The organism is Deltaproteobacteria bacterium, assembly GCA_016210045.1.
Taxonomy (GTDB): domain Bacteria; phylum UBA10199; class UBA10199.
In genome coordinates this window covers 1-57,671 of the sequence record JACQUX010000017.1, presented here as the reverse complement: position 1 = coordinate 57,671, position 57,671 = coordinate 1, and the positions used below count along the sequence as shown (strand labels likewise).

The following is a 57,671-nucleotide window of genomic DNA, read 5'->3' as shown; positions in this document are numbered from 1 at the left end:
CGGTCTCGCTGGGATTGCAATACGGTGTCCCGTTGGAAGAATACGTCAATATGTTCACGTTCACCCGCTTCGACCCGGCCGGTCCCAGCGACCATCCGAATATCAAGTTCGCCACCTCGCCGATGGATTACCTGTTCCGCGTCTTGGCAATGGAATATTTGGGCCGCACCGACCTGGTGCAAGTCAAACCGGAGCTGATCACCAGCGCGATCGACCAGGCCCCAGTGGGAACCGCGTCCGAGTCGGCACCTGTTACCACGACTCCGCAAAGCACCGCGACAACCACGATCGATCCCGGCGTCACCCGCCAATTCGCCCAACAAGGCGGGCAGCTCGTCGCCAACAGCGCGAAGGAACGCAACGGTCACGGCAAAGCGCCCGTTGCACCGTTGGCTGCGAAACCAGACACCACGGATCTCCCCGCCGTCATCGTCGTCAAACGATCCGCATCCGTCGGGACCGGCGCCGAAGGTCTGCAAACCATCGCCGCAGGCGCGGTCGTCAGCGAACACCTCTCCACGATGATGGGCGACGCCCCGTTCTGTGACCAGTGCGGCCACGTCACGGTCCGCAACGGCAGCTGCTATCGTTGTCTGAATTGCGGCAACAGCATGGGGTGTTCATGATCTATCCGTTTGCCAGTAAGGCCCTCTTTTACATCGCCGGGGTGATTTGCTTCCTCTCGGTCATCCTCGCCCCGATCGGTTTTCTGTTCCTGTATATGGCGAACACCGCGCAGATCCGGATCGAACCCGACCGCTTCATCTATAAAATGCTCACCACGAAAGAGATCCCGTGGCAGAGCATCACGAAACTCCGGATTCTCCCGATCGTCCGCACCGGCTACCGCATCAACAGCGCGCCCACCACGATCGCCACCGTAATCCCGCTCGCGATCGACCACGACGGCCGCACCACCAAACTCTCGCTGAACCATTTTGTGAACCCCAACGAAATCCTCCAGACGTTGCAACAAAAGACCGGCTTGCGCGTAGAGAGCGGCGAACCGGAAGCTTCTTCGGTGATTTCCTGATCGGGTCAGGAGTGATCCGGCCATTTCCTGACCGACGGCGACTGAAAGCGGCGAAACTGTGCAAGTAATTCCTCGGCGGATTGTGCAACGCAGATCATTCGATGATGGGCCGGATGCAAGAATCCGGCGTCGACGGCGTGTTCGAGAAATGCGAACAGATGATCGTAATAGCCAGCGACATTGATAAAGCCGCACGGCTTGTCCTGATAGTGCAATTGGGTCAGCGTCAGCATTTCCGTGATCTCTTCGAGCGTCCCCATCCCCCCCGGGAGGGCGATAAACCCATCCGATAAGTCAGCCATCTGCTGTTTGCGTTCGGCCATCGTCGCGACGATATGCAATTGTGAAAGACCGGAATGCGCAACCTCCGCCTCGACCATTGACTGCGGGATCACGCCAATCACTCGCCCGCCCCGCGCCAACACCTCATCCGCGATCCGCCCCATCAGACCAACATGGGCACCGCCATACACGAGTTCCAAGTCGTGCGCGACCAATGCCACGGCCACTGCATCCGCCGCCGCACCAAAGTGGGCGCCATTCCCCATACTCGACCCACAAAAAACACCGATGCGCCGCATCCCCAACGGCGTAGCAAACGATCGAGTCGGGGGGCAAGCGGTTTCACCCGGTCATCGCTTGTACAGTCTCCACTTTTTATCTAGCCGTGGGGTGGGCGATTGTGGCATGCCCGCGGGCGATGCAACACGTCCATTTTATCGGAATTGCGGGCACCGGTATGGCCTCGTTGGCGGGGCTGTGTCGCGCGGCCGGCTATCAAGTGACCGGATCGGACCAACAGATCTATCCGCCGATGAGTACGATGTTGGCGGCGGAGGCCATTCCGGTGTTGGATGGATTCTCCGCCGACCACCTCACGCCACGCCCCGATCTGGTCGTGATCGGCAACGTCTGCACGAAAGAGAATACCGAGGCGCAAGCGGCCATGCAACGCGGCATCCCGTATCGCTCGATGCCGCAAACCATCGCCACGCTGCTCTGCCCCGATCGCTTCCCACTCGTGATCGCCGGCACGCACGGCAAGACCACGAGCACCAGTCTCGCCGCCTGGTTGTTGCACGCCGCCGGCCGCGACCCGAGTTTCCTGGTTGGCGGCATCCCGCGCAACTTCGGTGTCAGCTATCGATTGGGGGCCGGCCGCGAACTCGTCCTTGAGGGCGATGAATACGACTCCGCGTTTTTCGACAAGACGCCGAAAATTTGGCACTACCCGGCGCAAGCGGCCTTGCTTGGCCCGGTGGAATTCGACCACGCCGATATTTACGCCGACCTCGCCGCCGTGAAACACGCCTTCGCCGAATTCTTGCGCCGCCTCCCGGCCCATGCGGTGCTCGCCGCCTGTGCGGAGAGCGGCACGGTGCTGGAACTACTGCATCACGCCGCGTGCCGCGTCATCACGTACGCCGCGCGTCCCGGCACCACGGCCACAGTGCAAGCCACTGCGGTCACGATGGGCCCGGACGGCACGCATTTCACACTGCAAGACTCCGACGGCGCCGCGTTGCCGTTTCATTCGCCGCTCGTCGGCTGGCACAACTTGCAAAACACGGTCGGCGTGTTGGCAATGCTGCGTGCGATCGGCGTCTCCGCCACGGCGCTGCAACAGGGACTGCCGACGTTCCAAGGCGTGAAGCGGCGCCAGGAAGTGCTCGCCAAAGTCCACGGCGTCACGGTCATCGACGACTTCGCACATCATCCCACCGCGATTCGCGAAACGCTCGACGCATTGAAACAAAAATACCCCGGACGACGCTTAATCGTTGCGTTCGAGCCGCGCTCCAACACCAGCGGGCGGAAACTTTTTCACGACGCGTATCTCACCGCCTTCGCGCCGGCCACGCACGTGCTGTTGGCCTCCGTCCACAAACTGGACCGCATCCCAGAGGCCGAACGGCTCGACCCCGAGGCGTTGGCGCGGGATCTTTGCGCCCGCCACATCGAGGCGCATTATTTCGCCAAGACACCGTTCATCCTAGAGTACCTGATGCGCAGCATCGCACCGGGCGACGTCATCGTCACGATGTCGAACGGCAGCTTCGACAACCTCGGCCTACAATTGGTGGAAAAGATAACGCGGAAAAAGGTGACTGGTGACTAGTGGCTGGTGACTGGGGAACGGCCCGCACGGTGCGCGTTGTTACCAGTCACCAGCCACGAGCCACCAGTCACCTCCCTCAGCCACTAGTCACCGCTTTTCAGTAATTGCACCGCCCGTTGTTTCTGCGCTAAGTTCGCGCCGTGCATGCACGAACGACATCGCGGTTTCGGGCCGGTCTACGACGACGCCTCGTGGTCTGGTTGCTCCTCACCAGCGCCGTCGCCGCGCCGTGGATCGCCGTGGCGGCGTTGAACCATCCGGCCGCGCAGCGTCTGCTGTTGCGCGCCATCACGGCCTTTACCAAGTGGGAAATCCAATCCAATGGCTGGCATTGGGACTTGCGCCACTCGACCGTGACCATCGACCGTTTGCAACTCACGCACCATCCGAACGGACACCATTTTTCCACCGAACGCATCACGTTCGCGTATCGCCCCTGGAGCCTGCTGCGCGGCACGTTGCGGCTGACGGAACTCACCGTCAGTCAGCCGCGCCTCTTTCTGGAGCAAATGCCGCCCGCCACGACCGCACGGCGCCCGATCAAACTCCGCACGCTGCTGCTGCTCCGCAACGTGGAGATCACGCACGCGGCCATTCATGACCTGCTCCTCACACTCCCCCACGGCCGCAGTATCGGCGTCGCGCGCACCGAGTTCTCGTTCATCCCGCATCTGTTGCGCAAAGTGGCACTCACGGTGCAATTACAGCAAATCGACGTCAATCAACCGGACCGACCGCCGTTGCACGCCGATCAACTCACGCTGGATGGCGTTACCGATCCGAGCCATTGGTTCCGCGCCGCGCCGTACCTCAACGATCTGCACGGCGCATTGCACGTCACGCAATTCAGTTGGAAACATTTGGTCGTCGACTCATTCGCGGCCGATGCGACGCTCCGCAATACAAAAGTGCGTCTGAAATCCCTCCAAGCCACGATCGGCGGCCGCACGTTGCGCGGCGATGGGTCGATCACGCTGGCCACCAAGCGATCCCGCCTCACGCTGGAATGGCCGGAACCGATGCCGATCCCCGACTTGCTCCCCGCCACCTCGTTTCTCCAGACCGCAGGCACATTACAAGGCCGCATCCAGTGGAAGGGCAAATCGTTCGACCCGACCAATTTGCAAGGCGAGCTGAAGGTCGACGTAACCCACGTCCCGGCCACGATCACGGATCTCCCTGCGCATCTCACGGTCGATAGCGCATGGCACGACGGCACGATGCAAATCCGCGCCGGCCGGCTGCGCGTCGGCGACGGCGAAGCCTCGGTGAGCGGATCCGTCAGCGCGCGGAACCGACTCGTCGACATTGAATTTCACGGACGCGCGATCCCGCTGATCGGCGTCTTCGGCCGGTTCCGCAACATCGACTTCCATCCGGCCCGCGGGCTGGCGAATTGCGACGGCCGCTTCCGCGGTTGGGCGCGCGACTATTTGCTGACCCTCGACGCAGAAACCACCGGCGGCGGCAGCTATCAAGGAATCGAAATCGAAACCGCGCGGACCAAACTCCATTTGACGTATCCACGCCTCGAACTCACCGGCGAATTATTGCAACATGGCGCGCGCACCGGCACGTTGGCACTCGACATTCGTTACGGCAACCGCCTGCCATCCGGCTATCGCCAGGCCACGATGCGTCTCGATGCCGATATCCGGCAACATCATTTGGACCCGTCATTCCAACTGATTGCGTTGCGCGGCGTCGGCTCGGGACATCTGACGCTCGGCGGCGAAACATCGAATCCGCACGGCAACGGCACGTTCGAAATCACTGCAGGCGCATTGCAAATCGTCCCGTTGGACCGCGTCCACGCGAAATTCCGCTGGAACGGAAAGACGCTCACGTTTCAACCCACAACCGTCGAAGTCCCGACGCTTCCGACGTTCGACTTCCCGCAGCCGATGACTGTCACGCTCGGCCACGGCTTTCATCTGCGTGGACATCCGCGTGCCGACACGACGCTCGACCTCGAATATCAAAGTCCAACCGCGCACTGGATCGTCCATGAAATCCGCATCCACGGCGGACCGGCGCCGCATGACACCACCACAATCCGCGGCCACGGCCGCAGCGGCGCCTGGGATTTACGCGCCGTCGGCACCGCCAACGCCGCGTGGCTAACCTATCTCCCCGGCACCTTCCGCGAGGCCGAAGGGCCGCTGGATCTGAATCTCGGCATCCGCGGCGACCTAACCGATCCGTTGCTAAGCGGCACGATGGAATTACGGAGTAATCAAATGATCCTCCGCGCCGTGCAACAGGAATGGACGAAACTGCTCGGCACGCTCCACTTTAACGGGCGTCGCATTACGATCGACACCGTCAGCGGGTTGTTCGGCGACGGACCGTTCACGCTCGACGGCTGGTTGGAGCAACAACAATGGACCACGCGCCGCTTCGATCTCCACGTCGTCGGCCGCGGACTGGCCTACGCGGAGCCGGGCCGCGCCTGGCACGCAGAATTCGACACCGACATGGCGGTGCGTCGCGACAACGCCCACACCACACTCAGCGGCGATTTGAATATCGTCGATCTCCGTTACACGAAAGACTTCCGCCTCCTCGAGGAATTCGGACGCAGCGACGTGGTCGCGTCTCGCGAACGTCTCCGTCGCGAACACGCGGGATACGACCACGTCAAACTCGACTTGCGCGTGAATAGTCGCGGCGATCTCTTCATCCGCAACAACGCCGCCGACGTCACGCTGCGCGCCAATGTAGTCGTCCGCGGCACCCTCGCCAACCCACAAGTCCAAGGGAACATCGAGGCAACTGAAGGCCGCATCCACTATCTCGGACTCGAATTCACCGTCGTCAACGGCACCGTCGAATTCCACACCCCGTTCGCCGAACCGTTCGTAGAATTCCGCGGCGAAGAATCGATCGGGACACACTTAGTCCAAGTCACGCTGCGTGGCCCGATCAACAACCTCTATGTCGATCTCGCCGCCATCCCCGGCGAGGATCGGAAGAACGTCCTCTGTCTGATTGCCTACGGCACTACTTGCGACCAACTCCGCACCATCGCATTCGGCGCCAAAGTCGGTCCCACGATCTTTGCTGAACAACTCGGCAAAATATTGGCTCGTCCGCTGGCCCGCTATACGAAGCTCGACGTCGTCCGTCTCGAATCCGCCGTCGGCACCACGGATCTCACCCGACTCCACATCGGCAAACGGATCAGCGACCGACTCGAAGTCGGCTTCGTCACCAGCGTCGGGCAGACCGCCGCGGAGCAAAGCCTCGAGGCCTCGTACCAGATCACCGATTTTCTGTTGCTCAAAGGGACGCAATCCACCAAGGGCCATGTAGGCGGCAAATTGTCGTTTCGATTCCGGGAGCGGTAAATGCAACGTGTCTGGCTCTGCCTCGCCTTACTTTTGATCGCGTTGACCGGACATGCGGGACCGGCCGCAGATGCCCCTTCCATCCCCGCCTCCGCCGAAGGCGGACCCGCCTTCGGCGGGGGCGCGCTGATCGAAGAAATCGCGCTGAGCGGCACGTTTCCGTTTCTTGACCGCCAAATCCGCCGTCATATTGCGCTCCGCCCCGGCGATCCATTCGACCCAACCACGCTCGACGAACAAATCACACGGATCAAGGAATATTACGAACGCGAAGGCTATTTCGGTACCACCATCACTAGTAGCACCAAATGGCGTCCGTACACGCAAGGCGTCGTGGTGACGTTTACCATCGCCCGCGGCCACGGGCTGCGGTGGGGGAACATCCAACTCGACGGCAACACCTTGCTCCCCGCCGGGAGGATCCACAGCGTCTTTTCTGTTTGGGACTACTATTCTCCGCGCCGCATGAAAGAAGGCGTGCGTCGTCTCGCGCGGCTCTATCAGCGCCGCGGCTACCCAAAGGCGCGTGTGCGCGTCACGCAGCTCGCCCCCAACCAACAACAGCGCCGCATGGACGTCACGATGCGCGTAACCGAAGGCCCCCATCTCGCAGTCAATTTTGTCGGCAACGCGCATCTGCCCGATAGCATGCTCCGGAGCACCGTGACCTTCTTCACCGAAGGCCGTCTCGACCCGTTCGAAGTCGAACAGAGCGTGGCCGCGCTCACCCGCCGTTACGTCGAACGGGGATTCGCCGATGTCATGATCCGTGCGGAACGCGCTGCGATCGATCCCACCCACGAACGCGTCACGTTTCATATCGTCGAAGGTCCGCGCCGCACCATCTGGGGGATCGACTTCGCCGGCAACAACGCGCGCGGCAGCGGCACGTTGCGCGAACAAATGCTCAACCAGCCGCTCTCTATTTTCAGTCGTGGCGCCCTCAATCGCGAACTACTGCGGGAAGACCTCGCGGCGATTGAAGATTATTACCATCGAGAGGGATTTCTCGATACCACACTCGGCGAACCACAGATCCGGCTGCGCAACGCCGACCGTTCGTTTCATATCGACATCCCGGTCGCCGAAGGTCCGCGCTACACGATCGGCCGCGTGACGTTCACCGGAAATTTCCACGCGGCTCACGACGCGCTGTTGGAACGCTTGCAGCTGCGACCCACGCGTCCCGCCGATCGCAGCCGGCTCGCGGAAGACGCACAGTCCGTCGCACTTTTTTTTGACGACCACGGCTATCCGCACGCCCATGTCGAACAAGTCGTCACGCTCGACCGGAACACGGAACAACTTCATATTGACTATCACATCGACGAACGCATGCCCGTCCATATCGGCGCCATCACGATCAGCGGGGATTTCATCACCAGCCAACGCGCGATCCGACAAGCATTGACGATCAAAGAAGGCGACCTGTACAGCGACCGCAAGATTCTCGAGAGCCAATTGAACTTGCGCCGTCTCGGCGCGTTTCGCAACGTCGCGTTCGAACGCCACGGCTTGGAAGCACAACGCGATGCGGTCGATCTGCAAATCCGGATCGAAGAAGAAAAACCGTTCATGGTCGACGTCGATCTCGGCTACGCCACCGATACCGGCTTCTCCGGCGCCCTGCAATTCACCAACCTCAACTCGTTTGGTTGGGCAAAGCGCACCCAACTCTCGTTACTCGGCGGCAATCGCCGCGCCCGCGCCGAACTGGCGTGGATCGATCCGCGGCTGCTCGGCACGGATTTGTTGCTCACCACCAGCGCATGGATCGATCGGAATCAAGATATCGCGTTCGACGTCGTCCAAGCCGGCGGCGCTGTGGGCCTCTATCGTCAATACCACCGCACCGGATTCGTACTCCGCTACAAACTTGCCCGCAATCGCCTGTTAGGCGGCGATCCTACCCAAGCCGATCTGGAAGGTCGCCGCAACACGACGATCTCGCAACTCACCGCCGGCATGACATTCGACACCCGAGACAATTTCGCCAATCCGACGCGCGGTTTCTATTGTTACGGCGAGGCGGATTTGTACAACGAACTGCGCGGCTCACGCGCCGATTTCGTGCGGCTCCGCGGCGGATTGAATCACTATCTCAATCTGTGGCACGGGATCATGCTGAGTCAAAGCGGCCGCGTCGGCGGCATCCAACCGATCGGCCCGGCCAATATCCCGATCACCGAACGCCTGTTTCTCGGCGGCGACGACACCATCCGCGGATTCGCCGAAGATCGCGTCGGCCCGCTTAATGCCGCCGGCGATCCGCTCGGCGCCAACGTGCAATGGGTCTACAACGCAGAACTCTCCGTCCCGCTGTTCGACAATTTCCGCGCCGCCACGTTCTTCGATATCGGCAGCCTCACCAACACGTTCAGTGAAATCAACCGCACCACCGTTCGCAACGCCGTCGGCGTGGGCTTACGCTATGCGACCCCCGTCGGCCCACTTCGCGCGGAATACGCCGTCAAACTCGACCCGCAACCCGGCGAATCCAGCGGTCGCTTTCACTTTACCTTTGGACACTTGTTCTAGAACTAAGGTCGGCGCGCGGCAATCCACGCCGTCAGATATTCGCGAATTGTTGTCGTCATCTCGGCGAACGAATCGGCACAAAACAAGATCGGTTGATATTGCGTCACGTCGTAGGCCTGGCGACGGATCGCGTCCATATCAAGCGGCACAAGCAGCGCGCCGTGTCCTCGTTTGGCATTCACGCCACCGGTGCGATTGATCTGCTGCAGCTCGCCGAAGGACGACAACAAACCCGCGCCATACGCCTTCACGAGACCGTCTTCTCGCACCACACCGAACTCGATCGTAAACCAAAACATGCGTCCCAATTCCGTGATCTCCAGATCGTTGCGCGCTTGGCGAGCCGCTTGCCCGAATAACCGCGACAACTCCGCAATGTCCGGAATCCCTAACCCCACCGCATGCCCCGTGGCTTCATGATTCCAATCCGGTTCCGGCGTATACAGCGGCGTGGCGGGATGGCGGATATATTGCGTGCTCAAAAAAATGCCTTGCGCCATCGTCGCGAGGAAATCACGCGAGGTCACTAATCCATGCACCGGCTCCATCCGAAAACCGGTCAACGCGGTGAGCCGAGTCGTCACCTCCTGCATTTGTGGGATGCGGTCCAGCGTGAAACCCATCCGATCGAAGGCGTCGAGATATTGGCGGCACGCGAACTGCTGATGGGCCGGCCGCAGCTGCTGCCAAATCGCCTGCCACACCGCATGCTCGGCCTCCGTATACGCAACGACCGGAATCGGCGCCCCCGATCGATACTGCTGCGCCAACTGTGCCACTTCATCCCGCCGCGCTCGATACTGCGGATCGCGAAAGCCCGGATGATCTTGATCGAGCGTGACGGTGTGCCGTTCCGTTTCCATACCCTCTCCCGTTCGAACGTGCTACGCCACCGCCACACCGTCCAGCGGACTGGTCGGCTCAATCCCCACTTGTCGCAATAAGGTTGGCAACAGATCCACGGTCCGCATCGGTCCGGCGACCTCCATCGGAATGCTCATCGCGCACGGCACCAGCATATGGTTGCGATGCAACGAACCCCGCGTCGCGGCCGTCGGACCGACATCGGGGTCGAGGCCATACCCCGGCGTCGCGCTGATCACGAGATCCCCGGTCCGCGGCGCACGGAACAGCTGTAACGCCTGCACAATACCATCCGGATACGCGCTGTCGCTGGTCAACGTCAACGCCTCGCGCATCGAGAATCGAGACGGCAACGCGCCATAGCCGAACGGATCGCCGCTCGGCCCCACGACATAATTGACCTCTCCTTGCTCCCGCAATTCCGCGCGCCCGCGACGACTCACAACCGCCACACCGCCGTCCGCCACGCGACCCATTACGAGATCCACGGCGGGATCCTCGAACAACGCCGCCACTAAGCCATCCTGTTCGCATTCGTTCAGACTGCGCGGCGCACTCCACGCCCGATCCCGCCGCAAATAGAGATGCGCCATCGCATTCCCCGAATGCAGCTCCAACGCATCGGCCTCCAACCACTGCCGATAACTGCGCACCGTCGAAACCGTCCGCGCAAATCGCCGCGCCAACACCTTGCCGACTTCTCCCTCCGTATGCCGTGGCGCCAACGCATGGCCGCTGACCCACGCCAACACGGTATGATCCCACAGCCCGTGTGTCTTCAATAATTCCACCGCATCGCCGATCGTCTTATCGAACCGCTGATATGCCTTCCGCACCTCCGGATGATCGATTCCGTAAGCCTCCGCCAAGCGACTGATCGAGACAAAATGATAAAAAATCAGATCCGGCTGTCGCCGCAGACACGCGGCAAACCACGCGAAGACCGCGCGTTCGGTAGCCTCTAATTCCCCGACCTCGAACGGATGTTGTTCCAACTGCGCGCGCGTCATCGCACCATCGCTGCGGAAACCGGCCCCGCGATTGATGATCCCGAGCAAGCTCACGGCCTGCCGCGAGTATTCGAAGGCTGTTTGCACCTGTTTTGACAGGTCAAAATCGATCGCATATGCCCCTAACCGAGAGTAGTCCCGAAATCGCTTGAGCGTGAAGCGCCGTTCCGCCGGCACGGTCCGATCAAACCAGCGCGCCGCCGGAATATTGCACGTCCCGGGGAAACAGCCGGTCACTAACGGCACACTGGCCGGACCCGCGACCGACGGGAAGACCGCCGTCGCATCGGTCACGAAACCCGGTTCAATGATGTGCCGCTGAATATGCGGAAGATCGCCGCGCGCACACAGTTCCCGCACCACATCAACATGGGCCCCGTCGCTGACAAACGCCACCGTGCACAACGCGCGCGCCTGGCCGCGGTCGTAGCCATAACGCGCGCGTTGCAGCACTTGCTCCCAACCCCCGCGCGTCGTCAGTTTACTCAGTAACTGCGGAATCGTCGCTTCCCCGCCTCGCACCCGATCCGCCGAATCGAGCGCATTCATGATGAAGATGGTGCGATACAGCGCCGTGTAAACCGTCAAGACGGCAATCATCACGACGGCAATAATGACCAGAAACGGCGGCGGATTGGCAAACCACTGATGCAATTCAACGTCGAGCACGGGCTGCAGCACGGAAGTGAAACCAAGATAGGCAATCCGCTCCGGCCGCTGCATCGGACCCTTTTTGCAAACGATCCCGACGCCCTCCCCGCGTGCTCGCGTATAACTGACGAGCATGCCACCAACCAAACCGATGATCACCACCGACAAGACCCAGCTGGAGCGAAAATACAGGGCTAGCCCCAAGAACGCGATCCCCTCGCTGAAGCGATCAAGGACAGAATCGTAAAAGGCCCCCGCTCGGCTCGTCTGGCCCGTCAACCGCGCGACGCGTCCATCGAACATGTCAAATGTCGAACCGATAATCAGGATCCAGCCGGCATAACCAAAGGCCCCAATGGAATAGAGATACGCGGTAAACACGCTGAAACAAAAACCGATGAACGTAATGATATTCGGACTGAAACGCAGTTGCACCAGCAACCGCACGACCGGCTCCGTCAGCCAATACCAATATTCACGGAAGAATGGCCCCAGCAGCTTCGACCCATTGCGCCCGGCCAAGTCCGGCGGCACCGGCGTCTGCGCCCGCTTGCGCCGAAACACCAGACACGTCACGACGGTAAAGAGGTTGATAAACAGAATCGGCCCCAGCGAGATCCAAATGGAGGACATGCGTGCAGCGCCTACCATGGGAAGCGGCATAAAAGCAAACCCCCGGTTGGGAATCCCAACCGGGGGTTTTGCAGACTCAGATTCCGATCACACAACCTTAGAAGTTGTATGCGAAGTTCACCGCACCGCCGTAGACGTGGCCGTTGCCCGCCGCCGTGGCTGCGTTCTTCACGAGGTCATAACGCCCTTCCCACTGGATCTTGGCGTTGTCGTCGATGTGGTATTGCACACCGAACGTGGCTTCCATGCCAGTGACCTTGCCGGCACTCGCGCCATCCAACAAGCTGGCGGCTGCACCGGTCAGGGTATCGGCATCGGCCGCGCGGCTCTGGACATAGCCGAAACGGAGCGTGCCATCCCAGGTATCGGTGAAGGCATAGTGCAGGTTCAACTGACCGCCAAAATACCGCGCATCGGTCGCGCCGGTCGCGCCGTTATCGATACGGAAGATCCCTTCCCCACCGATCGCGAAGCTCTCGCCGATCCAGACATTCCAATCGAGGTCGGCCACATGCGACCAGTCACCCATCTTGCTGCCATCGGTCGCTTCCGGACCCGACGCCAAGCTCAACCCGATCGTGCTCTTCTTGCCTTCATCGCCCCACTTGAGACCAACTCGGGTCCCGAAGGAAGGCAACACGGAATCGCCGAACGCCACACCGGTCAAGGTGTCACGCAGGTTGTTGACGATATAGACATGCAAGTCGACCATATCGCTGAACGGATAATAGAACTTCATACCCGTGAAGCTGGTCGGGCGCAGATAGGTGAAGACCGCGCCGTGAGAGAAGAGGGTATTCTCACCCCGCTCCACCGACTCGAACCCGATTGGGGCATCGAACCGACCGAGCAAGAATTCCATCCCATTGCCGACCGGGATGTTGATCGTCGCATAGGCCTGCTCGAGGGCAAACGCAGCTGCAGAACCGGAGGCGACTCGACCGAATGCGAAATCCGCCCGTACTTTGATATTCTCGCCAAACGATTTCGTCGCATCCAATTCGGCTTCATCGACGAAGAAAATGAACTCGTTCTGTCCTGCCGCGCCACCGTTATTACCGGTCAAATCACCGATCGAACCACGTTGCACTGCACCACCGTTAAACGTATTCGCGCCAGCGGCACCGGCCACAGCGGCATCCGCGCTGCTGCTGAACTTCTGATACCCGACACCTGCGTTCACATGCCCACTCATTTCAAAATCGCCGTCGACGGCAAACGCACTGGCCGCCACGCCTACGACACCGGCCGCGATGGCCGTCAAAAATAACTTCTTCATAATCGCTTCTCCTTGTTCGAATTCCATAATCAATTGTGCATCACCGCTGCTACACATGAACTACAGTAACGCGTGGATTGGTCTCTTCGCAGTCACACCCCCTTCCCGGACCGGACTCCCACGACGTAATCCAAATGAATGTTGAGACAACTCCCCCTGCGACCGAATGCGGACGCGTAGGTATGCGCCCGCCTAAAAAATGTCAAGCCTCGAACTTTTCTGTACCGCAAACTCCCCCATCGAGTGATTGCTGAGGTCTCACAAAAATTCGCGGCGGAATATAAATGATTCTCCTCAGCAGCGCAAATGTAATTTTCCGCCGATTTTGATCTTGATTTCTGCGCTCAATTCATGGCGTCATCCGCTGTGCCCATGACATGGCAAATCCTCATCGTGGACGACGACCCGCAGTTGCACAAACTGCTCGGCAAGATGCTTCCGGAGCCACAATATCGCCTCGCCAGTGCGTTCAGTGCCGCCGAGGCCTACGACCAGATTGCGCGCGAACCGCCACACCTCGTCATTCTCGACATCATGATGCCGAAAGTTTCCGGCATTGAAGTTTGCAATTACATTAAAGGGAACCCAGCGCTCCAACAGATCCGGATTTTGATTTTGTCGGCGAAAGACACCCAGATGGATCGGATCGACGGCCTCACGCACGGCGCCGACGATTACGTCGCCAAGCCGTTCCACGTCCGCCATTTAGTGCGCAAGATCGAACATATGTTGCGGGGATAAGCGGATAGCAGGGCTATACGCGCACGAGCAATTCCAACATCACACACGCCTGATGCGGCAACGAACTCACGCCGATGGCTTCCCGCGCGTGGCGGCCGGCAACGCCGAACACGTCGAACAGCAACTGGCTGGTCGTTTCAAGCACTCGAGAATGGTCCTGAAAATCGGGACCGGCCGCAATAAACCCCGACAATTTGACGCACTGCTTGACACGCTTTAACTCACCAAGTGACTCCTTCAACAACGCGAACACTTGCAACAGCGCGGCCCGTGACGCGCGCTGACCGTTATCAATCGTCACTTCGAGACCAACACGACCGCGGAACATGATTTTGCCTTCATTCCACGGCAACGCGCCCGTGACCCAACACAAGTCGCCGACCTGACGCACGGCCTCCACCGGGCCGGTCGTTCGAGACGGTGTCGGCAGATCGATCAACAGCTCTTCCAAGCGTGCGTCGGGATTGCGTGTCGCGGCCCCCCTCATACCGCCACCTCCCCGCTTCCGCCCTTCTTCGCGACTAAACAGAGGACCAACGGCATATCGCGCAGCGCTCGATACGCTTGTTTTTCTTCCACGGTGACAAACGCGCTGCGCAGCCCTTCATCCAGAAAGGCCTCGCGGACATCCGTGACGCGCACACCGGCCAGCCGCGCCGCTTTGTAGTAATCCGCGACGCCGCGAAACGTCGATTCGCTCGGCCGCACCCGCGCCGCGCCACGCCGGGCAAAGGCCCCGAACGGGTGAAAATCGGCGAGCACCACCGTCCCACCGGCGGTGACCACCCGCCCGATCTCCTTCAACGCGCGCAGAAAATCCCCTTGATACGGGGTCAAGAGATTCGCGATCGCAAAATCGAAGGCCCCATCACGAAACGGCAAGCGGTGTACCCAGGCACGCACCAAATATTGGCGACTCACCGCATCGGTCGTGACGACCGAATTGGCTGCGCCGATTTCCGTCGCCACCACTAAGCGCGCCCCATGGTCACGCAACGTGCCGGCATGCTGGCCGACGCCGTCCGCCAACTCCAGCACTCGTCGTTCGCTCAAGGCCGGGATGATGGAATGCACAACACGCTCCGCCGCCAACCGCAGCACTTCGCGCACTTTCGGCACCGGCAGTTGGGATTCGATCGTCAACGGCATGCCGGCCCCAACGGTATTACTCACGACCGTCTGCTTAGCGGCCGCGGCCTTGCCGATCGCTTTTTCCACGACTTGCCCGACCGCTTGCATGCCACGGCGCAACAACTGTTCGATTTTTTTCTCTGTCACGGCGGCGAATGCTAGCGGAAGTCATTTGGAACAACAAGAGAGGAGTCGCGCCCCGCACGACAGCCGCCACTTGCATTCTCGCGCAGATCCCGCTAAGCACTCCGCCACTATGCAATGTCTCGTGCAATCCGGTTCGCTCCTTGCTTGCAACGTCGATCTCCTCGCCATTACCGTGCTGCAGCGCAAAGAGAACGGTGTCTCACGCGCACAATTACAACGCGGTGACGGCGGCGTGGAATTGGATCGCGCCCTCGGCGGAAAATTATCCGAAGTGATCACCCGCGAAGAATTGACCGGCGAACTCGGCACGGCCCGTCTGGTGGAAACCAACGGCCAATGCAAAGCGCGCCACGTCGTGTTGTTGGGTGGAGGCACGGTACAAAGTTGCACAACCAACACCTGGCGGCGACTCGGCGTCACGTTGGCACGCGTCGCGGAACAAGTGAAGGCGCGCAGTGCGGCCGGACTGATGCAAACAGAATCCGTGCAACGCTTGAAGCCGGCCGTACGCGCTCAAGCATTGATCGAAGGGCTGATGCTCGGACAGTATCGTTTCGACACCTTCAAACCGGAAGATGAACGCAAGCCGTTGCGTTTCACCTCCTTCATCGCCGTCAGTAAAGGGAACCGCAACGCACTCGAAGCCGCATTCACCCGCGGCGCGCTCGTCGCCGGCGCCATCTGCCAAGCCCGCGATTGGATCAACTTGCCCAGCAATGTCTGCACGCCGCAATATCTGGCCGAACAAGCGCAACTCGTCGCGAAGCGCGGCCATTTGAAATGTCAGATCCTCGACAGCGACCAAATCACCGCGGAACGCATGCACCTTTTGAAGGCCGTCAATCAAGGCTCCGCGCGACCGCCGATCTTTATCCATGTAAGCTACACCCCGAAAGGCAAAGCCAAACGGCGCGTGGCGCTGGTCGGCAAAGGGGTCACATTCGACACCGGGGGCTACGATCTCAAAACGTCGAAACATATGGGGGATATGAAAAACGATATGGGCGGCGCCGCGGTCGTCTTGGCCACGATGCAAGTCATGGCCGCGCTGCAGCCAGCGATTGCGATCGACGCCTATATCCCCAGCACGGAAAACATGGTCGACGCGCTCGGTTACAAATCGAGCGACATCCTCACGGCCCGATCCGGCAAGACCATCGAAATCGTCAACACCGACGCCGAAGGCCGGCTCGTGTTGGCGGACGCGATCGATTACGCCGTCGAGCGTGAACCGGAATTGTTGATCGACCTCGCCACGCTCACCGGCGGCGTCCAATACGCGTTAGGCGAAATTTACACCGCTGTGCTCGGCACCGCGCAATCGATGATCAACAAACTGCTGGCCGCCAGCACAGTGGCCGGCGAGGCTATGTGGCAGCTGCCGCTGGAAGAAGAATATCTGGCCGGCTTTAAAGGCGGACCGGCACAATTGCGCAATTGCGGCAAGAGCGGCGCAAGCACGATTACCGGCGCGCTGTTTTTGGGCCAGTTCGTGCGCGAGGTCCCATGGATCCACCTCGACATCGCCGAATCCGCCTGGAGCGATGAAGACCGACCGCTGACCTCGCGCGGTGGCACCGGCGCGCCATTGCGGACCTTGTGCGAATTCCTGTTAAGCCTGTGAGCGGACATTTCATTACCTTTGAAGGCATCGAGGGGAGCGGGAAATCGACCCAGCTCGCGATGGCCGCGCAGGCGCTGCGCGCACGGGGACGCGACGTCGTCACGACGCGGGAGCCAGGCGGCACTGCGCTGGGCGATGCCATCCGCACGCTGTTGCTCGACCCCACGCAGACCGCCATGCATCCGCTGACCGAGGCGTTGCTGTATGCCGCATCCCGCGCACAGCACGTCGCGGAGGTCATCGCCCCCGCATTGGCACGGGGAGTCGTGGTGTTGTGCGATCGCTACGCAGACGCCACGACGGCCTATCAAGGCGCTGCTCGCGGACTCTCCGACGCGTGCATTCAAACGCTGCACGGCATCGCGACGCAACAGACGTGGCCGCAACTCACGCTGCTCTTCGATCTCCCGGTCGCGGTCGGGCTGGCCCGCGCGCATGGTCGCGCCACGCCGCCGGACCGGATCGAACAAGAAACGCGCGATTTTCATGAACACGTCCGCGAGGCCTATCGCGCGCTGGCCGCACGGGAACCGACCCGCGTACAACTCATCGACAGCACACCATCGGCAAACAGCATTCACACGCTCGTCATGCAATGGATCGACCGTTATGTGGAGTGAGATCGTTGGGCATGAACAGCCGATTGCGCAGCTCCGCGCCGCACTTGCACACGACCAAGTCGCCGCTGCGTATCTCTTTGCCGGACCGATCGGAGTCGGCAAATGGCACGTGGCGCGCACCCTTGCCCAAGCGTTGTTGTGCGGGACCGGCCCCGAGCGACCGTGCGGAACGTGCTCGGCATGTCAACGCGTCCGCGCCGGAACTCACCCCGATCTCGTATCGGCCGCGCCGTTGCCGGACAAAGCGACGCACGAAATTCTCGTCGACCAAATTCGCCATATGAAAGCACGCTTGCAGTTGCATGCCCTCGAAGGGAATCGGAAAGTGGCGATCGTCGACGAGGCCGATTGCCTCAAGGACCAAGCCGCGAATGCCGCGTTGAAGCTGTTGGAAGAACCACCGGCCCGGACCCATCTCATCCTCATTGCCGCTCAGCCGGAACGGCTGTTGCCGACGATTCGTTCGCGCTGCCAAACAATTCGCTTTCTGCCGCTCCCGACGCGGCTGCTGACGCAATATCTGCGCAGCCAAGGCCTCGATGAGGCCGAAGCACGACAACGCGCGCTCTTTGCGGAAGGGAGTGTGGGACGCGCGTTACAATTCCCGACCGAAATTTTTGCGGAGACGTTGCAAGATTTACACACGGTGCTCACGGAAACCGCCACGGCGCGCTGGCTCGATGTCGCGGAACGGTGGTCCGCAGATCTCGACACGTTACTATGGCGACTGCAAGTCGCCGGCGTCGCCTGGCGCGACGCGTTGGCAACGCGGGTCAGCAGTGGCCGGGCGGAGATCCGGCTGCCGGCCACCGACTCATTACGGACGCTCCTCACCCAACGCACGGCCCGCAGACTCAGCCAAGAATTACAATTATTGTTTCTCACCACCACGACATGCACCCAAACCACCATCAACCGACAACTCTGTTGCGAGACCTTGTTCGCGCAACTCGCGGCCTAATCGAAAGGGAAACACGTTATGACCGAAGCCACACTACTCACACCAACCGCAACTTCCGCGGAACCGACAGCGCCCAGTGCACCAGCGCTGATGGACATTACCGAGTTTGGTAAAGTGGAGCTCAGAATTGCGACCATCACGGCCGCGGAACGTGTGGAAAATGCCGATCGACTCCTGAAACTCCAGATCGACCTCGGCACGGAACAACGCCAGCTGGTCGCGGGCATTGCCCAGCATTACACACCGGAGGAGTTAATCGGCAAACAGATCTGCGTCGTCGCCAATCTCAAGCCGGCCAAACTGCGCGGGGTCGAATCGCAAGGCATGCTGTTGGCCGCGAGCGACACCGCGACAGTCAGCATCCTGACCCCGCTCCGGCCGGTTGCGGCCGGGAGCAAGGTCAAATAATGCGGATTACCAGCCGGCCAAATCGAAGACATTGACATCGCGCGCAACAACGAACAAGCGACGCGCGCCTTCGTTCATCTGCAGACAGATCGTTTCCGGCTTCCCGTCGAGATTTTCGTCGCGGATCGACACCATCATCGCCATGCCTTTGAATTGCACCGGAAGATCGACCTTGGCCACTGGGGCGCTATTGGCCACGCGCAGGCCTTTCGCCACTTCCGCCATGGCTTCGAACGCCAACACGAGACTCTGCTGCTCCCAGGCTTGCTGCGCTTCGGTTCCCTCGGGTGCCGTCCCGCTCACCTTCACACCGGATTGGGTCCACGCCACTAACGTGTAGGGACCGGGCAACACTGCGTCAGTCGCCGGCACGGGCTGTGGCACTTCGTACGCGTCGCCTTTGCCACCGATGACGGGGCCGGCAGCGACCGGCTTCGGGGCACCCGCCACGTCCGGATCGGCGGCCAGGATTGGATCGATCACCGGCCCGGCGCGACGGCCGGCGAGAATTTTCTGCAGCCGCGCCAGCAGCGCATCGGTATTGGCCGGTAAGATGTGCGTGAGGTCCGGTTTGCCCTTGCCACCTGCGACCGCATGGTCATCGCGGGGACCGCGGGTCGTGACGGCTGAGGCGACGGAAACAAGTAGACTCGTTGGGAATGACATAGTCATTCGCTCCTTTCGTAACACGGGGTTGTTTTGTCTGTCCGTACGGTGCCAGCGACGATCGCAAACGTCAGGCTTTCCGGAAACGGCTACACTTTACTCTATAACAGCGCCACTCAACTCAAGCGGGGCGCGCGTTTCCCACACGCACCAATATTCGTCAAGCACAATTCGTCATTTCATTCGGCTTGCGCCAACGCAATGCAACATGCAGCGTCGCGTCATCCTCTTCGACGATGCGTACGTCGAATCCGGCGAAGTGATACAACACGCGCCAAAACGGATGACGCCGAGGAACCGGCGGCGACGGCAACAACAATTCGTCTTTATAACCGAACGGACGCGGCTCGGCGCCGGCATCGATGGCGAAGCACAACTCCGTGCCACCCGGCACCCAGCTGATCGATTGGGCACGGGTCGTGAGATCGTCGAGTAACGCACGCGCCAATTCACGACGCGCCCGCGGCACTAAGGCCACCAGATCGGCACTTCCTTGCACTTGAATCAGTGGAGAGCGTAACAACGCGACCAACCTGGTTTCTTGTTCCGGATGTTCCGACTCCGCCAACACGTGATAGAGCCGCGCCGTAGATTGAATCTGTGCCCACGAGGTGTACAACAGATGGAACAAGGCGGTTTCTGCCGGATCGAATCCAGTCTGCGACAACCACCAACTCCATTGCGCCCGCAATTGACTGCACTGCTCGATGGCAGACTCCGCCGCTGCGGTAAATTCACTCGACATCTGCCATTCATTACGAGCGACCATGCCCGCAAGTCGATCCAGCACGGCTTCCATGGACCGATAGGCCTTATCGGCAAAAATGAGCGCCGGCCGCATGAGCGGCGTCAGCTGACTCATCAGGCCTGAGCGTTGTACGCCACTGGCAAAACGTCTCGCCGCTGCCGCCAACGCCCGCCCTCGGGCGATCCCCTGCCGCCGCACCGCCAAATCCAACCCATCTTGGTCCGCCAAAGACCGCCCATGCGGCTGACGCTCGAACCCAGACACCCGTGCGGCACGGTCGGACCACCCCACAGAGCCGGTTGGGCGTGGGGTTACAAGAGAACGGTCGACCCGCAGCAATGTTGCCAGGGCACGTGACGGAGGAACACTATGAGGACCGAAAGTTCGCATAAGGGTGGCGCTCCTATGCGACACACAACAACTCGGCAAGGGGAAAAAATTTTCTTTGTGCTTGCATTGCAGCGCCCCTACCCCACTCCCCCAACTTTTCGACTGATGACCTACATTTTACTAAATGATTCTAAATATCTACCACCATGTCATTCAACATCCGCTCGAAACAGGACCCACCGCACCCTCCGCGCCCTTTCGCTAACATCTTAGCAACTCAACGGGTTTTTACGTCCGATAACACAATTGGAGGGATGTCATGTGGTCATCCATGCCCCTTTTCAAACAACATTAATATATGGGCGGAGGGCCGAGAAAATTGGGAGGAGGGGGGGGCAAGGCACGGTCTCAATTGGGGGCGCGGCCGGGGCAACCTAGTGGCCGACTGCCCAGACCAGTAGTAAACACAAAACTTTCAACACCGACCGCGGCGAAACTACGCCTCCCGTTGGCACCGCCCCGACTCGGCCTGGATGACCCAATCGTCGGTCCCGCGCTGGTCTTCGAGCCCGAAACCGGCCTATACCGCGATGCCCTGACCGACTGCTATTTAACCGTCGGGCAACTCGATATCGCCGGCCAACTGTTGAGCGAAGCAGCACGGCTCGGCAATCCCAACGTAACGCGTTTTCAAGCGGAGGTACGCCGCAGCCGCTTGGCACAGCCCGGCCACGAGGCCGCATTGTTGGCCCCGGTGACCGGCGGGGCTCGCCGGGTCACACGTGACACGGTCCCTATCGAACGCGACGTGGCGGGGCTCTTACTCACGACGTCCGAACATACGCCACACCCCGCCACCGTCGAGGCGACTACATTAGCGGCACGCGTCCAGCAACTCGACCGACATCTGGACACGATGGAAGCGCGCATCACAACGCGCGGGACGAAACGACCCGACGCGGCACTCACCGCAACGGAACAACGCGCTATCGCCCAACTTCGCTCCAGGCATACGGTCTGGCGGGAACGATTAGCGGACTTGGCCGACGCCGAACAGCCGTCCGACGCCGAAGTGGCAGGGCTGCGGCTCCAAGTCGAGCAAGCCGCCGACGACCTCGCGACGTTGGAACAGATCCTAACGCTACCGCTCCCGCCGCCACACGACAAGGGCCCACAGGTCCGCGCCGCAAGCGTCCGAGTCCGCGAGGAATGGCTGCGCGCCGTCGCAGCAGATAACGACCAAGAACGCGACACCGTGCGTCGCCATATCGCGACCGTGGAGACCTGGAGCAAACACGTAGCTGCGGTGACTGCGTATCGCGCTCGCCTGCAGGCCCACGTCGCGCCGTTGGTGGGCGTCACGATCGGGTGGGCCGATCAAACTAGCACCGGAAACTTGGGACTGTGCGACTATGGCCTACCCGAAGAGGTCGGTATGAGTCCGTGCACGGGACGACTCATCCAGGAAGAAGACTGGCGACACGCCGACACCCTGCATCCGGTCGAGTTCTTGCGCTCATTCCCACTGATGCGTGCATATATCGATCTCGATCCAACCGCCCAAGTCGCGTGGGACCATGCCTTCACGGAACTCGACCTGGTAACGACCGTGAACCCCGACAGCGGCCCCAGCGATGCCCCACTCGAACTGTATGGGAGCTACGACTTCCTGACATATCAGACCCGGAGGCGTGCAGCCGCGATACCGACCCTCCAGGCGATGACCCGCGCCGCCGAGGCCAAGGCAACGCCCTCCGCCCCCGACGCCGACCCGACGGCCCTCAGCATGCCAACCGCCGCGCTCCACGACATGCAGGAACTCCGGGCCCTCCGTTCCGGCGCCGCCGCGTTGGCCGCTCGTATTCCACCCCCGACGGCCGTGGAAGTACAGGCCTATCTGGCCGTCACGCGCGAACATGCCACACGCTTGGCGACCGAACTCGACACGTTGCGTGCCCGCGTACTATCGGCACCCACGTCAGAAAATTTGCTGACGATTGCACTGCTCGCAAACCCGGACGCCGTCAAGACCCCGGCCGCCCGCGACGCCTATCTCAAAACATTGGCCGAAGCATGGCCCCAAGAACCGACCCGCTTGCTGCACACCTGGCTCGATCCGTGGATCCGCCCCCGGCGCACCATCGAATCGGTGGAACATAGCGCATTTCGCAGTGATGAAGGCCGCTTCGAGACCGTCGACTCATCGAACGAAGAGGCCTATCGGGCGGCACAATCCAACGAGGCCTTCATCGACGCCTCCGATCCTGGTGGCCTACTGGTGGCCGTGCAACACGACTTGAAGCTTGCCGCCGGACACCTCAGTGACACCACAGCAACTGCGACACTCGCAACACTCGCCGACCATCTCAACTGCCTCGAATCAGCGCTCCCGGCCGCGGCCCGCGCCCACGTGATGAACGGGCAACACGACACCATCGAGACACTGGCAGCGTCGGGCCCGATGGGGTGGGCCGTGACTTGGACCGCCGCCCAGGAGACGCTCGCCGACTCCGCACTCTCGGCCGAATCCCGCGCTGCCCGCTACACCAAGGCCGCTGCTACCGCACAGCGAGACACACTCCGTGCTGACATTGGCACGATGGATCAAGCGATCGCGGACCTCGATCAAATGTACACCGGTGTCGGCTTGTATCTGCGCAATGATGGGGCCGAAGGCTACGTCCGCAGCTTGGCATTGCTGCAGCAATATGTCGGCGCTGCGCGCACTGCTAGCCATCAGGCCAGCGCAGCGATGGCGCATGGCGACTTTACAGCTGCGACTGAACACCTCCGCCGGGCCAATGCCTTCGTGTTGCAGGCCAGTCAGTCGCCCCGCCATCAAACGATCTTTCGCGAATATCAAGACCGCCTCGATCGCGATTTAATTGCCCGCCTCCTCCTCGGTCCGCTCATTATCATCGGCAGTTGTGGCCTCGCATCACTCGCCGCCGCCAGTGTGGAAGGAACCACGCTCGCCCTCGGACTCGCCGAGGCGGCTCCGGTCCTGGCCAGCGCTACCGAAATCGTCAGCGCGACGGCGTTAATCCAACTCGGCAACCATGCCGCATTTGGCGACGCGTTGCCCGATGGTCTCAGTGGTTGGGCACTCGAAGTCGGCAGTTTCTGGGGGATGTCGCGCTTTATTCGCCTCGTCGGCCAAGGCGTGCAGTCCGTGCGGATGGCACGACTGTATCAACAGGCCGTGACCGGTTTGGTCAATGAAGGGCAGCTGGCCATGAGGGCCGGACAACTCGTGCTGAATCAGGTGGCGAAGGCCCGCATCGTGGAACGGATGACCCAATTGGGGAAACAGTTTGGAAACCGCGTGGCGTGGGGCGCGGCCGATTATGCCGCCGAACTGGCGGCAATGCTCTTCATCTGGACACCGATTGATCACACTGCCCGCACATTAGCCGATGGGCACCCTGTCGATTTGGGACATGTTCTGGATGAAACAACCACTTCAATACCATACCAGACGCAACTCCTGACATGTCTCAAGATCGGCAACGCGATGGCCCGCCCCTGGCTGGCCCACGCGCGCGACGGCGTCTTGAAACTCACACTCGGCACTGATTTGGCCGGCCGCTTGACTCAACTGGAACAGCGAACCACCGCGGCGATGAGGTCCTTGACGGAACTAGTGCAACGCGATCCGGATGGAACGCGGCCGGAGAGCTTGCGCCAAGTCACACAGACCCATCGTGAACTGATGCGACTGATGCGCGAGCGGCAGGCCTTACTGCGCCACTATCCGCAATTAGCCGGTTCGCCGGCTGGGGTCACCAACTTCAATCAGGACGTAGCCGCAATCGAGGCCACCGAGGCAACGCTCGAGCATGCGAACGTCTGGTGGAGCGCGCTCCGCGACGGCCGCATCGTCAAACGGGATGGGGAATACGAATATGATCCGGAACTCAGGGCGGCTCTGGCCGGTGAACTGACCCGGCTCGGGGCCGAAGATTTAGGCCACGGCGTCTATCGCGTCCCCCGGCGCGGCGGGAGCGGTGACCACACGGACGACATCCTGCTCCGCCCCGCCCCGCGCCGTACAACACCGACCGACGAACCGGCGGCCACTTCATACAGCGGACTGCTGGGAGATTTGCTCCACCGAGCCCGCTCGGCCATCGTTGACTTGGCCCCGTGGCTCAGCCACCTCGAACCGTACCTCCCGGCCGTGGCCGCGGTGATCGGCGGAATTGGCGCACTGAGCGGCGCGGCCCACGCGATCGGCGGCGGGAATGTCCTCGCGGCCGGGCCGCTGGTCTTCGGCACCATCGGCCGCGGGCGCTCCCGCGTCGATGCCTTCCTCGAAGCGCATCCGGAGCTTGCGCCCGCCGATGCATTAAGCCAATTGCGCAGCACCCTTTGGCACGCCACAGGAGAGGAGCAAGACCACTACCAGTTTACCAACCGGCAAGTCGATACCATGATTCGGCAGGGCCAACTCGAGGCCGCTAAAGTACGCCTCAACGAATGGGCGGAGGCCCTCGACTGGGAACTGTCATCCGCCACAGTCCCCGCGCCCATTGCCACCGCACCGCCGCCCAATGCGCCACCCGCGCCGGCAGCGCTGACACCAGTCGACCGTTTCGTCGCGACCAATCTCGGGATCGAACCAGGACGGGCGCTGGCCAAGATGCGGCAAACCCTGTGGGATCAGAGTCGGGCGCAAGGATGCGGAGACGACCATGTCGATGCGAATAACGATATCATTGCAGCCATTCGACGTGGCGACTTGGACACCGCGACGACCGAATTGAATCGATGGGCGCACGACCTCGCTCCGGAGGCAAATGCACCCCCGGCGGTTGCAGCCGCGCCTAAACCCGTTGCACCGCCCCCGGCCCCGCCATCCCCTGCTCCCGTTGCCCAGCCCGCAGGCATAACGGGGCGCCCGACGCCGCCACTCGCCCAGCACGCGGCGCCCACACCACCGCCCAGCGTCCCACGCGCTACGGACACGCCGACCGCTCATCCCGAACCAACACGCCGTGTCGAATCGACGCCCCCGCCTGCTGCACCCCGTACCGCGCCCGTTGCTGCGCCGAAGCCCGCGGCGCCAACCACTGCTACGCTCCTGCTTGCTCACTTGGAGGGGCGACTGGAAGCGCTCGAAACCGCGGGCCTGGAAAATTTTTCACAGGACGGCAACACCCTCACCCTCGATTTTGGAGCCGGTGCGGATCTCGACAAGGCAGTGGCAACACTCGCACCACGAACCTTCCCTGCCGACGGACGCGTGATATTACGCATGCGCAATGGCAGCAATACTGTGGACCCAGCCAAGACCGTCGTGCTCACGAAAGGACGGACCGCAGTCAATGGGTTTGGTAACGGGGAGGCTCGTGGTATCGTAGCGGCAACGGCTGGAGAATTACTCGTCGACTTACCGGGTGGAGGACGCATCCAAGTCACAGGCGCCGGCACCGGTCGGCGCGTCGTCATCACGAATAAGACCAACGGCAAAGCCACAAAAGATCCCTCCGCGCCCCTTCGTACTGCTGTCGAAGTCGCGGCGGCCCTCCCGCCGGAACAGTTGCGCGGCGCCGTGGTCGAGATTGAAACACCGCCACTCACGCCAGAGTTAGCCAATGCCCTCGGAGGCTTGACACGACAGGCGTTGTGGGCCGGCGCGGAGCGCATCGTCGTCACTACTCCGTCTGGCAAGATCATGCTCAATCGAGAGAAAGGGTACACCCCACATTATGAGAGGCCCAAGCTCCCGCCGCTCCCCCGCAATGTCTTAGAGCCGATCGTAATCGAATATCTGACCTTCGAAGCAAGTCAGGCCATCGGCATTACCGGTCCAACCGACCCACAAGTCAGAAGCATCGGCCGCTTATGGAGAACGGCGATGCGACACGCCGAGGCTTATGAACGCACATTCGCCGAAAAAGAGGCCAAAGCAGCCGCGCAACTCGCAAAGACATTAGATGTCGACGAGCGGGCAGCGGCGGAAGCAACACGTGCCCGATACGCGGCACAACGGGCGGCGCTCGATCCCTATCTTGGAGCAGAGTGGCATCAACAATGGATCGGGACTGTGGAACGTCTGCGAGACTATGTTGACCAGTTTCCGGACGGGCCGAGCATTGCCACGCAGGCCTTATCCAACATGGGGAATTTTTCGGAGAGCCCCGGCGGCAACGGCCCCCTCGGCGTAAAGAACTGGCATAATCGTTCCACTGGGGACAATGCCTTTGAGTGGGTCCGGCTGATAAACGAGTTCCATGCTGACAAAATTCATGACGCACTGCAAAACATCAACAGCCTCCTCGGCAAACAGCCGACGCCCACCGGCTCCGGGGTTGTGACTGTGCACGGGGCCCCGGTCGGGATCATCTACAAGGCCATCAGTGGGGATCGTGCGGCGCAGGCCGAATACAAGCACTTACTGAACACCATCAAGGAATGTGCGGCAACGCCAGGGACGTATCGGATCACCATCCCCCCTGAGGATCGCGATGGGCGTAACCTCGTCCCGGAGTGGGTGGTACAAGCGATCGGGGCCGACGGCCAAGTGACCGGGCAGTTGACCGTGGAGACCAAGAACCTCGATGCGACACGACCGTTCAATAAAGAACTGGCGAGGGCCTTTCGACAAGTCACACAGCACGATTTTATGGAGGGACGCGGGGCCGACGGAGATGGTCTGGTCATTCTCACGTTCCGGGATGGTAGTGGGAATCGCCCCCTCTCGACTGCTCGGCACCGTGATCAGCTGATTCAACAGGTCATCACAGAGCTCGGCGCACTCACCGATACCTCGTCATCCCCGGAAGAGGCCACACGTTGGACCCGGACCAGGCATGTGAAGGTCGTGGTTCAACTCCCCAACGGCGACTACGAAAACACGATCCTGATAAAACGGCAGGGACACTGGTATGCGACGCGTGATGGGTCCGAACATGTAGTGTTCGATAGCGGACTCAGTTGGCGCGAGTCGACAACGGCATTGTTGGGTTGGAACTCAGTCCGCCCCGGGATAACTGCGAGTGGTCACACCCAAGCGGTGCAATAAAAAGAGCGTTACGTCGCCCAGCCCTTTGGCTCGGAGATTTTCTACTACCAGAACTGGCAGCGACTTGATGCGTTCCCGGATAGTCGGCCACTCCGTAGCAAAGCTCGTGCGGGGATCAGGAAATTGCTCCCACGCCGTCGCAATCGTGCTCCGAAGTGTCGGCAACATGCTGCGGAACTTCTCGGCTGTAAGGCATTGCTGCATCAAACGCTCCATTTCCGGATCGTTCCGCAACGGAGAGTCCTGGGCGATCAGATTGCAAGTCACACCCACCAATCTGGCCAACGGAATGTTCAACACGCATTCGTGATAGAACCATTCGTGAAAATATTGCGGGGTCGCAACAAGGGAGTCGTGTATCGCAGCAACTTCTCGATCGGGGTGCAAAACGCTCAGTTCCTGACACCAGGTCCGGATAAATCTTTCGATCCGTGACTGTCGCTGCGCCGGGTCACTCGCCCCCAGGACGATCCCGACTAGATCCGACGGCCCCTCGCCTCCTCCTTTCGGTCCCATAGGTCCCCGCGCCCCCCGACCGCTCTGGTACGAGCCGAACTTTACAACAGCACCAAAGGATTGTCCTGGGGTTTTTTGCCAAACACGTCGGGGGCCCGCTACAATCCCAGTGTCACGCGCAAAGCGAAGCAGATCAGGCGGTCTGGGGGGCGAGATAACCGCAACGCTCCGCCCCTGACGCGACGACCCGCTCCCCGCAACCAGCCGCTTCAACCCTCCACCACAACGTACCCGCATGCACTCTCTCCTGGTAGAATGGTTATCGAAGTTTCCACCGAATAAGTTGCGTATTTTTTTTAAATCATCAACAGCATGAACACATGCACCCACGGCCCCAGGCCCGCATCCTCATGGTCGGCGAGCAGCCGCGCCACTACCTGCTCCATACCCCAACGGCCCTGCACGGCACAGCCGGCCCACGACCGCTGCTCATCATGCTCCACGGCGCCGGGGGAACGGCGCGGTATGCGATGCAGGAGACCGGTTGGGCCGCGACCGCCGAAAAATATGGATTTTATCTCGCATTTCCCGAGGCTTCTCGCCCCGATCCGACGCGCCCGCCACAGTTCTTGAAAAATCCACAGACCTGGAATGACGGCACCGGCCGATTCCATTCCGGGAAACGGCAGATCGACGACGTTGGCTTCCTGGATGCAGTGATCGACGACGTCGTCCGCCAGCATCCAATTGATCCGCAGCGCATTTATCTGGTTGGGATCTCGAACGGCTGTTCGATGACGCTCCGGTTTGGCGTAGAACGTGGGGCACGGATCGCTGCGATCGCCGGCGTGGCGGGATACCTCTCCGTCCCGGCGAACTGCCTGCCACGCCCCATCCCGCTCCTTTATCTGATCGGCAGCGCCGACCCGGTCACGCCGCTCGCCGGTGGCGACCTCGTTCTGCCGTGGGGTGCGATGGGTCCGCGACCGCCAGTTACCGATTCGGTGGCGCAGTGGGCCGCTTTGTTGGGGTGCCCACCAACACCGACGCCATACAGCACCAATATCGACGGCGTCTCCGCATTCCGCTTCGGTCCGGGCCGAGGACAGAGCGAGGTGCTGTTTTATACGATTGCCGGAATGGGACACGTCTGGCCCGGCGGCCGACCCATTCTTCCTGAACGTCTGATCGGCACTGCGGCTCCGCTGATCCCGGCGAATGAAATGATCTGGACGTTTTTCTCCCGGCATCATGAAGCAGCGTCACCCTCTGCATGATTATTTTCTTATGATTTCAGTATTTTTGATTCTTGCTGCGCCGTGTTACACTGAATCCGATGGCGAAGCAGGAATTGACCTTTGGCATTGTGCTCTCCGGCGGTGGCGCACGTGGCGCCTACGAGGCCGGCGTCGTCCACTACCTCCGCACCGCGTTGCCGGCATCGGTCCGCAATCGCGCGTTTCAACTCTATTGCGGGTCCTCCGTGGGAGGACTCAATAGTTGCTTCCTCGCCAGTCACGCCGAAAATCCACAGGCCCAAGGCACCCTGATTCGCAAGGCCTGGGAAAATGTCCGTCAAGAAAACATCTATCGCCGCGACTTGGCCGCCATTGCGCGTCTGCTGACCCGCTCCGTCACCGGGATGACCGTCAATTTACTGCGCCGCACCCCGGGCGAAGGAGAAACGAGCGGCGGGATCCATTTTCAGGGATTAGTCGACACCTCCCCATTTCCGAAGTTCCTGCAACGCATGGTCGCGTGGCGCAAAATGCACGAAAACATCGAACGGAAAATCGTCCATGGCGTGAGCCTGACACTCACCAATATGCACTCCAGTCGGCTGGAGTTCTTTATCCATAAACACGAGAGCGTTCCGTACAACGGCGATTACGTCGTCCGCTTTGGTCCAGTGGATTGGCGACACGTGATGGCCGGCGCCGCGATCCCGATCCTCTTTCCGCCGGTGGAGATCGGCGGGATCCATTACGCCGACGGCGGACTCCGCTTGAACACCCCGATGTCTCCGGCGATCCATATGGGCGCGGATCGCGTGCTGGTTGTCGGGATGCACGATCCGCATATGGGGATGACGAACGGACAGACCAGCCAACCGAATGCACCGACCACGCCACCGACGCTGGGCGAAATCTTCGGCACCATCCTCAGTTCGATCTTCCTCGATCGCCTCGAATACGACATCAAACAAATGACCCGCATTAATCGCGTGATCGAATGGGCAGAAGCGGTCTACGGAAAGGATTTTCTCACTCGAATCAACACGTGGCTGCGCAAGGAAGGAATCGAAGGCGATGTCGCGAGTCGTGGCTTGAAACGGCTGAAGGTCTTCGCGATCTCGCCAAGTCGCGACGTGCGCCAAATCTTCGGTGAAGTGTTATCGAGTCCCAGCGGACTGCGCGGTTTTTCCGCGTTTGAAAAAATGTTACTGAAACTCCTCGATGTCGATATGCATCGCGGTCAGGAGTTCCTCAGTTACTTTCTTTTTCTTCCCGATTATCTCAAGACCCTCTGCCAACTCGGCTACGACGACGCGAAGGCCCGACACGACGAACTGGCGGACTTCTTAGCGGAAGCGTAATTACACCTCGAGCATCGTGACCGAAACCCCTGCAGCGCGCAACAACGACAACGCCACCTGTTCCAGCGGATACGCGGTTTGGTAAACGACTTCAGTGATCCCCGCGTTGATGATCATTTTGGTGCAGAGCAGGCACGGAGAAAACGTGGAATAGAGCGTGGCCCCTTTAATACTCATGCCGTGATACGCGGCTTGAACGATCGCGTTTTCTTCCGCATGCGAACAGAGACACGCCTCCAAGTCTTTGCCGGATTGACCGAAGTGGTTGCAGCGGGGACATCCGCCTTCATTGCAGTTCGTGATGCCACGCGGCGTCCCGTTGTAGCCGGTGCTCACGATCCGCCGATCACGCACGATCACGGCGGCCACTTTGCGCTTCACGCAGTTACTGCGCAGCGCCGTCACTTTAGCGATCTCCATAAAATACGTATGCCAATCGGGACGCGCGTGATTACTGGCCACGACCCGCACCCACTCGCGCAGCCGCTCTTGGAATTGTTCCCGACTCCCATTGTTTTCAATGGCGTGATCGGCCATCGCCATCACGCTGTCGAGTTGTTGCGATGCCGGAGCGCCGCCGTCACTCTCGGCCTGTTCACAGCGCGTGAAGTCTTCAAACGTAGCCGGATCGTTTTCCCGCCCGCGCGCCTTAATACGCGTGAAGCGCAATTGCGGAGCGGCGGTCACACAGAGCAGGACGAAATCGGCCCGTCGCCGGAGCGCCGCGACTTCATGCGGATGACGGATCGAATCGACGATATAGTTTTTTTCCGGATCGAGCTGTTGCAACACTCGCTCCGCCAACGCCCCTTGCCCATGCTGCGTGCGAAACTCCGTGCCGAAACGGATCAGCGCTTCGCGCGTAATCGGGATATTCGCCGCCCGCATTGCCTCGCGCAACGCATCCGACAGGGAATAATACTGATACCCGATCGATTGGAGATACACGGCGGCTTCTCCCTTGCCTGCGCAATTCTTGCCGGTCAGTCCGATAATCATAGAATCCGCGGATAGCACTGCCCCCACGCCGACTCAATCCAAATTCGCACCAGCTCCCCATTTTGCATTTTGCCCTTTGCATTTTGCCCTTTGCATTTTATCGCGCCGCTATGTCCACACAACCGACAAAGACGCTCGAGACCTTTCCCAACCCGCGCCCCGGACGGGCGTATGTGATCACGTGTGAATGCGCCGAATTCACCTGCCTTTGTCCGAAGACCGGGCAACCCGACTTCGCCACGGTGACGGTGCAGTACACGCCGGCGGAGCGCTGTTTCGAATTGAAATCGTTCAAACTCTATCTCTGGTCATACCGCAACGCAGGGGCCTTCCACGAGGCCGTCACAAACCAAATCTTAGACGATCTCGTCCACGCAATCGCCCCGCAGTGGCTAGAAGTGACGTTGGCATTCACCGTGCGCGGCGGGATCACGACCACGGTCACCGCCACGCACGGTGCTCCGCCGGACGTGGATTAAGCCACTCGTGCGACCGGGGTCGTTTTCGCTCGCCGCCGCTCGATCCAGGCCTGCACCACACCATTCAACTGATCGTCGATGTGATACGCGAACGCGATATTTTCCACGCCTGGCCGATTGATCTTGAAGCTGTTGGTGCCGATCACGCGCCCTTCGCGATCGAGCAAGATCATTGGACCGCCGCTATTGCCGGGATTGACCGGCGCGTCGGTTTGAATCACCCGCACCGGGATGCCGGGGAATTCGCGCTCCGGATCGCTGATGATCCCCTGCGTCACCGACCAATTGAGACCGAGCGGATGCCCGAGGATCAGGACCGGATCTCCACGCTCCAGCGCGCTGCGATCACCGACCGGGATCGGTGCAAACGATCCGACACGATCGATCATCACCAGCGCCGCGTCGACCGAATCGACAACGGCCAGCACTTCCCCTTTCACCGTTCGCTTATCGAAGAGATCCACATCGACTTGGTCTTTTCCCGGTCCACCGGCTCCTTCGACCACATGTTTGTTCGTCAAGATCAACATTTTCCCCGCTGGAACTTGGAAATCGGCGCCCAACGATTGGAGATACGACGTCGCGTCGATGAAATACCCGCTCCCGAGCCCCTTTTCGGTGCGGACGACGACGACGGACGGCAAGCGTTTGCGCAATACCTCCCGAACGGTTGCGGGATCGACCATCGGCGTGGCAGCGCCCGTGCGACGGGCACGCACGGTCACGTCGGCCTGCGCGCCTCCCGGAAGCGGCACGCGCAATGCGCTGGTCACGACCGATGCGGGCGCACGCGTGGCCCATCGTTGCGCGCTCCGCCGCAGTGCCGCGCGCGGTGACGTGGCGAGCAGCCGTGCCGCCTGTGGAGCGGCGGCGTTGCGTGCAATCGTTTCTCGCGTCACACTGCTGCGAGATGCCTCGGGCCGCAGGCCCGTCTCCCCAACGCTTGCGACCGTATTCTTGTCTGTGGCTGCGGTAATGCGCATCGCTTCCCCCTTTGGTTGAACAACTGCGTGCACTGGAATGGGGGAAGGAAATGCCAGAAGTTAACGCACTGCACAACGCAAAAATTACGCACCGCGCTATCCCATTGGAACCCGTGCATTTATTTTCCTCCTGCGAGGCCCACCCCAATTTGCGTTCGGCAACATCCTCGCTAATCGTTATTTAATCATTATTTGCTGTCAGATAAAGCCCTTCACCTCTCGCCGAGTTGCAATGCGGAACAGAGAAAATTGTTGAGAGGTTCACCCACGACGAGGCAACATTTTTGACACGAAGCGTCACGATGTGCTATGAAGCCGAGCGCTCGCGCTTTTCATGCAGTGGTACCGCCCCGGGGGAGGACGCATGTCATCATTTGCCGTCGTTCGTGCCGTGCCGCAGACCAGATCCGATCAACGCGAAACAGAACGGAGCCCACGCCGCAAACCACAGCGTCCGTCGGCCGCCGCAGCGCCGGTCACCCCATGGCCCCGCTGGTTACACACGTCGCCGCGCGCTTGGGCGGCGCTGTGGCGGCCGACGCGGGCTGCGATCGACACTGCGACCGTCGCTACCGATGCTTCCGCTCCCGCACCGGCCTGTGACATGGATGGCGATTTATTGATCGAATCCCCGGCGGAGGATCGGATTGCCGATGTCCCGTTGCTCCAAATGACCGATCAACAACTGACCGTCGGATTGACGCCTGAACTGTCGGCATCGACGATCCGTCGGAGCGCAACGGAACTAACCGCCACGCTCCATTTGCAAGAGAGCTTCCACGTTCGGATGAGCGGACTGCTGTCGATCGAAGGCGGCTTAAACCTGAACAGTGCCTTTAAATCCGCCACCCCCGCGCCCGCAGGCGGCGGGACCAGTCCGCAAACGGAACGCCGTCAGGAACGGAGCGATGTCTTGGGACTCAATGCCAAACACGCACTGGAATACGATCTGAAGAGCCAAGCGGAAATGGACCGCGTGGCGAAACGCGTGCGGCAGCTAGAAACGACGGAAGAGGCCCGATTGGGCGTAAGGTCGGGATTCATTTCGATCCAATTCAAGATCCAGAACACCGGCCGACAGGCGGTGGAATTGAGTGGGGCCTCGTTTGCCGTGGCCTCCCGTTTTGCCAATGCGGACGGCACGGAGCGTGTGGTCACGATCGTTCCTGAACAGGCCGTGCCGGCCACGCAACCGAGCCTCCCACCCAATCTCCCGACCCCGTTCACGGTGACTTTGGCCCCCGGGGAGACGCGCACGATCTCGCTGCGACTGGAAGGACAAGACACGAGTACGATCCTGGAACTCTTGGGGCAAAGTCGTGCCACGTGGGCGACGCTCCACTTCGGTAAACAAGTGGCCATTACCGACCCGCGCGTATTGCCGGATGGCACTGTGGTGCGAGGGGAGGCACGAGATGTCTCGCGCGACTTGGTCAGCAGTCTGCGCAAACACACGATCCCTTTCCTCTTCGAACCACCGCCGTTGCATGGTGAACTGGGCGCGGCACGCACCAGCCTGCTCGCTGCGGCACCGGCCCCGTCGGCCGATCATGCGGATCGCTGCGCGCCGTCCGATCACGCCGTCGCGGGCGCCACACTCCCGGAATTGTTCCAATACCACGACAACCTCACGACCGATTGGGGCAATGCCTTCCGCTTGGACGACGCGGCGGGTCCCCGCTGGATCCTCAATCAAGTCGGCCCCGTGGCCTCAACCCTCGGTGCGGACGTCGATATGCAATGGCTCTCCACATTGCCCACCGCCGAACGGCAACGACATGGACGCTGGGAGTTGACCGTGTTGCACCGCGATTACGGCCCCACCGACGTGCCGACGCTCAGGACCACGCGATTGAACACGGAGCACTTGGTGGCGCTCCGTTGGGTGAATGGCCAGGCCTTGCTGGAACGCGCTGCGGGAACACCGGTCCACGAAAGCGCGCTGACATTGAACGGGACGGCGATCACGCCGATCGGCGTGCAGCCCGGCGGAACCGCGACGCTGCGTTTCCAGTCGGTGGAATTCAAACGGCCGTTGTTGGAGGAACAATGGATCGACTTCACCAGCCGCAACGGCGACACGGTGCGGCACTTTAGTAAAGTGGAGCGCGGGACGCAGTTCGCGCTGGATCGGCTCCGTCCCGAGCCCCGCCAACAACTCCGGATCCGTTATGCGATCGTGAGTCGCGCGGCGTGGGAGCGCGGGATGGCGCGGACCGCGCCACAACTGATTCCGTGGCACGATCTCCCAGTGCCACCAAACGGCGTGCTGCATTTGCCGATTCCTGACAATGACCGCGTCCCGGAGGATGCAGTGGTCATTGCCCAACCCTATCCCGTGGAGATGCAGCGACGCGAAGGACAATTTATCGTGCGCAGCGATGGCTCGCTCACGCCGCGCATCCTCTCCCAATTTCCATTCGGCTGGACCGTCCGCGATCATCTCCCGGTCATCCTCCACGGGACGGTCGAAGTCCTGCCGGCGCGTGTGCACTCCCCAACCCCACCAAGGAGCGTTTCATGACTCAAGCAACAGGTCCGATCTTTCCGCTGCAATCGATCCGTACCGCGGATTTGGCCCGCGCATTGGCGGAGCGGAGCGGTGTCTCGGAAGACGTCGCCGCCGGATTTTTATGGACCAACTTGCGCAACGGCGGCGTCACGATCGAGGGCGATGCGGATCGCGCCACATTTACGGCGATTGAGGCCTACCGATTCCTGACCTTCGTTCTGAGCGGCAGCCGGTTCGATCCGAATCAATCCCCATCGGCCACGGCGTTGGCCCGCTACCAACGGCTGGCCGCGCCCACGGCGCAATTATTTCGTGAACGGTTTTTCGGCAACGCCGACTTACGCTTCGGCAATGCGCGCCAATTGGAAACAGCCGCACCGTTTCCGATCACGTTCGTCGAGAATATTCACGACGGCGATACCTGGCGCCTTCACGTGCAGTTCCCGCATACCACGCAACCGTTCACGACCTCGGTGCGATTTCCGGCCTTCGACGCCCCGGAAGTCAGTGGACAAAAGCTGGATCGCCAGCTCCAAGGACTGTCGAGTCGCTACGCCGGTTCAGGCGGCGCGGTGCGCGGCGGAACCGAGCGCTCGCAATGGGAAAAGGCGCTACGACTAGGCATGCAATACCAAGGTGAGCTCGCAGGTTTGGTGTGGCGCGATGCGGCCCAGTGGATGCAAGCGCGGGGCGGCCGATTCGAACTCGCGGCCGGCTACGTCTACAACCAGGGAAGCGGCGAGGCGTGCACGATGTACAACATGGTCGACAATTACGGCCGCTGGATCGGGACGCCACAAGTCACCGACGCGCGGCTGCTGTCGCAATATATGCGGGAGCGACTGCCGCAATTAATGGCAACCGACGGAGCCGCGTTACGCGCGCGCTTTGCGCAACAAGTGGCGCAAGACACGAAACTGGCGACTGCACTGCAAATGTGGCGCACGCGCGGGCCCCAAGGCGTCGCGGCAGCGGCGTTGGTCGATCCCGCGTTATGGTCCGAACCGCGGCGCCTGTTTTCCCCGGAGCGGATGGCAGAGCGCGCCGCCAGTTGGGAGCAACAACTGCGCACCACAACCGCCGATCCCGAACAAGCGCACTACGGCCGCGACTTGGTCGCGATGGCGATTCATTTAGGTATCGGATACCACTACGTGAAATACCGTTCGCAGCGCTCTCCATTTTATGAACGCCTCGAAAAGGGGGCCAAAGCGGCACAAATCGGTCTCTGGAACACCCCGCTGTTCACGCAACTCGAGTACACCCAAGACCCGGGTGCCTGTATTCCATAGAATACCCGAAGAATACCCGATTCGTACGTCGGAGAATTTTTTACTTTACAGGACCGGGGCCGGCCTACTAGGCGTCATTCCACGGGGGAAGAAGGGATGATGCGGTATGGCGTTTACATGCCGGAATGTTGGACGCAGAGGGGCGTCGCCGTGGGCAGCCGCTCGCTCGGCGCCGTCCCGCACCACAGGCCGCGCCGGTCCACGCGCGGTTGATACTGCGCAGCGCGTCAGTCGAATTTTCAATCCATCAACACGTTTTACTGAACCGCACGCCGGCGTAGCTCCTTGGCAGGCAGCGTGGCTGCGCTTTGGCAATGGCGGCCCCGACGGATCTGGCGATAACGGCCGCCATGACGGCGATGACTCGCACAGCCCTCTGGATTCCGGAGGCCATGGCGGCAGCGGCGGTATCGGCACACGATTCGCGGGACAGTCATGGAAGACCGCGCTACTCTGCCTCTCGACCTTGTTGCTCTTGATCAGTTGCGGCGACGATGACGAAGCCCCCGGCCCGAGCGTCAAGGTCCACCCATCGGATAGCCAGCCGGACGGATTTTCCTTTGAAGACACCGCGGGCGTGGACGCAACGGACGCATCGGAGGATGATGCGCCGACGGCCGATGATGCAACGATCGACACGGCACCGGACGCCGGGGAGACGAATCCCGATATCAGCCCCGAGACGACAGACAGCGGACCGGAAAGCGATGCGCCGCGCGCCCAAGAGACAACCGACGTGGACGACACCGCGGACACGCCAGACACGATCGGCCCGCCGGTGGTCCCGAATGGAATTCCGTTCGGCACGCCGGTCGATAACCCGATCTTTGCGGAAGCGACCGACGCCAATCTCGCAGGGTGCCTGTACATCGATTCAGCCATAATCTCGCCACTCGGATTGCCGTTACTCTTCCAACCGGCACTATTTGATGCGCCGGGCATCACGCCAATGGCCTTCCAATTCGCGGCATATCCGGTGACCAATTCGGCCCAACCGGTCGCACCATGGTTTGCAGGCCCCGTGCTCGTCTTCCAGTACGAACCGGGGACCAAGGAAGACTTCGACGAAGCGACGTGGCATGCGAACGTCAATGGGCAGGCCTTAGTCGCCATCGCCCATCATGATTGGCCATTGGGCAGCAGCTCGGATCAACCGGGAACGACCTATCCCCTCGTCATAGAAATCGCCGACCCACTGGCCGGCGTTGCGTATTATTGGCCCGCCGACTTTCCGACGGCCATCATGGAATGCCCGGAGGTACCCTTATGAAGAAATCGATCTTTACGTGGTGCGGCCTTGTGGCCGTCGGTCTGACGATCTCACCTGCGGTTCAGGCCGCCCCGGCGGCTTGCGCCGAATCGGTTTCGAGCGCGGCGAAGTTGGTCGAATTGGTCAACAGCGGATGCTCGCCGGTCACGTTCGCCGATAGCGTCTCGGGACAAACGCTCACGCTAAACAGTGAACTCAAACCGAAAACGGATGTCGTCATCGACGGCGGGGCCCAAGACGTGACCATTCAAGGCACCACGGCCGTGCTGTTTCGGATCAGCAATTCGAACGTGCAGTTGAAAAACTTCTCGATCGCCGGGACGCCGAATACTTGTGTTTTTGTCAGCGGCGGATCCGTGAAGAATACGCAAGTCTCCCACGTCAATTTTGACGGTTGCAAGAACGCGGTGTACCTCTCGTTGAGCACCCAAAATCTGATCTCGGAAAATGCGTTTTCCAACAACACGAAGGCCATCGTGTTGGCCAACAACGCCAACAGCGGCCTCGCGGCCCCGATCGTGACCGGCGCACACTTGTTGATCGATGAACAGACGTGGCAACTGAGCGGCACGGGGCCGGTGGCTGGACGCGTGGAAGTGTATCGTGCCGATCAAGACGGCGCCGTCGCTCAAGGCGAACAATTCCTCGGCACTGCCACAACGGATGACACCGGCGCGTTCACGCTCGACCTTCCGCTCGCCACGAATGACCCGAAGTTGCTGTACACCCTGCTGGCGATCGACGTGAATAATAACACTTCGGCGTTCGCCGCGACGTTCATCCCGGAACAACAAGACGGATTCTATGCCGTCGTCGATCCGGACAGCGATGCCATTCAAAATAGCGCCGACAACTGCCCGAGTGTGACCAATCCGGACCAGGGCGACGGCGATGATGACACGGTCGGCGACGTTTGCGACAACTGCATCAACGTCGCGTTTGCCGATCAAGTCGACACCGACGCGGACAACAAAGGCGACGTCTGCGATGCCGATGCGGACGGCGACACAGTTTATAACATCGCGGATAATTGCGTGCTGGCCGCCAATGCGGATCAAGCCAACCTCGACGGCGACGGACTCGGCGACGTCTGCGATCCGCTGGACAACACGCCCACACCACCGGTCGTGCTGCCACCGGTCGTGACCGATCACGACGGCGACACCGTTGAAGACACCAACGACAATTGCGACTTCATTCCGAACGCGGCGCAGGAAGATGGCGATCAAGACGCGATCGGCGACGCCTGCGACGAAGACATCGACAACGACGGCGTGTTGAACGCGAAAGACAATTGTCCGAACGCGCAGAATGCCGATCAAGTCGATGCCGATAAAGACAATGCCGGCGACGCCTGCGATTCGGAAGAAGGCCTGGATCGCGACGCCGACGGACTCCCCGACACAAACGACAACTGTCCGACGGTCTACAACGCCGACCAAGTCGATAACGATCAAGACACCCGCGGGGATCCGTGCGATGAAGACGACGACGGCGATAGCGTCGGCGACAGCGTCGAAGGAGAAGGCGACCTCGACTTCGACGGCGTGTCGAATCGGCTCGACATCGACAGCGACGGCGACGGAACACTCGATCTCGAAGAGGCCACCACGGACAGCAACAGCGACGGGATTCCTGATTTCCTCCAGCCCGGGATTGTTGCGGCGCCAGTGCAATCCAGCGGCGGCTGTTCGTTGATTCTATAAGTGCGAGACAGCACCAAGCCACGCGACGGCATCGATTTCGACACGGACGTCGCGCGGCAAGCGGGCGACTTCTACACAGGCCCGCGCCGGGCGATGGTCGCCGAACGCTGCGGCATAGGCCGTGTTCATGGCCGAGAATTCATTCAAGTCCCGGAGGAAGACCGTCGTTTTCACGACGGAATGGAGCGAGCCACTGGCCGCATGCAACACGGCCGATAAATTCCGCAGCACCAGTGTCGTTTGCGCCCCGACATCGGCCTCCGCCTGCAGCGCCCCCGTCGCGGGATCGATCGCGATCTGTCCGGAACAATAGAGCCACTCGCCGACCCGCACCGCTTGGGCATACGGCCCGATTGCAGTCGGGGCATCCGTTGTCGTAATGGTCTGCAACATGATCACTCCCCTCCTATCGCCCGCACTGGCAGATCCGCCCATTTTGCACTTTGCACTTTGCATTTTGATTTTTGCATTTCCCCTCCCCGTCCCCGCTGGGTCAGCGCGACACTGGAAAAGATCAATGCCGCCCCCGCCAGCACCGACCAGTGGGGAAATTGCCGCAACACCCACGCATCGAGCAGGACCGAGACGAGCGGGACACAATAGACCGACGTGCTCGCTGCCACGCTCCCTTTGACGCGGATCAGATAGAACCATCCTTGAAAGGCCAACACGGTGGAGCAAATGGCGAGATAGAGCAACGCCCAGATCCCGCGCTCCATACCGACGAACGCCTCCCACGACGGCCACGCTTCAGTCCACCAAGAGACGGGAACTAAACAGGCCAGCGCGCCCCAACACTGCCACAACAAGGCCCGCGGGGCGGAGACGCGGCGACTGAGCGGTTGTTGCATCGCGGTGGCGATCCCATAACAAACGGCCGCGCACACCACGGCGACCAGTCCCCAGAAGGTCCCGCGCTCTCCCGCCACAACATGCGGGATGAACACCAACGCCACACCGATAAATCCGATCGGCACGCCATACCACTGCCACCGACTGATCGGCCGCCGGCGATCGATCAACGGAAGGAACAGTGTCGTGAAGATCGACGTGGTCGCAATCAGGATCGCCGTCACCGCCGGCGCGACGTGCCGCTCTCCCCAAAACAGCAGGCCCCACGAGACGCCCATCGAGAAGATGCCGGTCACTATACAATAGCGCCGCGCTCGCCCATGCGTCGGCTGGCGTCGCTCCTGCAACCGGAGCCAAACGATCATACAGACCAGCGTGATCGCCACGCGCAACACCGCGCCAAACAGCGGCGGCATCGCCTCCACGACGTAACGAATCGCCAAATACGAACCACCCCAAGACAACGTTACGAGCGCAAAAACAATGGCGTACATGCAAGTCTCATGGTTGACATCGGCGAGGCTTTTGGCAGAAGTGCATTGCAAATGCAACTCGGCATCGACCAGTTAACGGATGGCTTGGCACACTACGCGGCGGAAACGCGCGTCGGCGTGGTGTGCCATGCCGCCAGTGTCGACAGCCGCGGGCGACACATCACGACATATTTCACCGATCGGCAGCCCGGCCAATTAGCCGCGTTGTTCGGCCCGGAACATGGGATCACGACGACGGCACAGGACATGGAACACGTCAGCACGCACGCAGACCAGACGACCGGCGTGCCGATCTACAGTTTGTATGGGGACTCTCCAGCGTCGCTGCGCCCGACTGCCGCGATGCTGCACGGGCTCGACCTCCTCGTCATCGACCTCCAAGATATCGGCACTCGATATTACACATATATTTACACGATGGCGTTTTGCCTGGAGGCCTGCGCCGCCGCGCAGATTCCGGTCGTCGTCTGCGATCGCCCCAACCCGATCAACGGCGTCTCGGTCGAAGGCCCGCTGGTACAACCGGGATTCGACTCGTTCGTCGGCCACTATCCGCTCCCGGTGCGCCACGGGATGACGATCGGCGAATTGGCGATGCACTTCAATAAAGCGTACCATCTGGGCGCTGCCGTGACGATCCTTCCGCTGCGCGACTGGGACCGCGCGTCGTATTGGGAGAGCACCGGCCTGTCGTGGCGACATCCGTCGCCGAATATGCGCTCCGTCGCCGCCGCGCTCCTCTATCCCGGCATGTGCCTATTGGAGGGGACCAATATTTCTGAGGGGCGCGGCACCGAAACACCGTTTGAACTCTGCGGCGCCCCGTGGATCGACGGGGAAATTCTGGCCAACAAGTTGCGGCACCTCCGCCTGGCAGGCATTGACTACACGCCAGTCCAATTTACGCCGACGAGTCGCAAATTCGCCGGCCAGCAGTGTGGCGGCGTGCGACTCCACGTGACCGATCGTGACGCATTCCGCGCGTACGAATTCGGACTCGCATTGCTCTGGACGCTCTCCACGTTGCATGTCGCCACGGAGAACCCGCGAGAATTCGGTTGGCGCACGCCGCACGGCAATCCGCCGCATACCGGCCTCGACGCCGGACCGTATGAGTTCGTCATCGATCGCCCGGCGATAGACCTATTGACCGGTCATGACACCGTGCGCCAAGGGATCAACCGCGAAACCCCATGGTTGCTGTTAAAGCGCGCCGCCGGCCCAACACCGCCCGCGTTCCTGGATGTCCGCCGCGCCGCATTGCTGTATTCGTAAGAACACGCTGCCTTCGCCCACCCCCGCATTCCCCCGCATTCCCCGTTGACAGCGACTCCCCGACGAAAGTAGGGCTACCGTACTGAGCATCGCCGTATGGACACCAAAATCACCACTGCCCCACCCGTCAATACGTACGTTCGTGCGACCCCCACGGATGGATACGTCTGCCAACGCGCCGATCAGAAGCGGCGCTATCCGAACCGCGACCTTGCCGTGTTGGCCGATCAGGCCATTTTAGAGGCGTGGAATGGACTGAAAGCGGGTCTGGTTGCGGTGCGGGGACGGCGCTTTCACGCAGAGACACACGACCTCACCGGCGACTGTCGCGTCTATTCGGGCGACGTGCTCGCACACGGCCGATCGGTGCACGTCGCAATCTTCCGCCGCGTCCACGACGGGGCCGAAGGGGAAACGATAGCCGTGCAGATAACCGTGAATGCGGATGACGCAGCGGCACAAGGATTAATCGACTTCTGGAGCGCGCATCCGCGCGAGACACATTTAGTGGACCAAGCCATCGCCGCGGCGGATGTGTTTCGTCAGACCACGGCCGAGGGATAATCGCCAAAGCAGGTGCCGACGCCGCGCGCCGCCTGGATCTCCTGACAATCCAACGGCACTTGTCGCTCTTGGTCGGCGACATCTTCGATCGCGACATCGGTAATTTTGCCTTGTTGCACCGCCACCATCCGATCCCAACGCGCGGCCGCAATCAACTGCGTCGCCGCATGGCCGAGCTTCGTCGCCAATACGCGGTCGAACGCGCACGGCGTCCCGCCACGCTGCACATGGCCCAATATCGTGTCGCGCACTTCGATTCCGGTGGCATGGCCGATTTGTCGCGCCAACATGCGACTGACACCGCCTAAACGGATTTGCTCGAAACTATCCGAGACGATTTGGTCGACGGTTTGCGATCCGCCCGCGGGCCGTGCGCCTTCCGAGACGACGATAATGGTCGACGATTTCCCCTGCGCCACGCGCTGCTGACAAAACGCCGCGATCACATCGAGGCGATATGGAATTTCTGGGATCAGGATCACGTCCGCGCCGCCCGCGATCCCGGCGTTTAACGCCAGCCAGCCGGCGTTGCGACCCATCGTTTCCACTAGCATCACACGATGGTGACTCGCGGCCGTGGTGTGTAAACGATCGATCGCCTCGGTGGCCGTTTCCACCGCCGTTTGGAAACCGAATGTGATTTCAGTGTGCATTAAGTCGTTGTCGATCGTCTTCGGGACGCCGATCAAATGCACGCCGTGCCGAATCAAATGGACGGCGCTCGACATGGTGCCGTCACCACCGACGATCACCAACACCTCGATCCGATGCTCCGCGATATGTTGCAGCACGCGATCCGTGACGTCTTGAAAAATGGTATTGCCCGCATCGTCTTTCCCGGCCGGGTAATGGCGTGGCGTGGCCTTATTGCTCGTCCCGAGCACCGTCCCGCCGCGCGTCAAAATGTTGCTCACCGCATCCGGTGTGAGTAAACGAATCCGATTTTCAATTAATCCGACGAATCCATCGGCGATCCCCATCACCTCCAGGCCTTGTTCGAAAATCAGCGTCTTGGTCACAGCCCGAATTACGGCATTCAGTCCCGGACAATCGCCGCCTCCGGTCAGGATGCCGGCACGTCGCACAGTCGTCATAGTCAATCCCCCTTCGAATCGTCCTTATAGTGAACGACGTGATTGCACAACTGCTTGTATGATCAACCGCGCCAACGCGGCCTTTGTACACGGACCAACGCGTTGTTCCCGTCCGTCCCGCCACAACAACCACGCCTGTTGTTGCGCCGCGCCGATCGCCGCCACCGTATTCGCAACCAGCAGATCGCATCCCTTGGCCTGCAGCTTCCGCCGCGCCTGCGCAAGGAGCCGCGTCGATTCCAGCGCGAATCCGACAATCCATTGCCCCGGCCGACGACGACGACACAGTTCCGCCAAGATATCGGGATTCGCGACGCAGTCCACGGTGAGCCGCGCCGTCCGCCGTTTCAATTTCTGCCGCGCCATGCGCACCGGTCGATAATCGGCGACGGCCGCGGCCATGATGATCAGATCCGCCGTGCGTACATAATGGCGACACGCGGCGCGCATCGCCAACGCCGATTCGACCGCGACGACGGCCACGCCGCGCGGCGCCGCCAACGCGGTCGGTCCGCTGATCAGCGTCACAACGGCACCGCAGGAGCGCGCGGCGCGTGCGCACGCATAACCGAGAGCCCCCGACGAACGATTCGAGAGGAACCGGACCGGATCCAGCCGTTCCACCGTCGGGCCCGCCGTCACTACGCAACGCATGCCGTGCAAGGATTTATGCATGATGAGTGGGCACCGACAAATACGGTTCGAGTAACTGGAGCCACTGCTGCGCCACTACCGGCCACAGATACCGCGCTGCTGCAAAGGTCGCCGCGCGCTCGCTCCGCAGCCGCCAGGCATGCTCGTCGGAAAGCAACTGCCACGCGGCGGCCTCCAACTGTGCAGACAATTCCGCTTCGTCACTCGTATAGGGCACGACAACTCCGCCGGCGTCGCCGCCCAATGTTTCCGGGATCGCTCCGCGATCGCTCGTGACCACGGGACATCCGCAGGCCATCGCTTCCATGACGGCAATGCACGAAGTCTCCCACGGCGACGTATTCGGGTACAACATCAGCTGCGATTGTTGCAACTCCGCCGCGAAGGCCGCCTTGGTCAATCCCCCGGCCACCCGCACTCCAGGCATCTCCAGCAGCGGGGCGAAACTCGCACATTCCGGATCGGCGCGCAGATCCGTGGTCTCCGCGCGCGGCACATAGCCGCACACCACGAGCTCGAGCGACGGATCGCGCCGCCGCAACGCCGCGAAGCTCCGCAGACAGACCGCCAATCCACGGGACGGACGGCTGGCATATATCAGCTGTCGCCGTCGCGGCCCTGACCATGGAACGAAATGCGCTGGATCGATCCCATTCGGAATTAATACGACCCGATCCGCAAACCGGCTCACGCGCGCGCGCCATGCCGTCGCGTGATATTCACTTAAACAGACGATGTAATCGCAGGCGCTGCGTGCAGGATCGAAGCGTCCATAGAATGGCACCTCCGCGACATCGTGCACCCAAAGAATTTTTCGACACGCGGTCAGCGGCGGATCGAGATAGGCGTCGTAGCGCGAAGCAATCACGACTGACGGCGTCGCCACGCACATGCAGGCGGCAAAGTCGTGATTCGAACGGTATTGCACGCCATCATAAATCCCCGGCCGCGCGCACGGGCAATAAACTGTCACCCGTAAGCCAGCCCGCGCCATCGCGCGCGCCGCGCCAACCAACACGGACTCGCTCCCGCCGAGCGCGCGTATTTGCGGCGTCTCGCTGTCAAACGGAGGATCTCCAAACAACGGCCCAGTGACAAATGCCACATCTGCCGGTTGCCGATAGTGCGCCAGCTGTCCGGCCGCCGTCGCCACACGCATGAAAGCGGTCCCCGGCATCGACTCTTGCGAGCGAATCGCCATCGCCAGCGCAAAGCCTCGCGTCGCGGCGTCCAGATCGCCTTGTTGTTCGGCGATGCGCCCGCGCAGACACGCCGCCAGATACACGGCCCGCCCTGCCGCTTCATCGTTTGGATGTTGCACCACCGCCGCCACGGCACAGGTGTCAAGCCGCGTCACGGTTGCGGCGGCCTCATCCAAACGCTGCGTATCGAAATAGACCGCAGTCAACAATGTGAGCGCCTCCAAGTCAGCGGGCTGTTGAGCGAGTTGTAGTGCGAGTGTCGCGACGGCCTGCCCATACCGACGACCCGCCAATTGCACGCGGGCCTCATCCAGAAGGGATCCCATGCCGCGCGTGTAACACGCGATCTCCGCGCTGTCATCGGGGTTTTTGGACGCTTGCCAGCCGTCGCCGATTCCGCTAGGCGGAGCGGTCATATGACCACACCAACGACCGACCAACTCCGACAGATGGCGAACAAACTCCGCGCGCATGTCCTGCGCATGACCACAACGGCCGGCTCGGGACACCCGACCACGTGCCTCTCGGCGGCGGAAATTATGTCGATCCTCTTCTTCCAACATCTGCGCTTCGATCCGGCACGTCCGGAGGCGAACGATGTCGATCATTTCATCCTCTCGAAAGGGCACGCCGCGCCGATCCTCTGGGCAGCACTGTTCGAGGCCGGCGCGTTGTCGGACGATTTGCTCACCCTACGAAAATTAACCAGCCGCTTGGAAGGACACCCAACGCCAAATCATCCGTGGGTGCGCATCGCCACCGGATCGCTCGGCCAAGGCCTCTCCGCCGGCTGCGGCATGGCGATCGGCAAACAACGCGCCGATGAACCGGGCGAGGTCTTCGTGTTATTGGGCGATGGAGAATGCGCGGAAGGTGCGGTCTGGGAGGCCGCGCAATTCGCCGGGCATTATCGATTGGCCAATTTGTGCGCCATTGTCGACTTGAATCGGCTGGCGCAAAGCGGGCCCAGTTATTTCGGTCACGATGCAGAGGGCCTGGCGCGCCGCTTTGCAGCCTTCGGTTGGCACACTATCACCGTAGACGGACACGACATCACGGCGCTGCAACACGCATTGGCCGAAGCCCGTACGCGGGGCGACGTCCCGACGGCCATCATCGCACGGACATTCAAGGGACAAGGCCTGGCCGGCATTGCGGATCAAGACAACTGGCACGGCAAACCGCTCCCTGTCGACCGACTCGAGGCTGCCATCCAAGCACTCGGCCCGATCGACGGCCGCCTCATCGTCGCGCCGCAACGCCTCGGCGGACCGGCCACTCCAGCGCGCTGCATCGGCACGCTCGACACGCCGCGCTACGAACGCGGCCAACTGGTCGCCACGCGCGAGGCCTACGGTACCGCATTAGCAAAATTGGCGCAGGCCTATCCTCGACTCATCGCGCTCGACGCCGACACCAAAAATTCGACCTTTGCGGAAAAAATGCTGCAAACGGATGCGCGCCGCTTCGTGGAATGTTTCATCGCGGAACAAAACATGGTGGGCGCCGCGCTGGGACTCGCCGCCACCGGCTGGACCCCGTGCGTCTCTACGTTCGCGTGTTTTCTCAGTCGCGCCTACGACTTCCTGCGCATGGCCGTGATCAGCCGACCGGCCCATTTGATCCTCTGCGGCAGTCATGCCGGGGTCTCGATCGGTGAAGACGGACCGTCGCAAATGGCGATCGAAGATATCGCAATGATGCGCGCGCTCGTCGCCAGCACCGTGGTCTGTCCAGCCGACGCCGTCGCGACAGAACACTTGCTGGCCGGCTTGTTGGAACGACCGGGCGTCTGTTATCTGCGCACCGCGCGTCCGAAGACCCCGGTCCTGTATGCCCCGGACGAGGCCTTCCCGATCGGCGGGGCAAAGATATTGCGCCAAACCCCGAAAGATCGGTGCACGATCGTTGCCGTGGGTGTCACGGTCCACGAGGCGTTGAAAGCGGCCGACCAACTCGGCGCCGCAGGCATCGCGGTCCGCGTCATCGACGCCTATTCGATCAAACCGATCGACGCGCTCACGTTGCGCGCTGCGGCCGTGGCCACCGGCCGCGTCCTCTCAGTCGAAGACCACACCATTTGGGGAGGTTTGGGCGATGCCGTGGCCGAGGCCCTCTCGGATGGCGATCACGCCGGCTTGGTTCGTCTCAAGCGGCTGGGCGTCCACGCCATCCCACGATCCGGCACGCCGGCGGAACTAATGGCCGCCCACGGCATCGACGCCAATGCCATTGTCCAAGCGGTCCGCACGCTGATCGCGTAATTACACGCTCAAGCTGCCAGTAGCGTATCTACTCCTCGCCACCAGGCACGGCTGTTCGCGACGGGCACATCCGCCGCCACTTTCGGTTCTTCCGGTAGCGGCACGGCTTGCGGGAACAGCACGAGCTGCTTTTTCTCCCATCTGGTTTTTCCGCCGTCGACCGTCGGACGATACACCGTCGCGAAGACCGGCAACCACGGCGGCTGCGCCTGCACCCACGCGTCGATCTCCGCGCCGTCATAGCGCCCATTCATCCGGACGGAAAACCGTTCGCCGCCCATCGTGGTCAAATCGGTCACGACATCGCCCACTTTAAAGAGGTCCGCGCCGAGCACTTTGGCATCCACGCTTGTCACTTCCGCGCCATGATCTGCCGGAAATCCGCGCGACTCGCGGGCGTAGAGCGGAAACGGCGCCAATTCGACGCCGATCCGACTCCGCGTATACGCTCCGGTTTGGTAGATCCGCCGCAACGCCGCAAGTTGCGTATCGACCGGAATCGCGAAACTCATGTCGTCGCTGCCAACCAACGTGAAGGTATTCAGCCCGACCACTTCGCCGCGCATATTCACGAGGGGACCCCCACTGTTCCCCCCGTTGATCGCCGCGTCGAATTGAATGACGGGGAACGGCTTGATCCCGCCGACGATCTGGCGCGGTTGACTCACGACGCCGGTCGTCACCGAGAGACGCGGCAATCCCTTCGGATGGCCCGCCGTCGCGACCGCCTCGCCCTGCTCCAATGCCTGCGGATTGCCGAGCGTCGCCGTCGCCAGCGCGCGCGGCGACCGCACGACTAACAACGCCGCGTCGGTGACTTCGTCCATCACGCCACGCTGATTCGCCGCACTCGGGAGCGGACGTGCGACGAGTTCCGTCCCGTCGGAGAGCGTGACCGTCAGTGCCTTCGCGCCATTCGCCACATGGTGATTAGTCAGGATCAGATACGCATCCGGCGGGAGTTGTTGCGCTAACGCTGGATCAATTTGTTCCGGTCGCAAGACCACGCCCGATCCGGACCACCCCTGCAGTGCCTGCCCGGTAAATGCCCGCACAAAGACCGTGGCGGGGGCAATCTTCTGAATCGCCTCCCGCAGCGTCGGATCAGCGCCCAGCCCTTGCAGCCGCACGCCCGGCGCTCGCACATCGACTGGAATATCACGCATCCCCTCCGGTGTCGGACACGGCAGATTCACTGAACACTGATTCGGATCCCCCGCGCGCTGCCAAAGACTCGGCCGCGTGCCATCCCACGTCACGCGGTCCCGCGTTGCCGCGGCCGCAAATCGAGACGCCCCGAACGGTGCACGCCACTGCGGCTCCGGTCCGGAACGTAGTCGTCGTACTCCTTCAGGATTAACGCGTAGCGTCATCGACTGGGGGACTTTGGCGCGGGACAGGGCTCTGGGTCGGGGCATGGAACCTCCTTAGGGTGGTGGCTATGAAATTGGACTAAAAATCGGGTTTAAACGCGTAATACGAGTATCTACGGAATACGACAGATAAGCACAGCAACAAAACATGGCGACGCTTATAACGCAATGCGTGATTCATGACAAGCATTTTGACGCAATGAGCCAAACCCATGCCCGGACGCCCACTTCGGCCACCACCTCTGCGTCGGCACTTGAGCGCGCCGTGAAAAATTTCCGTGGCACGTGATGGGCAGCGCATAACTGAGGAACATTCTAATGACCACCCTCTATTGAAGATTGACATCACTCCCAGCTCGGGCAAATGCTGGGAGCAACATTTTCGCAGCGCAACCGATAATATCCTTGAGGAGTGACGGCAGCGAAACGACATGACGTGGCTACCGAGATTGACACGTAGACAGGGAACGCAGGACCGGCCAACCAGGTCGGCGTGGAACCCCAACAAACAGCAGACTGCCCCCCGATCCCCATCCCGACCCGACCAAACCACGCCACTAAGAGGCACGTTGAGCCCGGCGCAACGGCGTTTGTTCAACCAGGCACAGGGCTCGCCCTATCTGAGCGACCTGCCGCTCGGCGCACGAGTCGAGGTGGAGAGGCGCCAATGGTGGGGCGGCACGTCAAGCGTCGAGGGCTATTTGGTGCTCGTCGGTTGGGACGGGTGCACCGTCGCCACGCCAACCGGCACGACATTGCGCGACGCTGTCATCCACTATCGACAGATCGCGACTGTCACTGTGTTGGAAGAACCAGCCGCATCACGTAGCGACTGGGACCAATCGGCCAGCAACGCGCAGTCAGCGTGTGCTGCGAAGGCACGGCAACAGCGGTTGCAATACCTCGCGCAGTTTCAGGCGTGGAACGGATGGGCAGAAATCGCACCGGCGGTCAGTGCAGAGCTTGCAGTATTTCGTCAGTGGCGCGGACAGCCCGCACGCCGGCAGTATCTGCAGCAGGTCGGGGGAGAAATCCTGGCGCGAATCGGACCACGCCAGATCGGATGGCACTACAATCTGCATGGCGGGGGCGTTGTGCAATATATGGAGGCTGGCGGCATTCGTGCTACACGCGGTGACATCGCCGCCATCGACAGCATGCGAGTCCCGCCAGAGCAGGTGTACTTCTTTAGCTCGCCTCAATTGTCACTGGACCGCATTCTCGATGAACGCAATCCCGGCACACTCTTCGGCAATACGCGCATGGGCACGGTCCTGATCCCGTTTGACTTGCACGCGGACTGTCTCGAAGCAGCACGCCGCGCCGGTATCATCGCCGATGAAACGGAGATCTCGCTGACATTTGATGCCGACGCCGCAGCACGACAGCGCGCCAGTCTCGGCATCCCGGCCGAGGCCTTCCTAACGCCACCGCTCACCGTATTCGAACAGGTCGCGACACGCCTGGGTCTCCCGCGCCTCAGTCGCGATGAAGAAACCCTGGCGGTCATGCGATACATCGAGGCGGCATTCGCTTGGACACATAACCATCCGCCCAGTGCAAGACAATGATTGCGTCCGCTACACTGCCTCTTTCTCCTGCCGTAATCGAAGTGCCAAATAGCCAGTAATCATGTGTTCTACGGCCAAATGCACATCTTCGACGGGGCCGTATTCGCCGGGGGCAGTGCGGACGTGAAGGACGTGATCGCAGCACTGCGCCAACGTGCCGCCGGTAAAGCCAACGAAACCGATCGTGACCCCTTGCCGGGCCTTGGCCCACTGCACGGCGGCCACTACATTGGGACTCTCGCCGCTGGCGGAGATTGCAACCAACACATCTCCGGCCTGGAAGAGGCCGTCCATTTGCGCAGTAAAAATGTGGGCGTAACCGGAGTCGTTGGCGACTGCCGTTAGCCGGGCCGTGTGGTCGGTCAAGCTCAGGCTGCGGAACCCGGCAACGCCGGCCTTCTGACCAACGGCGGCCAGGTCTTGCGCGAAATGGGAGGCGGTCGCAGCGCTCCCGCCGTTGCCGGCAAAAAAGACCGTGCGTCCGTGCGAACGCGCCTGCAGTAAACATTCGGCCACGGCCGCGACGGCGGAACCATCGAGGGCTTGCAGGAGTTCACTCAGATAGCGGCTGTAACCGCGCGCAAACACGGATGCCGATCCCTCTGCGGCAAACAACTCGTCCAACCGATTGGCCATGGTGGCTCCGCGCCATTTATTGGTACGTCGCAATCACGGCATTCGTGGCAAGATCGATGATCGAGACGGTGTTGGCTTGGCGGTTACAGACCAGCAAATGGGTATCGGCGCCGCCGGCGACTTGTTGATACAGCGCCATCCCGAACGGGGATTCGCCGACGCTGATGTCGGCCACTTTGGTCCGCGCGGCGGTATCGAAGACGCTGACGGTGTTGGCCCCCATGTTGGTGACATACGCGCGCGCCAGACCGACACTGACGACGACTTGTTGCGGATCGGTGCCTACAGTCAATGCGGCCGCTTGGAGACTATTCGCACTGATGGTTTGCACTGTCGTGGTCGTATTGCTCGCGTCGACGGCGAGACCGCTGAGATTGAGGATACGCAGATAATTCTCCGTCGTGCCGTCGTTATCGAGCGTATCGACGACATAGACAAACGTCCCGTCGGTCGCGAGGCCGCGCGGGCTTTCGAGATCGCTAATGAAGTAATCGACCGGATTCACGCCGCTGGTCGTCAGTTCGCTAACGTTGAGCACGAACAGCCCGCCGCTGGCACGAGTAACCACAGCCTGCGTGTTGGCGGTGGTGAGCAGGATCTCGACAGCGTCCGCAATGGCGAGGTCGCTGCCGTCGGAGAGGGTTCGCAGCAAGTCGACTTGCGCGACGCGGGAGAGCGGCACCGCGCCGAGGTCGAAGACTTCGAGCGTCCCTTCGCGACTCGGGACCAACAGCCGATTCGTGGTCGGTTCGCGGATCGCGCCGAACGGATTGCCGTTGGCGTCGGCGCTGGCCACACTGAGGAACGTGGCGCCCCCTTCACTGATGTTCACTTCGACGACATGGTCCGCGGTGTCGGTATCGCCTTCGCTCAAGCGGTTGGGAATCACGACGCGATTATTGGTCGTGTCGAGGACGATTTGGCCGCCTAAGCTATCGATTGGCTGACTGGCGACACGCGTCGGGGTCGTGATCGTGCTGAGGTCGAGGATATGGAGCGAGCCACTGGTGTACAACCCCGTATCGTTGGCGTTGACGACATATGCGCGCTGCGCGGCCGCGTTCACCGTCACGGTCAGCGGATTGGAGAGTTCAGTGCTAATGGCCGTGAACAGCGACTGCCCGCCACAGGCGCTCACTAAGACAGACAGCGACAGCGCCATCGTCTGACCGAATATTTTGCATTTTGCATTTTGCATTTTGATATTTGCAATTTTCCTATCCGCCACTCTTCAACGCCGCTTGCGCCGCAGCCAATCGGGCGATCGGGACTCGATAGGGGGAACAGCTGACAGAGTCAAGCCCCAGCTCCTGACAGAGGGCGATGGAGGTCGGGTCTCCGCCGTGCTCGCCACAAATCCCGATCGGCATCTGCGGCTTGACCGAGCGGGCGCGTTCCACCGCAATCCGCATCAATTGGCCGACGCCGTGCGGATCGATGGAGACGAACGGATCAGACGCCAAGACATTCTGTTCTTGATAGGTTGGGAGAAAACGACCCGCGTCGTCACGTGAAATGCCGAACGTGGTCTGCGTAAGGTCGTTGGTGCCGAACGAAAAGAAATCGGCGTGTGGGGCCAACAGATCCGCCGTGAGACACGCGCGCGGCAATTCCAACATCGCGCCGACCAAGTAATCCACCGTGCCGCCCGTTTCTTGGCGGACGGCCGCAGCGACGTCGTCGACCACGGCGCGCAGCCGGCGCAATTCTTCCGCTTCGGCGACTAATGGAATTTCAATTTCCAGCCGACTCGTGACGCCACTGGCGCGGTCATAGGCGACGGCGGCTTCGAGCAACGCGCGGACTTGCATCGCATAGATTTCGGGGTAGGTGATCCCGAGCCGACAACCACGGTGCCCCAACATTGGATTGGCTTCGGCCAAGCGCTCGATCGTGGCCCGCAACTCGGCGCGGGTCACCTTGAGGTGACGCGCGAGCTCGGCGCATTCCTCGGGCGCAGTGGGAAGAAATTCATGCAGCGGTGGATCCAGCAGTCGGATGGTGATCGGACGTCCGGCCATCACGGCGAGCAATTCTTTGAAGTCGTCGCGTTGGAACGGGAGGAGCTTATTCAACGCGTGTTCCCGGGCCGCGCGATCCTTCGCCATGATCATCTCGCGGACGATCGGAATGCGCTCCGGCGCGAAGAACATATGTTCGGTGCGCGCCAGCCCGATCCCTTGCGCGCCGAATTTGATCGCCGTCTCCGCGTCTTTGCGCGTCTCCGCATTTGCGCGCACTTCGAGGCGGCGGAATTGATCGGCCATGCCCAACAACGCCGTGAGATGTTCGCCGACCGGCGGACGGGTCACCGGGAGTTGTCCCGCGTAGACTTCGCCGGTGCTTCCATCAAGCGAGACCCATTCGCCTTCTTTGAGTCGGGTGCCGTTCGGAAACACGACGCATTTGTGGTCTTCGTCAATCGAGACGCCGGTACACCCGGCGACGCACGCCTTCCCCATCCCGCGCGCCACGACGGCAGCGTGCGACGTGAGTCCACCACGCGCGGTCAGCAGGCCTTGCGCAACGTGCATCCCGTGGATGTCATCGGCGGACGTTTCCTGTCGCACGAGTATGACTGTCCGACCGCGCTGATGCCATTCGACAGCGTCGTCCGCCGTCAACACGATCTGCCCGACGGCGCCGCCCGGCGAAGCAGGCAATCCGGTCGCTAGCGCCGCACGGCCTTTCACGGCCTGCGGGTCGATCGTCGGGTGGAGCAGCCGCTCCAGGACCGGCGGCTCCACGCGGCGCACTGCTTCTTCTTGAGAAATCATGCGTTCAGCGACCATTTCCGTGGCGATCCGCAACGTAGCCATCGCCGAGCGTTTCCCGCTGCGCGCTTGCAGCAGCCAGAGGCGCCCGCTCTCGATCGTGAACTCGAGGTCCTGCATCTCGCGAAAGTGCCGCTCCAACGTGTCCGCCATCGTGACGAATTGTTGATAACACTCGGGTTGCCGCACTTCGAGCGTCTGCGCGGCCTGTTGATCCTTGGCCCCGTCGGAGCGACTGGCGTCGTTGATCGGCAACGGCGTGCGGATACCGGCGACGATATCTTCCCCTTGGGCGTTGGAGAGATATTCGCCGTACAAGACGCGCTCGCCGGTGACCGGGTTGCGCGTGAACGCAACGCCGGTCCCGGAAGTCTCGCCGAGATTGCCGTAGACCATCGCTTGGATATTGCACGCGGTGCCGGCATCGTCGGGGAGGCCATGAATACGCCGATATTCGCGGGCGCGGGGCGTGTTCCAGGATGAAAACACTGCGCTGATCGCGCCCCACAGTTGTTCCATCGGATCGGTCGGAAAATCGAGACCGGTATGGGCGCGGAATGCAGTCAAGTAGTCGCTGATGATCGCTTGCAGATCGCCGGCATTCAGATCCGTGTCGAGTTGCGACCCGCGCTTCGCCTTGGCGCGATCCAGGATTTTATTGAAACGATCCGCAGGCACATGGCAGACGACTTCGCCATACATTTGGATAAAGCGCCGATAACTGTCGTAGCCGAAGCGTGGATTGTCGGTCAGATGGATCAACCCCGCGACGGTCGAGCCGTTCAGACCGAGATTCAAGATCGTGTCCATCATCCCCGGCATACTGACTGCGGCGCCGGAACGCACGGAGACCAACAACGGGGCCGAGGCGTCGCCGAAGCGGCGGCCGACGATCTGTTCGACCTGCCGTAACGCCGCATCGATCTGTGCGGACAATTCGGGAGGATAACTCGATTCGTGCCCCAAGTAATAACGTCCGACGTCGGTCGTAATCGTAAATCCCGGTGGAACGGGAAGTCCTAACTGCGACATCGCGGCCAGGCCCAGCCCCTTCCCGCCCAACAACGCCTTCGTCTTGCCATGCCCTTCCGCCGAGCCGCCGCCGAACCCGTAGACGTATTTCGTCATAATCCCTCCAGTTTGAAGGGCCTCTTCACCACGAACTGGTAAAGCGCGGTATGAGATAGGTCATGAGTTGGTCGATCGCAATCCGGTCCTGCTGCATCGAATCGCGGTCGCGGACCGTGACGGCCAGGTCCTCTGCGGACTGGAAATCGTAGGTGACACAAAACGGCGTGCCGATTTCGTCTTGTCGCCGATAGCGCCGTCCGATGCTCCCGGCCGCGTCGTATGCGGTACGGAGGTGTTGGCGCAAGTCGCGCGTCAGCCGTTGCGCAGGTTCGGCGAGTTTCCCGGAGAGCGGCAATACGGCCACTTGGGTCGGGGCAATCCGCGGATGGAGGGCCAGCGTCACGCGCGCCTCACCGCGCACTTCCTCGCTCCGATACGCGTCGACTAACACGGCCAACAGCGTGCGGTCGACGCCGACCGACGTCTCGACGACGGCGGGCAGGTATTTTTCGTTGCGCGCTTGATCGAAGTAATCGAGCTCCTTGCCGGAGTGCGTGGCGTGTTGGCCCAAGTCGTATTGACCGCGATCCGCAATGCCTTCCAATTCCGACCAACCGAACGGCATCTCGAATTCCACGTCCGTGCAGCCGCTGGCGTAATGCGCCAGCTCGTCTTTATCATGCGGCCGCAGTCGCAGACTGGCCGCGCGAATCCCGATCCCTTCAAACCAGCGCCGGCGCTCCGCCACCCAAAATTCGAACCACTGGGCCGATTCGCTGGGGTGACAGAAAAATTCCATTTCCATTTGTTCGAATTCGCGGGAGCGGAAAATAAAATAGCGCGGCGTGATCTCATTGCGAAACGCCTTGCCGATCTGCGCGATCCCGAACGGGACTTGCATTCGACATGTGCTCTGGACGTTCTTAAATTGCGTAAAGATCGATTGGCACGTCTCCGGACGCAGATACGCAAGCGAGGCGTCGTCTTGCGTAGCGCCGACATGCGTAGAAAACATCAAGTTAAATTGGCGGGCTTCGGTCAATTCGCCTTGGCATTCGGGACACCGCGCCGCGCCGGCCAGTTCGTCGGTGCGAAAGCGGCGCTTGCATTTCTTACAATCGACCATCGGATCGGCGAAACTCTTCACATGGCCCGACGCGACCCAGGTCTGCGGATGCGCGACGATCGTCGTGTCGAGCCCGACGACCTCCTCGCGCTGCGACACCATAAAGTCCCACCACGTGTCTTTAATCCGGCGCCGCAGCTCGCACCCCATGGGCCCATAGTCCCAAAAGCCGTTGATCCCGCCGTACAACTCACTGTTCTGATAAATAATTCCGCGCCGTTTACACAGCGAGGTCAGCGTTTCGAGGTCGATCATAGTGCGGCTGGGGCTAACACGGGGAGCATCAGCGAGCAACTGATTCGACTAATGCCGGAGATTACCGTAGTGCCGGCGTCGGCTCATGCATGACTAGGGAAAGCTGCGCTTCGTCACGATCGCATAAACAGTCACTACTTTTCTTCACTACAAGAGACCTTTGCATAAGCCACATCAGAGATAAGTTTTTCTCATCGAACACAACATTTTCAGCAGAAAAAGATCACGACACCGTTTTACGAGAGCGCTGTTGGTTGCAGACTCCGTTTTTCTCCTGTCCTTCGTCTCCTCTG

43 protein-coding genes (1 of these 43 running past the window's edge) are annotated in these 57,671 nt (G+C 61.2%); 22 read left to right on the top strand and 21 right to left on the bottom strand.

Features of this window, described 5'->3' with window-relative positions:
* Both HY696_04970 and HY696_04965 read left to right on the top strand, forming a co-directional pair.
* Positions 1–626, top strand: the end of a protein-coding gene (locus HY696_04970) for a vitamin B12-dependent ribonucleotide reductase (protein ID MBI4237755.1). The gene continues 2,713 nt to the left of window position 1, outside the view; only the last 626 of its 3,339 coding nucleotides appear in the window; its start codon lies beyond the left edge, outside the window; the stop codon is at positions 624–626.
* Positions 623–1,033, top strand: a complete 411-nt coding sequence (locus HY696_04965) for a hypothetical protein (GenBank protein MBI4237754.1) — start codon at positions 623–625, stop codon at positions 1,031–1,033. Before HY696_04970 ends, HY696_04965 begins: the two co-directional genes overlap by 4 nt.
* A 5-nt stretch (positions 1,034–1,038) precedes the next feature.
* Here the strand turns inward: HY696_04965 and HY696_04960 are convergent, their stop codons facing one another.
* A complete protein-coding gene (locus tag HY696_04960; protein MBI4237753.1) occupies positions 1,039–1,614 on the bottom strand; it encodes a TIGR00730 family Rossman fold protein in 576 nt (191 codons plus the stop codon).
* Between the two features lie 119 nt (positions 1,615–1,733).
* On the opposite strand from HY696_04960, the gene HY696_04955 reads away from it, so the two are divergent.
* The 3 genes from HY696_04955 (at position 1,734) to bamA (ending at position 9,040) form a co-directional block, all read left to right on the top strand.
* On the top strand, positions 1,734–3,152 hold the full coding sequence (locus tag HY696_04955) for a hypothetical protein (GenBank protein MBI4237752.1): 1,419 nt from the start codon (positions 1,734–1,736) through the stop codon (positions 3,150–3,152).
* 140 nt (positions 3,153–3,292) lie between these two features.
* Entirely contained in the window at positions 3,293–6,502 is a 3,210-nt protein-coding gene (locus tag HY696_04950) for a translocation/assembly module TamB domain-containing protein (GenBank protein ID MBI4237751.1), read from the top strand.
* Positions 6,503–9,040: an outer membrane protein assembly factor BamA gene (gene bamA / locus HY696_04945; GenBank protein ID MBI4237750.1), complete on the top strand. Its 2,538-nt coding sequence runs from the start codon at positions 6,503–6,505 to the stop codon at positions 9,038–9,040.
* A gap of 2 nt (positions 9,041–9,042) precedes the next feature.
* On the opposite strand, the gene HY696_04940 is transcribed toward bamA, so the two are convergent.
* The 3 genes from HY696_04940 to HY696_04930 form a co-directional block, all read right to left on the bottom strand.
* Positions 9,043–9,903 (bottom strand): phenylalanine 4-monooxygenase, encoded by an 861-nt coding sequence (locus HY696_04940; protein ID MBI4237749.1) that lies wholly within the window; start codon positions 9,901–9,903, stop codon positions 9,043–9,045.
* A gap of 21 nt (positions 9,904–9,924) precedes the next feature.
* Positions 9,925–12,198 carry an alkaline phosphatase family protein gene (locus HY696_04935; protein ID MBI4237748.1) on the bottom strand — a complete coding sequence of 758 codons (2,274 nt, stop codon included), beginning with the start codon at positions 12,196–12,198 and terminating at the stop codon, positions 9,925–9,927.
* Positions 12,199–12,295: 97 nt separating this feature from the next.
* On the bottom strand, positions 12,296–13,477 hold the full coding sequence (locus tag HY696_04930; GenBank protein ID MBI4237747.1) for an outer membrane beta-barrel protein: 1,182 nt from the start codon (positions 13,475–13,477) through the stop codon (positions 12,296–12,298).
* 366 nt (positions 13,478–13,843) lie between these two features.
* Between HY696_04930 and HY696_04925 the strand changes: the two genes are divergently transcribed.
* Positions 13,844–14,218, top strand: a complete 375-nt coding sequence (locus HY696_04925) for a response regulator (GenBank protein ID MBI4237746.1) — start codon at positions 13,844–13,846, stop codon at positions 14,216–14,218.
* 13 nt (positions 14,219–14,231) lie between these two features.
* On the opposite strand, the gene HY696_04920 is transcribed toward HY696_04925, so the two are convergent.
* Complete coding sequence (locus tag HY696_04920) at positions 14,232–14,705, bottom strand: RidA family protein (protein MBI4237745.1); 474 nt, start codon at positions 14,703–14,705, stop codon at positions 14,232–14,234.
* Positions 14,702–15,496 carry a methyltransferase domain-containing protein gene (locus HY696_04915; protein ID MBI4237744.1) on the bottom strand — a complete coding sequence of 265 codons (795 nt, stop codon included), beginning with the start codon at positions 15,494–15,496 and terminating at the stop codon, positions 14,702–14,704. The genes HY696_04920 and HY696_04915 overlap by 4 nt, the downstream gene beginning before the upstream one ends.
* Before the next feature lie 109 nt (positions 15,497–15,605).
* Here HY696_04915 and HY696_04910 point away from each other — a divergent pair, with 109 nt between their 5' ends.
* From HY696_04910 to metG, 4 genes are read left to right on the top strand one after another with little or no spacing between them, the layout of a single operon-like run.
* The gene (locus tag HY696_04910; protein ID MBI4237743.1) at positions 15,606–17,120 is read left to right on the top strand and encodes a leucyl aminopeptidase; all 1,515 of its coding nucleotides are present in this window, start codon (positions 15,606–15,608) and stop codon (positions 17,118–17,120) included.
* Complete coding sequence (locus HY696_04905) at positions 17,117–17,740, top strand: dTMP kinase (GenBank protein MBI4237742.1); 624 nt, start codon at positions 17,117–17,119, stop codon at positions 17,738–17,740. Before HY696_04910 ends, HY696_04905 begins: the two co-directional genes overlap by 4 nt.
* Positions 17,730–18,701 (top strand): DNA polymerase III subunit delta', encoded by a 972-nt coding sequence (gene holB / locus HY696_04900; GenBank protein MBI4237741.1) that lies wholly within the window; start codon positions 17,730–17,732, stop codon positions 18,699–18,701. The genes HY696_04905 and holB overlap by 11 nt, the downstream gene beginning before the upstream one ends.
* Positions 18,702–18,719: 18 nt before the next feature.
* Positions 18,720–19,109: a methionine--tRNA ligase subunit beta gene (gene metG / locus HY696_04895; protein ID MBI4237740.1), complete on the top strand. Its 390-nt coding sequence runs from the start codon at positions 18,720–18,722 to the stop codon at positions 19,107–19,109.
* A 6-nt stretch (positions 19,110–19,115) separates the two neighbouring features.
* Here metG and HY696_04890 read toward each other — a convergent pair whose 3' ends face one another.
* The gene (locus tag HY696_04890) at positions 19,116–19,775 is read right to left on the bottom strand and encodes a hypothetical protein (protein MBI4237739.1); all 660 of its coding nucleotides are present in this window, start codon (positions 19,773–19,775) and stop codon (positions 19,116–19,118) included.
* A 160-nt stretch (positions 19,776–19,935) separates the two neighbouring features.
* A complete protein-coding gene (locus HY696_04885) occupies positions 19,936–20,814 on the bottom strand; it encodes a hypothetical protein (protein ID MBI4237738.1) in 879 nt (292 codons plus the stop codon).
* A 547-nt stretch (positions 20,815–21,361) separates the two neighbouring features.
* Here HY696_04885 and HY696_04880 point away from each other — a divergent pair.
* Entirely contained in the window at positions 21,362–27,880 is a 6,519-nt protein-coding gene (locus HY696_04880) for a hypothetical protein (GenBank protein MBI4237737.1), read from the top strand.
* Here HY696_04880 and HY696_04875 read toward each other — a convergent pair.
* A complete protein-coding gene (locus HY696_04875) occupies positions 27,830–28,396 on the bottom strand; it encodes a hypothetical protein (protein ID MBI4237736.1) in 567 nt (188 codons plus the stop codon). The genes HY696_04880 and HY696_04875 overlap by 51 nt on opposite strands.
* A gap of 320 nt (positions 28,397–28,716) precedes the next feature.
* On the opposite strand from HY696_04875, the gene HY696_04870 reads away from it, so the two are divergent.
* Both HY696_04870 and HY696_04865 read left to right on the top strand, forming a co-directional pair.
* Entirely contained in the window at positions 28,717–29,613 is an 897-nt protein-coding gene (locus HY696_04870) for a hypothetical protein (protein MBI4237735.1), read from the top strand.
* Between the two features lie 59 nt (positions 29,614–29,672).
* Positions 29,673–30,932 carry a patatin-like phospholipase family protein gene (locus tag HY696_04865; GenBank protein MBI4237734.1) on the top strand — a complete coding sequence of 420 codons (1,260 nt, stop codon included), beginning with the start codon at positions 29,673–29,675 and terminating at the stop codon, positions 30,930–30,932.
* Here HY696_04865 and HY696_04860 read toward each other — a convergent pair whose 3' ends face one another.
* Positions 30,933–31,931, bottom strand: coding sequence for an AAA family ATPase (locus HY696_04860; protein ID MBI4237733.1), 999 nt, complete (start codon positions 31,929–31,931; stop codon positions 30,933–30,935).
* 110 nt (positions 31,932–32,041) lie between these two features.
* Here HY696_04860 and queF point away from each other — a divergent pair, with 110 nt between their 5' ends.
* A complete protein-coding gene (gene queF, locus HY696_04855) occupies positions 32,042–32,410 on the top strand; it encodes an NADPH-dependent 7-cyano-7-deazaguanine reductase QueF (GenBank protein ID MBI4237732.1) in 369 nt (122 codons plus the stop codon).
* Here queF and HY696_04850 read toward each other — a convergent pair.
* Complete coding sequence (locus HY696_04850; GenBank protein ID MBI4237731.1) at positions 32,407–33,393, bottom strand: serine protease; 987 nt, start codon at positions 33,391–33,393, stop codon at positions 32,407–32,409. The two genes, queF and HY696_04850, sit on opposite strands and share 4 nt — an antisense overlap.
* A 364-nt stretch (positions 33,394–33,757) precedes the next feature.
* On the opposite strand from HY696_04850, the gene HY696_04845 reads away from it, so the two are divergent.
* The 4 genes from HY696_04845 (at position 33,758) to HY696_04830 (ending at position 40,173) form a co-directional block, all read left to right on the top strand.
* The gene (locus HY696_04845) at positions 33,758–35,917 is read left to right on the top strand and encodes a hypothetical protein (protein MBI4237730.1); all 2,160 of its coding nucleotides are present in this window, start codon (positions 33,758–33,760) and stop codon (positions 35,915–35,917) included.
* On the top strand, positions 35,914–37,197 hold the full coding sequence (locus HY696_04840) for a hypothetical protein (GenBank protein MBI4237729.1): 1,284 nt from the start codon (positions 35,914–35,916) through the stop codon (positions 37,195–37,197). The genes HY696_04845 and HY696_04840 overlap by 4 nt, the downstream gene beginning before the upstream one ends.
* 106 nt (positions 37,198–37,303) lie before the next feature.
* The gene (locus tag HY696_04835; GenBank protein ID MBI4237728.1) at positions 37,304–38,467 is read left to right on the top strand and encodes a hypothetical protein; all 1,164 of its coding nucleotides are present in this window, start codon (positions 37,304–37,306) and stop codon (positions 38,465–38,467) included.
* Positions 38,464–40,173, top strand: coding sequence for a thrombospondin type 3 repeat-containing protein (locus HY696_04830; protein MBI4237727.1), 1,710 nt, complete (start codon positions 38,464–38,466; stop codon positions 40,171–40,173). Before HY696_04835 ends, HY696_04830 begins: the two co-directional genes overlap by 4 nt.
* Here HY696_04830 and HY696_04825 read toward each other — a convergent pair.
* Both HY696_04825 and HY696_04820 read right to left on the bottom strand, forming a co-directional pair.
* Positions 40,168–40,566 (bottom strand): RidA family protein, encoded by a 399-nt coding sequence (locus HY696_04825; GenBank protein MBI4237726.1) that lies wholly within the window; start codon positions 40,564–40,566, stop codon positions 40,168–40,170. The two genes, HY696_04830 and HY696_04825, sit on opposite strands and share 6 nt — an antisense overlap.
* Positions 40,567–40,568: 2 nt before the next feature.
* Positions 40,569–41,519, bottom strand: a complete 951-nt coding sequence (locus HY696_04820) for a DMT family transporter (protein ID MBI4237725.1) — start codon at positions 41,517–41,519, stop codon at positions 40,569–40,571.
* Positions 41,520–41,570: 51 nt separating this feature from the next.
* On the opposite strand from HY696_04820, the gene HY696_04815 reads away from it, so the two are divergent.
* Together HY696_04815 and HY696_04810 are read left to right on the top strand one after the other, a co-directional pair.
* Entirely contained in the window at positions 41,571–42,794 is a 1,224-nt protein-coding gene (locus HY696_04815; protein ID MBI4237724.1) for a DUF1343 domain-containing protein, read from the top strand.
* A gap of 96 nt (positions 42,795–42,890) precedes the next feature.
* Positions 42,891–43,358, top strand: a complete 468-nt coding sequence (locus HY696_04810) for a hypothetical protein (GenBank protein MBI4237723.1) — start codon at positions 42,891–42,893, stop codon at positions 43,356–43,358.
* On the opposite strand, the gene HY696_04805 is transcribed toward HY696_04810, so the two are convergent.
* From HY696_04805 to HY696_04795, 3 genes are read right to left on the bottom strand one after another with little or no spacing between them, the layout of a single operon-like run.
* Positions 43,337–44,452: a 6-phosphofructokinase gene (locus HY696_04805; protein MBI4237722.1), complete on the bottom strand. Its 1,116-nt coding sequence runs from the start codon at positions 44,450–44,452 to the stop codon at positions 43,337–43,339. The genes HY696_04810 and HY696_04805 overlap by 22 nt on opposite strands.
* 24 nt (positions 44,453–44,476) lie before the next feature.
* The gene (locus HY696_04800) at positions 44,477–45,127 is read right to left on the bottom strand and encodes a phosphopantothenoylcysteine decarboxylase (GenBank protein MBI4237721.1); all 651 of its coding nucleotides are present in this window, start codon (positions 45,125–45,127) and stop codon (positions 44,477–44,479) included.
* Positions 45,120–46,724 carry a glycosyltransferase family 4 protein gene (locus HY696_04795; GenBank protein MBI4237720.1) on the bottom strand — a complete coding sequence of 535 codons (1,605 nt, stop codon included), beginning with the start codon at positions 46,722–46,724 and terminating at the stop codon, positions 45,120–45,122. The genes HY696_04800 and HY696_04795 overlap by 8 nt, the downstream gene beginning before the upstream one ends.
* Here HY696_04795 and HY696_04790 point away from each other — a divergent pair, their 5' ends adjacent.
* Positions 46,725–48,572 carry a transketolase gene (locus HY696_04790; protein MBI4237719.1) on the top strand — a complete coding sequence of 616 codons (1,848 nt, stop codon included), beginning with the start codon at positions 46,725–46,727 and terminating at the stop codon, positions 48,570–48,572.
* Positions 48,573–48,580: 8 nt separating this feature from the next.
* On the opposite strand, the gene HY696_04785 is transcribed toward HY696_04790, so the two are convergent.
* On the bottom strand, positions 48,581–49,990 hold the full coding sequence (locus tag HY696_04785; protein ID MBI4237718.1) for a trypsin-like peptidase domain-containing protein: 1,410 nt from the start codon (positions 49,988–49,990) through the stop codon (positions 48,581–48,583).
* A gap of 524 nt (positions 49,991–50,514) precedes the next feature.
* Between HY696_04785 and HY696_04780 the strand changes: the two genes are divergently transcribed.
* Positions 50,515–51,516 (top strand): hypothetical protein, encoded by a 1,002-nt coding sequence (locus HY696_04780; protein ID MBI4237717.1) that lies wholly within the window; start codon positions 50,515–50,517, stop codon positions 51,514–51,516.
* A 9-nt stretch (positions 51,517–51,525) separates the two neighbouring features.
* Here HY696_04780 and HY696_04775 read toward each other — a convergent pair whose 3' ends face one another.
* From HY696_04775 to HY696_04760, 4 genes are read right to left on the bottom strand one after another with little or no spacing between them, the layout of a single operon-like run.
* Positions 51,526–52,152, bottom strand: a complete 627-nt coding sequence (locus HY696_04775; GenBank protein MBI4237716.1) for an SIS domain-containing protein — start codon at positions 52,150–52,152, stop codon at positions 51,526–51,528.
* Positions 52,153–52,168: 16 nt separating this feature from the next.
* The gene (locus tag HY696_04770) at positions 52,169–53,350 is read right to left on the bottom strand and encodes a hypothetical protein (protein ID MBI4237715.1); all 1,182 of its coding nucleotides are present in this window, start codon (positions 53,348–53,350) and stop codon (positions 52,169–52,171) included.
* A gap of 19 nt (positions 53,351–53,369) precedes the next feature.
* Positions 53,370–56,054, bottom strand: a complete 2,685-nt coding sequence (locus tag HY696_04765) for a pyruvate, phosphate dikinase (GenBank protein MBI4237714.1) — start codon at positions 56,052–56,054, stop codon at positions 53,370–53,372.
* A gap of 25 nt (positions 56,055–56,079) precedes the next feature.
* Positions 56,080–57,378, bottom strand: a complete 1,299-nt coding sequence (locus HY696_04760; protein MBI4237713.1) for a glycine--tRNA ligase — start codon at positions 57,376–57,378, stop codon at positions 56,080–56,082.
* Positions 57,379–57,671: the final 293 nt, after the last annotated feature.

Bases quoted from the DNA above. Each gene is read 5' to 3' on its own strand.
- HY696_04930 (MBI4237747.1), bottom strand. From the start codon at position 13,477: ATGAAGAAGTTATTTTTGACGGCCATCGCGGCCGGTGTCGTAGGCGTG.
- HY696_04830 (MBI4237727.1), top strand. From the start codon at position 38,464: ATGAAGAAATCGATCTTTACGTGGTGCGGCCTTGTGGCCGTCGGTCTG.
- HY696_04870 (MBI4237735.1), top strand. From the start codon at position 28,717: ATGCACCCACGGCCCCAGGCCCGCATCCTCATGGTCGGCGAGCAGCCG.
- HY696_04865 (MBI4237734.1), top strand. From the start codon at position 29,673: ATGGCGAAGCAGGAATTGACCTTTGGCATTGTGCTCTCCGGCGGTGGC.
- HY696_04940 (MBI4237749.1), bottom strand. From the start codon at position 9,903: ATGGAAACGGAACGGCACACCGTCACGCTCGATCAAGATCATCCGGGC.
- HY696_04835 (MBI4237728.1), top strand. From the start codon at position 37,304: ATGGCGTTTACATGCCGGAATGTTGGACGCAGAGGGGCGTCGCCGTGG.
- HY696_04770 (MBI4237715.1), bottom strand. From the start codon at position 53,350: ATGCAAAATGCAAAATGCAAAATATTCGGTCAGACGATGGCGCTGTCG.
- HY696_04800 (MBI4237721.1), bottom strand. From the start codon at position 45,127: ATGCATAAATCCTTGCACGGCATGCGTTGCGTAGTGACGGCGGGCCCG.
- HY696_04760 (MBI4237713.1), bottom strand. From the start codon at position 57,378: ATGATCGACCTCGAAACGCTGACCTCGCTGTGTAAACGGCGCGGAATT.
- HY696_04965 (MBI4237754.1), top strand. From the start codon at position 623: ATGATCTATCCGTTTGCCAGTAAGGCCCTCTTTTACATCGCCGGGGTG.
- HY696_04820 (MBI4237725.1), bottom strand. From the start codon at position 41,519: ATGTACGCCATTGTTTTTGCGCTCGTAACGTTGTCTTGGGGTGGTTCG.
- HY696_04810 (MBI4237723.1), top strand. From the start codon at position 42,891: ATGGACACCAAAATCACCACTGCCCCACCCGTCAATACGTACGTTCGT.
- HY696_04765 (MBI4237714.1), bottom strand. From the start codon at position 56,054: ATGACGAAATACGTCTACGGGTTCGGCGGCGGCTCGGCGGAAGGGCAT.
- HY696_04795 (MBI4237720.1), bottom strand. From the start codon at position 46,724: ATGACCGCTCCGCCTAGCGGAATCGGCGACGGCTGGCAAGCGTCCAAA.
- HY696_04840 (MBI4237729.1), top strand. From the start codon at position 35,914: ATGACTCAAGCAACAGGTCCGATCTTTCCGCTGCAATCGATCCGTACC.
- HY696_04960 (MBI4237753.1), bottom strand. From the start codon at position 1,614: ATGCGGCGCATCGGTGTTTTTTGTGGGTCGAGTATGGGGAATGGCGCC.
- HY696_04955 (MBI4237752.1), top strand. From the start codon at position 1,734: ATGCAACACGTCCATTTTATCGGAATTGCGGGCACCGGTATGGCCTCG.
- HY696_04875 (MBI4237736.1), bottom strand. From the start codon at position 28,396: ATGGGACCGAAAGGAGGAGGCGAGGGGCCGTCGGATCTAGTCGGGATC.
- HY696_04845 (MBI4237730.1), top strand. From the start codon at position 33,758: ATGTCATCATTTGCCGTCGTTCGTGCCGTGCCGCAGACCAGATCCGAT.
- holB (MBI4237741.1), top strand. From the start codon at position 17,730: ATGTGGAGTGAGATCGTTGGGCATGAACAGCCGATTGCGCAGCTCCGC.
- HY696_04890 (MBI4237739.1), bottom strand. From the start codon at position 19,775: ATGTCATTCCCAACGAGTCTACTTGTTTCCGTCGCCTCAGCCGTCACG.
- HY696_04785 (MBI4237718.1), bottom strand. From the start codon at position 49,990: ATGCCCCGACCCAGAGCCCTGTCCCGCGCCAAAGTCCCCCAGTCGATG.
- HY696_04920 (MBI4237745.1), bottom strand. From the start codon at position 14,705: ATGAGGGGGGCCGCGACACGCAATCCCGACGCACGCTTGGAAGAGCTG.
- HY696_04775 (MBI4237716.1), bottom strand. From the start codon at position 52,152: ATGGCCAATCGGTTGGACGAGTTGTTTGCCGCAGAGGGATCGGCATCC.
- HY696_04910 (MBI4237743.1), top strand. From the start codon at position 15,606: ATGCAATGTCTCGTGCAATCCGGTTCGCTCCTTGCTTGCAACGTCGAT.
- HY696_04825 (MBI4237726.1), bottom strand. From the start codon at position 40,566: ATGTTGCAGACCATTACGACAACGGATGCCCCGACTGCAATCGGGCCG.
- HY696_04935 (MBI4237748.1), bottom strand. From the start codon at position 12,198: ATGTCCTCCATTTGGATCTCGCTGGGGCCGATTCTGTTTATCAACCTC.
- HY696_04860 (MBI4237733.1), bottom strand. From the start codon at position 31,931: ATGATTATCGGACTGACCGGCAAGAATTGCGCAGGCAAGGGAGAAGCC.
- HY696_04850 (MBI4237731.1), bottom strand. From the start codon at position 33,393: ATGCGCATTACCGCAGCCACAGACAAGAATACGGTCGCAAGCGTTGGG.
- bamA (MBI4237750.1), top strand. From the start codon at position 6,503: ATGCAACGTGTCTGGCTCTGCCTCGCCTTACTTTTGATCGCGTTGACC.
- HY696_04805 (MBI4237722.1), bottom strand. From the start codon at position 44,452: ATGACGACTGTGCGACGTGCCGGCATCCTGACCGGAGGCGGCGATTGT.
- metG (MBI4237740.1), top strand. From the start codon at position 18,720: ATGACCGAAGCCACACTACTCACACCAACCGCAACTTCCGCGGAACCG.
- queF (MBI4237732.1), top strand. From the start codon at position 32,042: ATGTCCACACAACCGACAAAGACGCTCGAGACCTTTCCCAACCCGCGC.
- HY696_04790 (MBI4237719.1), top strand. From the start codon at position 46,725: ATGACCACACCAACGACCGACCAACTCCGACAGATGGCGAACAAACTC.
- HY696_04815 (MBI4237724.1), top strand. From the start codon at position 41,571: ATGCAACTCGGCATCGACCAGTTAACGGATGGCTTGGCACACTACGCG.